General features: G+C 64.7%; 51 protein-coding genes and 1 pseudogene (2 of these 52 cut by a window edge). 31 read left to right on the top strand and 21 right to left on the bottom strand.

Going from position 1 to position 57,317, the window contains the following annotated elements:
• On the top strand, window positions 1-1,143 hold the 3' portion of the coding sequence (locus tag P2T57_RS17840; protein WP_276302483.1) for an oligosaccharide flippase family protein. It extends 273 nt beyond the left edge of the window; only the last 1,143 of its 1,416 coding nucleotides appear in the window; the start codon falls outside the window, past its left edge; it ends in the stop codon at window positions 1,141-1,143.
• A gap of 35 nt (window positions 1,144-1,178) precedes the next feature.
• On the opposite strand, the gene P2T57_RS17835 is transcribed toward P2T57_RS17840, so the two are convergent.
• Window positions 1,179-2,582, bottom strand: coding sequence for a PQQ-dependent sugar dehydrogenase (locus P2T57_RS17835; protein ID WP_276302482.1), 1,404 nt, complete (start codon window positions 2,580-2,582; stop codon window positions 1,179-1,181).
• Between the two features lie 95 nt (window positions 2,583-2,677).
• Between P2T57_RS17835 and P2T57_RS17830 the strand changes: the two genes are divergently transcribed.
• A complete protein-coding gene (locus tag P2T57_RS17830) occupies window positions 2,678-2,935 on the top strand; it encodes a hypothetical protein (RefSeq protein WP_276302481.1) in 258 nt (85 codons plus the stop codon).
• Window positions 2,936-2,951: 16 nt separating this feature from the next.
• Here P2T57_RS17830 and P2T57_RS17825 read toward each other — a convergent pair whose 3' ends face one another.
• Window positions 2,952-3,680 carry an HAD family hydrolase gene (locus tag P2T57_RS17825; protein ID WP_276302480.1) on the bottom strand — a complete coding sequence of 243 codons (729 nt, stop codon included), beginning with the start codon at window positions 3,678-3,680 and terminating at the stop codon, window positions 2,952-2,954.
• Window positions 3,681-4,058: 378 nt separating this feature from the next.
• Here P2T57_RS17825 and P2T57_RS17820 point away from each other — a divergent pair, with 378 nt between their 5' ends.
• Together P2T57_RS17820 and P2T57_RS17815 are read left to right on the top strand one after the other, a co-directional pair.
• Window positions 4,059-5,054 carry an ATP-grasp domain-containing protein gene (locus P2T57_RS17820; RefSeq protein ID WP_276302479.1) on the top strand — a complete coding sequence of 332 codons (996 nt, stop codon included), beginning with the start codon at window positions 4,059-4,061 and terminating at the stop codon, window positions 5,052-5,054.
• Window positions 5,051-7,039: a hypothetical protein gene (locus P2T57_RS17815; RefSeq protein ID WP_276302478.1), complete on the top strand. Its 1,989-nt coding sequence runs from the start codon at window positions 5,051-5,053 to the stop codon at window positions 7,037-7,039. Before P2T57_RS17820 ends, P2T57_RS17815 begins: the two co-directional genes overlap by 4 nt.
• Here P2T57_RS17815 and P2T57_RS17810 read toward each other — a convergent pair.
• Window positions 7,018-7,791, bottom strand: coding sequence for a glycosyltransferase family A protein (locus P2T57_RS17810; RefSeq protein WP_276302477.1), 774 nt, complete (start codon window positions 7,789-7,791; stop codon window positions 7,018-7,020). The two genes, P2T57_RS17815 and P2T57_RS17810, sit on opposite strands and share 22 nt — an antisense overlap.
• Before the next feature lie 87 nt (window positions 7,792-7,878).
• Here P2T57_RS17810 and P2T57_RS17805 point away from each other — a divergent pair, with 87 nt between their 5' ends.
• On the top strand, window positions 7,879-8,970 hold the full coding sequence (locus P2T57_RS17805; RefSeq protein ID WP_276302476.1) for a glycosyltransferase family 4 protein: 1,092 nt from the start codon (window positions 7,879-7,881) through the stop codon (window positions 8,968-8,970).
• 131 nt (window positions 8,971-9,101) lie between these two features.
• On the opposite strand, the gene P2T57_RS17800 is transcribed toward P2T57_RS17805, so the two are convergent.
• The 4 genes from P2T57_RS17800 to P2T57_RS17785 form a co-directional block, all read right to left on the bottom strand.
• Window positions 9,102-10,334, bottom strand: a complete 1,233-nt coding sequence (locus tag P2T57_RS17800; RefSeq protein WP_276302475.1) for a glycosyltransferase family 4 protein — start codon at window positions 10,332-10,334, stop codon at window positions 9,102-9,104.
• Window positions 10,331-11,581: a glycosyltransferase family 4 protein gene (locus P2T57_RS17795; protein WP_276302474.1), complete on the bottom strand. Its 1,251-nt coding sequence runs from the start codon at window positions 11,579-11,581 to the stop codon at window positions 10,331-10,333. The genes P2T57_RS17800 and P2T57_RS17795 overlap by 4 nt, the downstream gene beginning before the upstream one ends.
• A gap of 163 nt (window positions 11,582-11,744) precedes the next feature.
• Window positions 11,745-12,935 carry a glycosyltransferase family 2 protein gene (locus tag P2T57_RS17790; protein WP_276302473.1) on the bottom strand — a complete coding sequence of 397 codons (1,191 nt, stop codon included), beginning with the start codon at window positions 12,933-12,935 and terminating at the stop codon, window positions 11,745-11,747.
• 380 nt (window positions 12,936-13,315) lie between these two features.
• Window positions 13,316-14,263 (bottom strand): DUF1616 domain-containing protein, encoded by a 948-nt coding sequence (locus P2T57_RS17785; protein WP_276302472.1) that lies wholly within the window; start codon window positions 14,261-14,263, stop codon window positions 13,316-13,318.
• A gap of 163 nt (window positions 14,264-14,426) precedes the next feature.
• On the opposite strand from P2T57_RS17785, the gene P2T57_RS17780 reads away from it, so the two are divergent.
• Window positions 14,427-15,113: a PIG-L deacetylase family protein gene (locus P2T57_RS17780; RefSeq protein ID WP_276302471.1), complete on the top strand. Its 687-nt coding sequence runs from the start codon at window positions 14,427-14,429 to the stop codon at window positions 15,111-15,113.
• Window positions 15,114-15,224: 111 nt separating this feature from the next.
• Here P2T57_RS17780 and P2T57_RS17775 read toward each other — a convergent pair whose 3' ends face one another.
• Complete coding sequence (locus P2T57_RS17775) at window positions 15,225-15,500, bottom strand: DUF8044 family membrane protein (protein WP_276302470.1); 276 nt, start codon at window positions 15,498-15,500, stop codon at window positions 15,225-15,227.
• 191 nt (window positions 15,501-15,691) lie between these two features.
• Here P2T57_RS17775 and P2T57_RS17770 point away from each other — a divergent pair, with 191 nt between their 5' ends.
• Together P2T57_RS17770 and P2T57_RS17765 are read left to right on the top strand one after the other, a co-directional pair.
• Entirely contained in the window at window positions 15,692-16,831 is a 1,140-nt protein-coding gene (locus tag P2T57_RS17770; protein WP_276302469.1) for a DUF4350 domain-containing protein, read from the top strand.
• Window positions 16,832-17,205: 374 nt separating this feature from the next.
• On the top strand, window positions 17,206-18,204 hold the full coding sequence (locus P2T57_RS17765) for an AAA family ATPase (protein ID WP_276302468.1): 999 nt from the start codon (window positions 17,206-17,208) through the stop codon (window positions 18,202-18,204).
• A 1-nt stretch (window position 18,205) separates the two neighbouring features.
• Here the strand turns inward: P2T57_RS17765 and P2T57_RS17760 are convergent, their stop codons facing one another.
• Genes P2T57_RS17760 through P2T57_RS17750 form a run of 3 tightly spaced genes read right to left on the bottom strand, consistent with a single transcriptional unit; the run spans window position 18,206 to window position 21,214 of the window.
• Window positions 18,206-19,189 (bottom strand): DUF7982 domain-containing protein, encoded by a 984-nt coding sequence (locus P2T57_RS17760; protein ID WP_276302467.1) that lies wholly within the window; start codon window positions 19,187-19,189, stop codon window positions 18,206-18,208.
• The gene (locus tag P2T57_RS17755) at window positions 19,182-19,745 is read right to left on the bottom strand and encodes a DUF8163 family membrane protein (RefSeq protein ID WP_276302466.1); all 564 of its coding nucleotides are present in this window, start codon (window positions 19,743-19,745) and stop codon (window positions 19,182-19,184) included. The genes P2T57_RS17760 and P2T57_RS17755 overlap by 8 nt, the downstream gene beginning before the upstream one ends.
• Window positions 19,742-21,214: a DUF58 domain-containing protein gene (locus tag P2T57_RS17750; protein ID WP_276302465.1), complete on the bottom strand. Its 1,473-nt coding sequence runs from the start codon at window positions 21,212-21,214 to the stop codon at window positions 19,742-19,744. The genes P2T57_RS17755 and P2T57_RS17750 overlap by 4 nt, the downstream gene beginning before the upstream one ends.
• Before the next feature lie 317 nt (window positions 21,215-21,531).
• Between P2T57_RS17750 and P2T57_RS17745 the strand changes: the two genes are divergently transcribed.
• The 7 genes from P2T57_RS17745 (at window position 21,532) to P2T57_RS17715 (ending at window position 29,798) form a co-directional block, all read left to right on the top strand.
• The gene (locus P2T57_RS17745) at window positions 21,532-23,736 is read left to right on the top strand and encodes a hypothetical protein (protein ID WP_276302464.1); all 2,205 of its coding nucleotides are present in this window, start codon (window positions 21,532-21,534) and stop codon (window positions 23,734-23,736) included.
• 36 nt (window positions 23,737-23,772) lie between these two features.
• Entirely contained in the window at window positions 23,773-24,747 is a 975-nt protein-coding gene (locus P2T57_RS17740) for an aldo/keto reductase (RefSeq protein ID WP_276302463.1), read from the top strand.
• Between the two features lie 270 nt (window positions 24,748-25,017).
• A complete protein-coding gene (locus tag P2T57_RS17735) occupies window positions 25,018-26,262 on the top strand; it encodes an amino acid ABC transporter substrate-binding protein (protein WP_276302462.1) in 1,245 nt (414 codons plus the stop codon).
• 3 nt (window positions 26,263-26,265) lie between these two features.
• The gene (locus tag P2T57_RS17730; RefSeq protein WP_276302461.1) at window positions 26,266-27,165 is read left to right on the top strand and encodes a branched-chain amino acid ABC transporter permease; all 900 of its coding nucleotides are present in this window, start codon (window positions 26,266-26,268) and stop codon (window positions 27,163-27,165) included.
• Window positions 27,162-28,268, top strand: a complete 1,107-nt coding sequence (locus P2T57_RS17725) for a branched-chain amino acid ABC transporter permease (protein ID WP_276302460.1) — start codon at window positions 27,162-27,164, stop codon at window positions 28,266-28,268. Before P2T57_RS17730 ends, P2T57_RS17725 begins: the two co-directional genes overlap by 4 nt.
• Window positions 28,269-28,327: 59 nt before the next feature.
• The gene (locus P2T57_RS17720; RefSeq protein WP_276302528.1) at window positions 28,328-29,056 is read left to right on the top strand and encodes an ABC transporter ATP-binding protein; all 729 of its coding nucleotides are present in this window, start codon (window positions 28,328-28,330) and stop codon (window positions 29,054-29,056) included.
• Window position 29,057: 1 nt separating this feature from the next.
• On the top strand, window positions 29,058-29,798 hold the full coding sequence (locus P2T57_RS17715; RefSeq protein ID WP_276302459.1) for an ABC transporter ATP-binding protein: 741 nt from the start codon (window positions 29,058-29,060) through the stop codon (window positions 29,796-29,798).
• 91 nt (window positions 29,799-29,889) lie between these two features.
• On the opposite strand, the gene P2T57_RS17710 is transcribed toward P2T57_RS17715, so the two are convergent.
• A complete protein-coding gene (locus P2T57_RS17710; RefSeq protein WP_276302458.1) occupies window positions 29,890-31,284 on the bottom strand; it encodes an aryl-sulfate sulfotransferase in 1,395 nt (464 codons plus the stop codon).
• Between the two features lie 162 nt (window positions 31,285-31,446).
• Between P2T57_RS17710 and P2T57_RS17705 the strand changes: the two genes are divergently transcribed.
• From P2T57_RS17705 to P2T57_RS17665, 9 genes are all read left to right on the top strand, one after another.
• Window positions 31,447-33,018 carry a succinic semialdehyde dehydrogenase gene (locus P2T57_RS17705; RefSeq protein WP_276302457.1) on the top strand — a complete coding sequence of 524 codons (1,572 nt, stop codon included), beginning with the start codon at window positions 31,447-31,449 and terminating at the stop codon, window positions 33,016-33,018.
• Window positions 33,018-34,133 (top strand): SDR family oxidoreductase, encoded by a 1,116-nt coding sequence (locus P2T57_RS17700; protein WP_276302456.1) that lies wholly within the window; start codon window positions 33,018-33,020, stop codon window positions 34,131-34,133. Before P2T57_RS17705 ends, P2T57_RS17700 begins: the two co-directional genes overlap by 1 nt.
• A gap of 162 nt (window positions 34,134-34,295) precedes the next feature.
• The gene (locus tag P2T57_RS17695) at window positions 34,296-35,003 is read left to right on the top strand and encodes a hypothetical protein (protein WP_276302455.1); all 708 of its coding nucleotides are present in this window, start codon (window positions 34,296-34,298) and stop codon (window positions 35,001-35,003) included.
• A gap of 70 nt (window positions 35,004-35,073) precedes the next feature.
• Window positions 35,074-36,858 (top strand): spermidine synthase, encoded by a 1,785-nt coding sequence (locus P2T57_RS17690; protein ID WP_276302454.1) that lies wholly within the window; start codon window positions 35,074-35,076, stop codon window positions 36,856-36,858.
• A 22-nt stretch (window positions 36,859-36,880) separates the two neighbouring features.
• A complete protein-coding gene (locus P2T57_RS17685) occupies window positions 36,881-37,465 on the top strand; it encodes a DUF2617 family protein (protein ID WP_276302453.1) in 585 nt (194 codons plus the stop codon).
• 26 nt (window positions 37,466-37,491) lie between these two features.
• Complete coding sequence (locus tag P2T57_RS17680) at window positions 37,492-38,445, top strand: hypothetical protein (protein WP_276302452.1); 954 nt, start codon at window positions 37,492-37,494, stop codon at window positions 38,443-38,445.
• Between the two features lie 117 nt (window positions 38,446-38,562).
• Entirely contained in the window at window positions 38,563-40,890 is a 2,328-nt protein-coding gene (locus tag P2T57_RS17675; protein WP_276302451.1) for a pentapeptide repeat-containing protein, read from the top strand.
• Between the two features lie 706 nt (window positions 40,891-41,596).
• On the top strand, window positions 41,597-43,504 hold the full coding sequence (locus P2T57_RS17670) for a halocin C8-like domain-containing protein (RefSeq protein WP_276302450.1): 1,908 nt from the start codon (window positions 41,597-41,599) through the stop codon (window positions 43,502-43,504).
• A 76-nt stretch (window positions 43,505-43,580) separates the two neighbouring features.
• The gene (locus P2T57_RS17665; protein WP_276302449.1) at window positions 43,581-44,846 is read left to right on the top strand and encodes a DUF6498-containing protein; all 1,266 of its coding nucleotides are present in this window, start codon (window positions 43,581-43,583) and stop codon (window positions 44,844-44,846) included.
• Window positions 44,847-44,873: 27 nt separating this feature from the next.
• Here the strand turns inward: P2T57_RS17665 and P2T57_RS17660 are convergent, their stop codons facing one another.
• A complete protein-coding gene (locus tag P2T57_RS17660; RefSeq protein WP_276302448.1) occupies window positions 44,874-45,077 on the bottom strand; it encodes a hypothetical protein in 204 nt (67 codons plus the stop codon).
• Between the two features lie 130 nt (window positions 45,078-45,207).
• The gene (locus P2T57_RS17655; RefSeq protein ID WP_276302447.1) at window positions 45,208-45,369 is read right to left on the bottom strand and encodes a hypothetical protein; all 162 of its coding nucleotides are present in this window, start codon (window positions 45,367-45,369) and stop codon (window positions 45,208-45,210) included.
• Window positions 45,370-45,501: 132 nt separating this feature from the next.
• On the opposite strand from P2T57_RS17655, the gene P2T57_RS17650 reads away from it, so the two are divergent.
• A complete protein-coding gene (locus tag P2T57_RS17650) occupies window positions 45,502-45,783 on the top strand; it encodes a DUF7553 family protein (RefSeq protein WP_276302446.1) in 282 nt (93 codons plus the stop codon).
• 40 nt (window positions 45,784-45,823) lie between these two features.
• Here P2T57_RS17650 and P2T57_RS17645 read toward each other — a convergent pair whose 3' ends face one another.
• Window positions 45,824-47,212: a tryptophanase gene (locus tag P2T57_RS17645; RefSeq protein ID WP_276302445.1), complete on the bottom strand. Its 1,389-nt coding sequence runs from the start codon at window positions 47,210-47,212 to the stop codon at window positions 45,824-45,826.
• Between the two features lie 285 nt (window positions 47,213-47,497).
• Here P2T57_RS17645 and P2T57_RS17640 point away from each other — a divergent pair, with 285 nt between their 5' ends.
• Window positions 47,498-47,920 (top strand): DUF7344 domain-containing protein, encoded by a 423-nt coding sequence (locus tag P2T57_RS17640; protein WP_276302444.1) that lies wholly within the window; start codon window positions 47,498-47,500, stop codon window positions 47,918-47,920.
• Window positions 47,921-48,091: 171 nt separating this feature from the next.
• A pseudogene (locus P2T57_RS20385) lies at window positions 48,092-48,307 on the top strand (HalOD1 output domain-containing protein); the annotation flags it as partial.
• A 183-nt stretch (window positions 48,308-48,490) separates the two neighbouring features.
• Here the strand turns inward: P2T57_RS20385 and P2T57_RS17630 are convergent.
• The gene (locus P2T57_RS17630) at window positions 48,491-49,540 is read right to left on the bottom strand and encodes a hypothetical protein (protein ID WP_276302442.1); all 1,050 of its coding nucleotides are present in this window, start codon (window positions 49,538-49,540) and stop codon (window positions 48,491-48,493) included.
• Window positions 49,541-49,626: 86 nt separating this feature from the next.
• Here P2T57_RS17630 and P2T57_RS17625 point away from each other — a divergent pair, with 86 nt between their 5' ends.
• The 4 genes from P2T57_RS17625 (at window position 49,627) to P2T57_RS17610 (ending at window position 52,640) form a co-directional block, all read left to right on the top strand.
• Entirely contained in the window at window positions 49,627-49,857 is a 231-nt protein-coding gene (locus tag P2T57_RS17625; RefSeq protein WP_276302441.1) for a hypothetical protein, read from the top strand.
• Between the two features lie 720 nt (window positions 49,858-50,577).
• Window positions 50,578-51,237 (top strand): RNA ligase partner protein, encoded by a 660-nt coding sequence (locus P2T57_RS17620; protein WP_276302440.1) that lies wholly within the window; start codon window positions 50,578-50,580, stop codon window positions 51,235-51,237.
• Between the two features lie 60 nt (window positions 51,238-51,297).
• Window positions 51,298-52,329: a Gfo/Idh/MocA family protein gene (locus P2T57_RS17615; protein WP_276302439.1), complete on the top strand. Its 1,032-nt coding sequence runs from the start codon at window positions 51,298-51,300 to the stop codon at window positions 52,327-52,329.
• 38 nt (window positions 52,330-52,367) lie between these two features.
• Entirely contained in the window at window positions 52,368-52,640 is a 273-nt protein-coding gene (locus P2T57_RS17610; protein WP_276302438.1) for a hypothetical protein, read from the top strand.
• Window positions 52,641-52,642: 2 nt separating this feature from the next.
• Here the strand turns inward: P2T57_RS17610 and P2T57_RS17605 are convergent, their stop codons facing one another.
• The 5 genes from P2T57_RS17605 to P2T57_RS17585 all read right to left on the bottom strand — a co-directional run.
• On the bottom strand, window positions 52,643-54,283 hold the full coding sequence (locus tag P2T57_RS17605; protein WP_276302437.1) for an alkaline phosphatase family protein: 1,641 nt from the start codon (window positions 54,281-54,283) through the stop codon (window positions 52,643-52,645).
• Window positions 54,284-54,285: 2 nt separating this feature from the next.
• On the bottom strand, window positions 54,286-54,501 hold the full coding sequence (locus tag P2T57_RS17600; protein WP_276302436.1) for a hypothetical protein: 216 nt from the start codon (window positions 54,499-54,501) through the stop codon (window positions 54,286-54,288).
• 6 nt (window positions 54,502-54,507) lie between these two features.
• A complete protein-coding gene (locus P2T57_RS17595) occupies window positions 54,508-55,269 on the bottom strand; it encodes a glycosyltransferase family 2 protein (RefSeq protein WP_276302435.1) in 762 nt (253 codons plus the stop codon).
• Window positions 55,270-55,685: 416 nt separating this feature from the next.
• On the bottom strand, window positions 55,686-56,612 hold the full coding sequence (locus tag P2T57_RS17590; protein ID WP_276302434.1) for a glycosyltransferase family 4 protein: 927 nt from the start codon (window positions 56,610-56,612) through the stop codon (window positions 55,686-55,688).
• A protein-coding gene (locus tag P2T57_RS17585) for a DUF354 domain-containing protein (protein WP_276302433.1) crosses the window boundary here: on the bottom strand, window positions 56,609-57,317 show its 3' portion. The gene runs 422 nt beyond the window's last position; 709 of the gene's 1,131 nt are visible here — the last part of the coding sequence; its start codon lies off the right edge, out of view — the gene reads right to left on this strand; its stop codon occupies window positions 56,609-56,611. The genes P2T57_RS17590 and P2T57_RS17585 overlap by 4 nt, the downstream gene beginning before the upstream one ends.

Here is a 57,317-nt window from a genome sequence, read left to right as displayed (position 1 = left end):
TCGCTACTTGCGGTTTTCTCCGGACCCATCAACGATTATCTCGGGGCCGAACTGGTGGTCCTGCTCGTGATTGCGATTCTGGCCCAAGACCTCGCGTCCCTGTCGGTCCACACCCTCCGGGGCGAACTCCGAGTCGGCCAGACCGCAATCCTCAACTTCGGCCAAGGGATGGCCTACGCTGTCGTCGGGGTCGCGCTGGTTCGGAGCGGATTCGGCATCTACGGTCTCGTCTACGGTCTCATCGCTGGCTACGCGGTGAAGTTACTCGGCGGGGTCGTGCGATGTTCGACGACGATAGCGATTCCCCAGAAACGCCACTTCCGGTCGCTCCTCGACTACGGCAAGTACAACGTCGTCTGGGCTATCGGCGGTCACACCTATCACTGGTTCGACGTACTCATCCTCGGGTTGTTCGTGAGTCACCGATTCGTCGGCGCGTACGAAATCGCGTGGCGGATTACGGTGTTCACGCTCATGTTCAGCAAGGCGATTGCGACCACGGTGTTCCCGCAGGTCAGTGAATGGGTGAGTACCGGCGAACGCGAGAACGTGAAAGCACTGGTCTCGCGGGCGCTGACCTACTCGCTTCTCCCCGTGGTTCCGGCCTTCTTCGGCGGAGTCCTGCTCGCAAAGCCAATCATGGGACTGACGTTCGGGAAGAACTACGAGTTCGCGTGGCTGGTTCTGGTCGTGCTGTTGGCCGGAAAGCTGTTCCGGGCCGTAGACGTGGTGTTCGACCGCCTCCTGCTCGGGTTCGACCGCCCGGACCTCGGCGCTCGCGTCGTTCTCGTCACCGTCACGGTGAACATCGTGTCGAACGTCGTCCTCATCCAAGCGATTGGCTTCGTCGGGGCCGCCATCGCTACTGCCGGGTCGGCCGCGATTAACGCCGTCCTCCTCGGTCGCTACCTCGTCCAACTGACCGAGGTAGACGTTCCCTACCCGGCCATCGGTCGGTACGTCCTCGCGTCGCTGGGCATGACTGGCGTCCTGTGGTCGCTCCGGACGCAGTTCAAAATCGACACCTTCCCGAAACTGGCCGGGACCGTCGCGCTCGGGGCAGTGCTGTACGCCGGACTCCTCCTGACGTTCGACCCCTTTCGGCGGGAGTTCTTCACGCGAGTTCGGGAGATACTGGCTTGACGGCACGCCGTTTCGCCCCGACCGTCAGGGCGGTGTCAGGGTGGTGTCAGGCGGTAGACTGTCCCGGTCCCCTCGCCGAACAGCGTCGTGAGGACGTAGAGGTCACCCGAGGAGTCCCGGCCGTAGGACAGCAGGGCCTCGCCGAGTTCGCCGTCGGGGGTCCCGGCAATCGAGAGGCGTTTTACCGGGCGCAGGCCGTCGCCGGAGTCGGCGGTCGTCGTGGCGAATAGCTGTCCGGTCCCTTGCGCGAAGAAATCGCCAAAGAGGTACTGGCCTTGGAGTTCCGGGATGTCCGGATTCTGGCAGACGTAGCCACCGATGACCGAGGTTCCGAACTGGTCGCCGTTTCGCTCCTGCGGGTACGAGACGATTGGGTCCACAAGCGGGTTGCCCCGCACGGACCCCTCCGGGCAGATGGGAAGCGGGCCGGGAAACAGCAACTCGACGAACGAAACCGGTTCGGGCATCTTGTCGGGCACGACGCGGCTGTAACAGCTCGTTCCCTCCTTGACGTTCCACCCGTAGTTACCGCCCTTCCGGACGAGGCTCACCTCCTCGAAGTTCTCTTGGCCCACGTCGCCGACGTAGAGGTCACCCTCGCTGAACCCGAACCGGAAGGGGTTGCGAAAGCCCCACGCCCACTGCTCGTCGCGGCCGTCTGTCCCCACCAGCGGGTTGTCGTCGGGCACCGCGTAGGGCTTGTCCTCGGCTTGGTCGTCCACGTCGATGCGCAGGATGCTCCCCAGCAAGTTCTGCTCGATGTCCTGTCCGTTCCCGCCCCGGTTCACGGGATACCAGTCGTCCGCGTGACCCGCATCGCTGTCACCGACGCCGCCGCCGTCGCCGACACCGACGTAGAGATAGCCGTCCGGCCCGAAGGTGATTTCGCCAGAATTGTGGGCGTTCTGCGGCTCTGGAATCTCCAGCAGGCGACGCTCGGCGTCGGGGTTGGCGGTTCCGCCTTCGGCCCGAAACTCCGAGAGGACGAACGTGTGGCTGTAGTTCGGCGGCACCTCGTCGGTCGGCGGCGCGCTGTACCGGACGAAAAACCGGCCGTTGGTCCGAAAGTCGGGGTGGAGTTCGAGACCCAGCAGGCCCATCTCCCACCCGGTGAGTTCGGCCATCCGGTCGCGCAGGTCCAGAAACGATTCTGGCTTCGGGTCGTCGGCGCTCCGGTCGTACCGGAACACGGTGCCGAACTTGTCGGCGACGAACCCCCAGTCGGGCGTCGCCGCGAACGCGACCGGTTCGCGGAACCCCGAAACGACCTCCTCCAGTCCGACGCTCGGTCCCTCCCGAATCGGACTCGTCTCTGCTTCCAAATCTATCTGCGAGGCGTCAGCGCGACCTGAATCGCCCCCGTCCCGATTCCCGGACAGTGCGGTGACTCCTCCGGAGAGAGCGGCGACTCCTCCTAACAAAAACGCCCGGCGGTCCATGGGGTGTCCGAAGGAACGGGATATGAAAAGTACGGGCGATAGTTCAGCCTTCAAGCACCGCATAGCTATAAGACTGGACGCCAGAGATTGCCTCGATGGCAGTCACGAGTGCGCGGGACGTGGCGAGATACGGAATGGGTGTGGCGGTCTACGTCGCCGCGGTGTTTCTGGCTGGCGGCGGACTGTTCCTCGGTGGCTACTTCCTGAGCCAGTCGCTTTTCGAATCGACATCTCCGAGCGCCACGATAAGCGTCTGGGCCGCTTTCATCGCCAGCGTCGCCGTCGTCCTCGTCGGTCTGTTCGCGGTCCTCTACAAAGTCATCGCCGACGGGATGGCGGTGCAAGCCGACTGAGTGGCCGTCACGAGCGTCAATCGAGGTCGGCGAGCAACGCCGGCAGGTCGGCGAGTCGCCCGACAGTCTCGTCCGGCGTCGTCCGGTCTGTCGGTTCGGCGTCGGCATGCGGGCCGCGCTCGACGCGAATCGTCGTCATCCCGAAGTCGTTGGGGTGCGCGAAGTCGATTTCGGGCCGGTCGCCGACGAACGCCGCTTCGGACGGGTCGGCGTCGAGGAGGTCGAGGAGTCGCTCGAACGGGTCGGCCTCGCGCTTGGTCAGGTCGAGTTCGGGTGCGACCAGCACGGCGTCGAAGTAGTCAGTCAGGCCCAGTCGGTCGAGTTTGTCCCGGCCGTTGGTCCCGCCGGTCAGCAGGCCGAGTCGGTACTCGTCGCCCAGCGTTGCCAGCGTCTCGCGGGCGTCGGGATAGGGGTAGAGCGGGGTGTCGGTGTCGTGGTAGGCCTCGACCAGTCGGGGGACCAGCGCCGTCGGCAAGTCGCGCTCGGCCAATACGTGGTCGAACGTTCGTTCGGTCACTCCTCGGCCGAAGTACGCCTCGCGGAGGTCCGCTTCGAGGGTTTCCGGGTCGGTGATTCCCTCCTCGGGGTCGCCGAATTCGATGGGGGCGCGGTCCTCCTCGGAGTGGACTTCCGAGACGGGTTCGGCCTCGGCGAGGGCCTCGGCGGCGGACGCGAGGCCCGCGGCCACGTATTGGCGGTCGTCGAACAGCGTCCCGTCCAAATCGAATCCCACTGCGCGAAGCATACCTCCGTGGTTCGACCGGCAAGAGTACAGGTGTTTCGCCGATTCGGGACTCGCTGATACCGTCGGAAAGCGGGGTCTCGTCGGAAAGCGACGAGTACAGTCGTGTGGCGACCGTTCTGTCGTTCGGCCGGACATTTGCGGTGGTTCGCCCGATTCTAGAATTATACCTCACTCTATGAGCATTAATATTAATTGGTAAATAAATACGTGAGTTGCTTTCACCGCGAGGACACCCCATCCCCGTCGTGTCAGCGAAGCCAAGTCGGTCCTCGCTCGTCGCCGCCGACCGCCCACCGTTCCGGCAGTTGATTTCACCCGACCACGGCCAGAATCAGGAGCTAAGCTATAACAACCGAACTGGCGTACAACTGCTGTCAAATGGCGACGGTACTCGTAACGGGGGTCGGTGGCGTCGGGGGAACAGCGACGGTCCAGTCGCTACAGCGACACAGCGACCACGAGGTGGTCGGCGTCGATATGGACCCCGACGCCGACGGCCGGTATCTGGTGGACCGCTGGACGACCGTTCCGGCCGCCGAGGACGCCGACTGGCCCGACGCGATGGCCGAAGCCGTCGCTGGATTCGACGCCGACGCGGTTATCGTACTCGTGGACGAGGAGCTAGCCGAACTCGCCCGACTCCGCCAGAAACTCGACGGCGTGCCGGTCGTCGCTCCCGACCAGCGGACTATCGACCGGTCGCTTGACAAGTACGTCCTCGCGGAGTGGCTGGCCGACCAAGGGCTGGCGACCCCCGAGACGGAACTCGTTTCGGAACTCGATGGCCTCTCGTCCGCGCCGTTTCCTGCCGTGGTCAAACCCCGCCGAGGGCGCGGGAGTCGCGGCGTCGAGCGCGTCGATTCCGCGAGCGAGTTGGACGACTACCTCACGGCCAGCGACCGCCTGACCGACGAACTCGTGGTCCAGCACCGCCTCGACGGCACCGAGTACACCACCAGCGTCGTGGCAACCCGCGACGACCGACTCCTGAGCGTCGTTCCCAAGGAAGCCATCGAGAAGGATGGATGTACCGTCCGCGGAGTAAGCCGGTTCGAACCACGGGTCATCTCGTCGTGCCGGCGCGTCCACGATGCCCTCTCGCCCGGCGGCCCCGTCAACGTCCAGCAGATTCTCGACGCCGAGGGTCGGCCTCGGACCATCGAAATCAATCCCCGGTTCTCCTCGACGGCCTGCCTGACCGTCGCGGCGGGCGTGAACGAACTCGACTTACTCGTCCGCGACGCACTCGGCGAATCGGTCGCCACGCCCGGCGAGTTCGAGGACGGCGTGATGCTCGCACGCTACACCGACCACGTGTTCGTCTCGGAGGACGACGCCGAGCAATCGAAATCTCTGCGGAGGCAACGGCGGTGAACTTCGACCGACTCGCCGAGTGGCTCCCGGCGGTCGGTTTCTTTTCGGCCGTCGCCGTCTTGCTCACGCTCTCGGCGTTCGTTCCGCCCTCGACTGTCGTGCGCGCCGGGTACGGCGTGGTCGGGGCGATGCTCGCGTGGGTCGTCACGAGCGTCACGGAGCGACGACTCGTCAGCGACGAGTCGTCTCGCGTCTCGGGCGTCACCTACGCGAAGGTCCTCACGATACTCGCGTCACTGGCGATTGGCACCGTCGCGCTGACCGGCGAGCGCGTCGTCGCGCTTCTGGTCTTCCTGCCGGTGGGGTACCTGCTGGTGGCCGTCCAACTCTGCCGGCGTCCGCCGGTCACGACCACGTGCTATCAACTCGCCATGCTTTTCGCCGTCCCACTGCTGGCCAAGTACCTCTCGACCGGGATGTACTTCGGCGCGTCGGACGTTTTCTTCCACCTTCGGGCGGTCCGGGCGCTCGTCTCCGGCGGGTCGTTCGCCGACATCCCCATCTACTACTCGATTCATCCGAACTACCACCTCGTCGTCGCTACCGTCCGGGCCGCGACCGGACTGCCGACCTACGAGGCGCTCGTCTTCACGGGTATCTCGCTGTTCACCGCGCTGGTAGCGGCCGCTTTCCTCGTCGGCGAGCGCGTGGCGAGGAGCAATCTCGTCGGATTCGGCACGGCGATGGCGTTCACCGCGGTTGACCTTCCCTCCTACTCCGCGTTCTACTTCACGCCGCGGGCGTTCGGATTCGCGCTTCTCCTCGTCGGCCTGTCTCTCACCGTCCGACTGCTGGATACCACGGACCGCACGCTCTCCCGACGACTCTCGGTCGTCGTCGTGGCCGTGGTCGCCGTGATACCGCTCACCCACCACCTGATGTTCTTCCTCGCGTTGATTCCCTTCGGGACGGTCCTCGCCTTCGGCGTGGCGAAGGCGGCGCTCGAACGACCGGCGAAGGGACCAGTTTCGAAGCGAGTCCGCTACTCGTGGGCCTTCCCGGTGGTGCTGTGGCTAGTCGCGCTCTTTTCGTACTGGATGTACTCGGCGAGTACCTTCCTCAGAACCGTCACCTACGCCATCGTCGCGGTCCTCCTCTACGCTTCCGAGGGTGGCACCAGCACCTACGCCTACGGCATCACGCTCCCGGTAGACGACGTTGGACAGGCGATAGCGTGGTTCCAGACGCCGGGCGCGATTTACTTCACCGCCTTCACCGCACTGTTGCTCGTCGGTGGCTACGCCACGATTCGGAACCCCGGCCGCGAGACGCCGCTCGTCCTCGCCGGAACGTCGCTCGGCGTGTTGCTCCTGCCGCTTCCGGTCGGGTTTCTCGGACTGTATCGCCTCGAATTCACCGTCACGCTCGTCGTCATCTTCGCTATCGGTCTCGGCATCGCCCGGACCGTCTCGGTCACTCGGACCGCCGGGTCCGGAACGTCGGGATTCGGGGGCGGTGGTCGCCTCGCACTCGCGCTGTTGGTGCTTGTCGCGGCCATCGGCACGGCAGGCGCGTTCACCGCGGCGACGGGCGACGACGTGCCCGAACTCAACGCCGTCAACAACCCGACCGCCAAGACTTCCTTCGAGGAGTCGGAGTTTCGGATGCTCAAGCAAACCGCTGAGTTCCTTCGGGCGCATCGGTCCGGCGCGGTTTCGACGGACAAGACGACTCGTCTGGCGCTCCAGTTGCAGGGTCTCTCGGGACTGAGCGGTCTCGAACCGACGGCGACCCGACTCCGGGCCTCGCCGGGCCTCGTCGTGACCCGGTCGGGATGGCGACACAATCAGGTGCCCACGGGCGAGGGATTCACGCAGGGGAGTTTCGGCTACTTCCTCGTCTCTGAAAGGCGCTACGCCGAGTCGACCGCCCGATACGACAAGGTGTACGCGACGGGCGGGTTCGAGATACTGAACAGCCAGCGACCCTACCGCCTGTTCGAGGGAGCGAACCGAACCGCGTTTCAACCGAACGCCAGCGAGTAGACGAAACTCCGCACGAGGAGGACGAACGCCGAGGGGTGTGGCTGTATCCGGAGTGCCCTGTCGAAGTACGTGACCGCTCGGTCGTAGTTGCGCTCCTCGTGTTCTCTGACGCCGAGGTCCGTGAATAGCTGGTTGTAGAACGAGGGCACGTATGGCCGGGCCTCGGGGACGCGCTCGTCGGCCAGCGCGGCGTATCGCTTGCCTTGCTCGCGGAGTTCGTCGGTCGGCAGGCCGATTGCGGTGAGACTTGTCGAGTGGTCGCGTTTCTCGAACAGGTTGGGACAGGTACAGACGCCGGCCACAGAGGCGGCTTCGAGTACGAACAGCAGGTCCTCCCACGACCGAAGCGTCTCCTCGAACCGGGTATCGACCAGTCGCGTATCGACGACCACCGACGACGTGACCTCGTTGAGGTCCCCGACCAGTATCTCGAAGACGAAATCGTCCACGGACGACACCTGCCCCTCGACGCAGAGGCCCGTCCCGGTGACTTCGAGTCGCCTCAGTTGGCGCTCCAGTTTGTTGGGATACCACCGGTCGTCGGCGTCGAGGAAGGCGACAAATCGGGTCTCGGCACGTTCGATGCCGACGTTTCGCGCTCCGGCGGGACCGCGCTCGCTGTCCTCGACCACGATTGTCTCGGTGGGGACGGATTGGGCGTCCACCGACCGTTTTGCCGCCGCCAGCATCTCGTCGGGCGTGTGGTTCGGGTCGTAGGGTATAACCACTGAAACCGGCTCGTCGGTCTCCATAGCCGCTGTAATTCGGTCTGCTACTTCATGGTTTGCCCCGCCCACTATCTTCAAGTGTTCGATAACGTCGGTAAGGGTAGCAGTCCAATGGACATCGCTATCGTCACCTACGACAATCAGGGGGGAATGCTCCACTACGCCTCGCAGATGGCGAACGCGCTGGCGAGCGACGAGACCGACGTGACCCAAATCGTCGGTGCCGGCGCGGACACGTCGCTGTTCGACGAGTCGGTGGCCGTCGAGGAGATAGCCTTTCCCGCTTCGCCGTCGGACCTCGGACCGGGAGCGGTGCGCTCGCTCGCACGACTCTATCGGTCGCTCGCCGACGAGTTCGACGTGATTCATCTCACGACGGCCTACAGCTACACCTACGCCCTCCTGCCGTTTCTGGCTCGGAAACCGTTCGTCTACACGCTCCACGACGTGTACGCCCACTCCGGGGAGTACAACCCGAACTGGGAACTCCTCAAGCGCCTGACCGTCTCGGCGGCCGACCGGGTGGTGGTCCACGGCGAACATAACGCCGCATCGTTCGCCGAGAAGTACGGACAGGCCCACAAATGCGTCACCATCCCACACGGAGACTACTCGTTCTTCCGGCGGTACGCGGACGGGCCTGTCAGCTACGACCCGGAACTGCTCTACTTCGGCCGTCTCAAACCCTACAAAGGCCTCGACACCCTCCTCGACGCCGAACGACTGTTAGACGGCACCAACGAGTACGAACTGACCATCGCTGGCGGCGGCGAGTTCGACCCCGAGCGCGTCGCCGACCGCCCGAACGTCACGCTCCGACACGGCTACGTGCCAAACGAGGACGTCGCGGAGTTGTTCCGGCGATGCCGTGCGGTAGTCCTTCCCTACCGGGACGCCACCCAGTCCGGCGTCGTGCCCATCGCCTACTCGTTCGAGAAACCGGTCGTCGTCACCGACGTCGGTGGGCTTCCGGAAGTCGTCAGCGACGGTGAGACGGGCTATCTTGTCCCGCCCGAATCACCAGAACCGCTCGCCGACCGGTGTCGGGACCTCCTCGCGGACCGTGGCCTCGCCGAACGACTCGGCAGACAGGGGCAGGCGTTCGCCCGCCGGGAGATGAACTGGGACGACATCGCCGACGACTTGCTCGAAACGTATCGGGAACTCGTCGGTTCCGAGACCACCCGAGCGAAATCCACATGAGCGCCCACAATTCTATTTATGTCTTATAAAAATACTTTTATTTCTTTTACACCTATAAATATTTTCTTTAGTTATATCTCGACTTCCTCCCGTGGCCGACCGCTCGCAATCAGGTCGCACGCTCCCGACCGTTACTCGTGATGGTCGAGTGCTTCGCTGTGGATGGACGTGACACGCTCGGCGTGGCGCTCCCACGTCCACCCCTGTTCGACGAGGCGTTCGTAGCCTCGCCGACCCATCTCCCGGAGGCGTTCGTGGTCGGCCAGCAAGTCGGCGAGCGCGTCTCTGAGCGCCGCGGGGTCGCCCGGCGGCACGAGGACCCCCGTCTCGCCGTCCACCACTTGCTCGGGGATGCCGCCGGCGTCCCCACCCAGCACCGCCGTCTCGCTCGCCATCGCCTCGTAGATGACGGTCGGCCGCCCCTCGGCGTGGCTTGGGAGGACGAGGAGGTCGGCGGCCGCGAACCACTTTCGAAGCTCGTCGTCGGGGACTCCTCGGCGAAGCTTCCACGGGAGGTCCGATTCGCGGAGCGCGTCCGCCAGCGTCGATTGGTGGTCGCCCGAGTGGCCGACGCCGACGAACCGGGCGTCGGCGTCGTCGAGTCCGCGGATGGCCTCGGCGAGTTCCGGCACGCCCTTCCGCTCGTCGAAGGTCCCGCAGAACAGGACGACCGGTTCGTCTGGCGCGACGCCGAATGCGGCGCGAATCTCGTCCCGGCGCTCGACCGGGAATCGGTCGGGGTTCGCACCGATAGGGACGACCGACACCTTCTCGGGGTCGGTGAGTCGCTCGGCACGCTCGGCGAAGTCCTCGCTTACGCAGAGGACGCCCTCACAGGCGTCAAGCGTCTCGTGGACCTTCCGCCGGACGCGCCCCGACAACTGGTCGGCGTAGAGCAACACGTCGCCGTGGGCCACGACGAACAGCGGCACGTCGTGGCGCTGGGCGTAGGGCACGAGGCCGTACCCGTCGAGGTAGATGGAACACGCCTGTAGCACGTCCGGCACGTCGAAGTTCCGTTCGAGGTACGCAGTCGTGCGCTTGGCCAGCGAGTTGCCCGAGACGTGGTAGAAGTACCGCTTCGGGAGCGCGTAGAGGAACCGCGGACTGTGGACGCGATACGACCCTATCCGCTCGACTTTCGGGATGTCGCTGTACTCCGAGTAGGGTCCGACGGGCGGCGCGAACGGCGTCGGCGAAACCACGTCGATGTCCACGCCCAACTGACTGAGCGCCTCGTGGGACCGGTGATTGAAGACTGCCTGATAGGGAAAGACCCTAGAGGGGTGCTGGGCCGCACACGAGACGAGTCGATAGTCGGCCTCGCCGGTCGCTATCTCCCGCTGGAGTCGCCGGCGACTCATCTACCCTCCGCGACTGCAATCGGTTCGACCTCCTCGGTCTCGTCGGTCGCAACCCGGCGTATCGTGTCGCTCAGGTGCTTGCCGATTGCAGTCCAGTCGTACCGGTCCTTGACGAATGCCCGTCCTCGCTGTCCGAATCGCCGACGTTTGCGTCGGTCGTCCAAGAGTGCGTCGAGGGCGTCGGCGACGGCATCGGGGTCGTTCTCGACGGCCACGCCACCGCTGCTCTCGTCCATGAACTCGGTCACGGCACCGATGTCGGTGGCGACGACCGGGAGGCCGCAGGACATGTACTCGTAGACCTTGATGGGGACCGAATATTCGAGGCTCTCGTCCATCCGTATCGGCGCAATGCCGACGGTGGAGTCGGCGACCAGTTCCGGCACTCGGTCGCCGTCTACGGTCCCGTGGAACGTCACGTTCTGTTCGATGCCGAGGTCCTCTGCGCGCCGTTTGACCGCGGGGAGTCGGTCGCCGCCCCCGACGACCCTGAGGCGAACGTCGTTTTCCATCCGAGTCATCGCTTCGAGATAGACCGGAATCGCTCGCGGGTGGCCGACGTGCCCGCAGAAGACCAGCGTGTCGTCCGGCGGGTCGTCTGCGGGCGTGAACTCGGTGGTATCGACGCCGTTCGGAACTGGCACCGTCTCGTCGGGTCCGACGTGGCGGTAGCGCCGTCTGAGTCGTCGGTCCATCTCGTCGGTCGTGACGAAGATTCGCTCGGCGACCGCGAATATCGCGGACTGATAGAGTCTGCTGAGTCGCGCGAGGAGACCGTCTTTCTCGATGAACCCCAACCCCGCGGCCGCTTCTATCCAGAGGTCCTGCTGGTCCACGAATAGCGGTTTTCGCTTCAACACCGCGGCCGGGAGCGCCGACAGCGCCGTAAAAATCGGCGGCGCGGTCGTCACGATTGCGTCGTACTCGTCGGCGTGAACCGTCACCCACGCCATGGCGTGAAACGCGAAGACGAGATAGTAGGCGAGTCGCACGAGTATCCCCGGATCGGGACGCACCGGTTGCCACGTCCACAGGCGATGGACCGCCATGTCCTCCCATCGCTCCGTCTCGTGTCTCGACCACGACCGCTCGTACTCACCGGGTGGGTAGGATTTGGCGGGCGCAACGGCAGTCACCTCCCAGCCGTCGTCTTCGAGTCGGCGTGCAATCTCTCCGGTTCTGGATGCGTTGCCACCCATCTCCGTCGGAAACATCTGCGAGACGACGAGAATCCGCCGGTCACTCATGTATCGCCCCGTCGTTCCGACGTTTGGCTCTGCTCTCGATTCCCCGATACCGAACCCGTCGTTAGTGAACTCATTGGAAACCCCCGAGTGCAAGACCGTACAACAAGCTCTTATATTAACGCTATGCCCTCTGAGAGGGTCTTTCTGCTCGTCGCGGGGCCGATTAGCTCTGCACCGTTTCGGTGAGCGCGTGGAGGACGATGGCGGTGAAACACGCGAAGATACCCGCCAATCCTAAGAACACCGATAGGATAGCGTATCCGATGGGGAACACCTGCGTCTGGACGTAGATGTGAAGCGTCCAGAAACCGAGGCCGATGCCGGAAATTGACCCGAGGAACCCCGGAACACCGAGAATGGCGACCGGATGCCCTCGCTCCACCGTCCGGAGGATGTTCGCCACGAGGTGGAGACCGTGCGCGACCGGATGGTGACTGTTACCGTTTTCCACGTCGTACTGGATGGTCGTGGAGACCTCCTCGATGTCGTAGCCCTCCCTGCTCGCGTGATAGAGGATGTCTGTACTCGCGCTCATCCCTTCCCCGATTTCGGGGTCCTCTGCCAGCGACTCGACTGCTCGACGTCCATAGGCCCGGAACCCGCTCTGGGTGTCGCTTATCGGCGACTGGACCAGACCGAGACTGGCGTTGGTGAGGAGGTTGATGGCGGAGAGTCCGAACCTGCGGTAGACCGGCAACGAGGTTTCGTTACCGGGGAGAAACCGACTTCCTATCACGAGGTCGGCGTCGCGCTCGCGGCGCGCTTCGACAAGTTTCGGCACGTCTGCGGGGTCGTGCTGGCCGTCGGCGTCGAGGACAACCATGTCTTCGATACCCCAGCGGTCGGCACACCGAAAGGCGGTGCGAAGTGCGCCCCCGTAACCCTGATTCCGGTCGTGTTCGACGACTATCGCCCCCGCGTCCCGAGCGACTTCTGCGGTGTCGTCGCTACTGCCGTCGTCCACCACCAGCACGTCGTCCACGTACTCGCTCGTCTCGCGTACGACGTCGCCGATGGTGGCGCTCTCCTCGAACGCGGGGATGGCCGCGACCATCGAAAGCAGGTCCGAGTCCGGTCCCGGACGAGTCGATGGCTCGACCACGTAGGCGTCGTCGTCCTCGAAGTTCTCGCGTCTGCTTCGGTCGTAATCGACGTACTCGCCGGCGGTGTCGTGAAACAGAAGTCCGGGGAATCCGAGGTGCTGACTCGCCATCCGAAGCACGTCCTCCTCGCTGGCGGTCGTCTCCTTTTCGGGAGTCAGCACGGAGACGTTTCGCTCGCGGACGAAATCGGGGAGTTGGACGCCGGGTCTGCAGTAAACGAGGACGTAGTGGCCGTGCTGATGGGCCCGCATGACGACTCGTGCGACTACATCAACGTTCCCCCGTCCCGCAATGACGCCGACGGCGGCCCGGTTGCGAGTGTCTTGCGGTATTTCGTCTCCAGTTTCGGTCCGTGACATTCTATCACTCCGGTGCCGGACAGGTTCTCGTTGAGTTCAGCCGTTTAGTGAGCTAAATGCGGTTCTTTGCCAGACTGAACTCTTGTCCCGCCGGATTTCGAAAGTGAGACTCTACAGGAACGGTGATAACCATCGCTTACCGTTCAGACAGTTCTCGGCCCAGAAGACGGATTACTTCTCACATAACGATGCAATATTCCGGCGTTTCAATCCGCAACCTGGGGTTTCACGGCCGAAAATCGACTGCCGGGCATCCGGGAGCCACTCGTCCGCTAGCCGGTCTGGTTTCCCGGCGGTGGATTCGGAAGCCAGAGGTGGACCTCTCGATAGGCGTTCGCCACCGACGAGTTGGCCGGAGGGTCGCCTCGGTAGACGAGATAGCTCACCCGGATGCGCTCTCGGTCGGGAGGACGGAGTACGTCGTTCACCCGCCAGTTCCCGCCGGCGTCCACCTGTTGTGAGAATCGGGAGACGATTCGACCCTCGTCGAGACTGGCCTCTCCCCGTCGGCCCGCGCCGGTTTCGGACACCTGCTGTCGGCGGACGACCACGGTGTACCGGACGCGGCGCTTCTCGTGGTTCTCCAGTCCGAAAACCACTCGCGTCCGGGCTTGGCTCTGGACGCGGCTCTGAGCGCCGAACTCCCCGGTCGCCGCGACGAGTTCGTCCGACTCGTTGGGTGTCAACAGGTAGGCCTCGGTGAAGCCGTCCCCGCGCTCGCCGTAGCTAGTGTAAGCGACGGTTCCCGCCGCGAGCAGGACCGCGGCGACGACTGCCGCGTCGAGGAGCGTCCGATTTCGGAAGCGTTCGCGGACACCAGAGCGGTCGTTTCGCCCGGACTCCTCGGCGTCCGGTCGCCGGACTGTCGCGGCAACGACCCCGAGTAGCGTTGCGGCGCTCAGTCCAAGAAGGAGATTTCGCGTCGAGATGGGCCACGGGGAAACGTTCAGCAGGACGCCGACTGCCGTGACGGCCAGAAGGCTGGCGACGACTGTGAGCAGGGTGCGCTCGACCGTCTCGATGGCGCGCTTCTCGGGAAAGAGCGCGACGACCAGTGCGTATCCGGAGGCGAAGAAGACGAACGGGAAGCCCACGACCAGACGGAGCGCCGCCCCGAGGCGGCCCGGTACGAGCGTCACGATACCGAGGACGAACGGGCTGACGGCTACGGCCGCGAGGTCCGGCGAAAGCCGGTCGGCAACGAACTGGTCCCCGGCCACGGTAGCAATGGCCTACGGCGAGGGTTCATAAAAATCGACCGGGCCGACCAGCACCGGTCACGGGATTACGGGAAAGTAATAGTCTCTTGAGTTGTTGGACGAAGGCGACATCTTTTACCGGCAAACATCGAACCCGGACTGGAGAATCATGAAGGTGCTATGTGTGGCGACGCACCCGGACGACGAAATCATCGGCGTCGGTGGGGCACTAGCGAGACACGAACAGGAAGGCGACGACGTTCACGTTTCTATCCTCTCGGAGGCCGAACCCGCCCGATACGACGAAATCACTCCGGAAGTCGAGACGAAGATGAGAGAGCGGCGCGACTGTACTCGAAGAGCGTGTTCGGTCCTCGGTATCGACTCGGTGAGCTTTCACGGCTTTCCGGACAACTCCTTCGACGCGATTCCGCTGTTGGACCTCGTGAAGGCGGTCGAGGACGAGATTCGCACTCACGAACCCGACGTGATATATACCCATCACTACGGCGACCTGAACATCAGTCACGAACTGACCTGCCGGGCGGTGATTACGGCGGCGCGACCGCTTCCAGACTCGACGGTCGAATCCGTCTTCGCCTACGAGACGCTCTCTACGTCCGAGTGGTCGGCTCCATCGGTGCAGAACGCCTTTCAGCCGACCTCGTTCGTGGACATCTCCGAGCAACTGGAGACGAAACTCGAAGCCCTCCGCGAGCATCGGACCGAGTTACAGACACACCCCCATCCCCGGAACACCGAGGACGTGCGTCGGAACGCGAAGCTCTGGGGAGCGAAGTCGGGGCTAGAGGCGGCCGAACCGTTCGAATTGCTCCGGCAAGTCCGGGGGAACGGCGAACGAATACGGTAGTGCGCTGGACGGGAACCAGTGGGCCGAGTCGTCCCGAGGAGGGTCGGGGACCGACACGGAGTCGCTATCGGCGTATCGGTGGGTTTCGTAACCGGGGGCTATCGGGCGGCGTCAGACCAGTCCCGAGGGGAGTATGCCGACCACGTATCCGACCACGAGAAGTCCGAATCCGACCAGCGCGAGCGTCACCAGCCATCCGAGTCGCTGTCGCCACCGCGGCGTCACGTTGATGGGGGCCGTAAACTGGACGAGAACCAGCAGTCCGAGAAGCGAGACGGCGATGAAACGCGGGACAGACAGCGCGTCCAGCGCGAGCAAGGCGAACACCCCGGCGAGCATCCACGCGGTCTGCCACCGCACGAACCGTTCTCGCTGTCGGGAACTCATCTCCCTCACATACCGCGTCGCGTCCGGAAAAGCTATCGGCGGTTCCGGGACCCGACTGGCAAGGACCACCGACTCCTCGTCGGAGTCCTCCCGACGCCGAGATTCCGTCTTCGGCCGCGGAAAGATACACGCTCGGTCGGGGTGTGACTATGGGAACGATTCTATACGGCCGACGGTGTATCCCGTCTGGAATGGACGCGTCCGACTGGTCGTCGCCGTCGGTACCGCAGGTTGTTCTCGCTGGCTTAGTCGTCGCTATCGCAGGACTGGTCGTCTTCAGCGCGGGTACGTCCGGGGCGACGTTCAGCACGTTCAACACCGAGTGGGACGGCGCGAGTTCGCTCCGGTCGGTCGCCGACGACGCGGGACTCGACGTGACGGTGACCGGTGACACGGCGGCCTACTCGTCGGCGACCCCGCCCGGAACGGTCGCGTTCGTGCTGTCGCCGGACTCGGCATATCGCTCGGGCGAGGCCGGACGGGTGGCCGAGTTCGTCAGAACCGGGGGCACGCTCGTCGTCGCGGGCGACTTCGGCCCCCACGCCGACGACCTCCTCGGGTCGGTCGGCGCGTCGGCGCGCCTCGACACCGGGCGATTGCGCGACGGATACTCGAACTACCGGAGTCCTGTGATGCCGGTTGCGACCGGCGTAGCGAACCACTCGCTGGTTGCGGGCGTCGAATCGGTCACGCTGAACCACGCCACCGCGGTCACCCCCAACGGCGCGACCACGCTGGTCAATACGTCCGACTACGCTTATCTCGACACCAACGGCAACGCCACGCTTGACCGGAGCGAGTCGGTCCGGTCGTACCCCGTGGCGACGGTCGAATCGGTCGGCGCGGGCCGTGTCGTCGTTGTGAGCGACCCGAGCGTGTTCATCAACGCGATGCTCGACCGGCCGGGTAACCGCCAGTTCGCGCGTTCCCTGCTAGCGGACCACCGAACGCTCTTGCTCGACTACTCGCACGTCGAGTCGGCGCTCCCGCCCGCGGTTCTCGGGGTCCTCCTCGTCCGACAGTCGGCCGTCCTCCAACTCGGTCTGGGTGCGCTGGTTGTCGGCGCGCTGGCGGTCTGGTCTCGTCGGCCCGCAGTCGGGGCGGAGTCCGTGTTAGCCATTACCTCGGGGAGGCCCGTCGCGCGCGTCGGGCGTCGAATCCGGCAGACGCTCCCCGAGCGGTGGCGCTCGGCGTTCGCCCGGTCTGACGACGAGGACCGTCCTCGGGCCTCGCCCGCCGAGTTGGTCGCGCACCTCGAACGGCGCTATCCCGATTGGGACCGAGAGCGCGTCGAGCGCGTGGTTTCCGCGCTCGAACGCCGAGACGAGTAGGGAAACAATATTCGTTATTATAGTCTTCTTACTATATTTTAAGCATGTATAAAAATGCTTCTAACACGCTCTTTTGATTCTTTCTCCCGCGGATGCACGCGGCTACTCGTCCATCGGCAAGTGGTCGTTCGAGCAACGACCAGTGACCGCTCGTCCGACCGCACCGTCCGCCGGGGCATCGACAACCATCGCGGTCCAACTCGTTCCGCCGAGTCTACCGGTTCGGTGGGACCGTCGGAAGCACAGAGTCCTCGTCGGTGTCGAGTCGCTACCGATGCAAATCATGGCCTAAACCGCCGACGAGGACCGCGTTTGTCCGACGCGCTCGAAACGAACCCGACGAGTTATCCGCCTTGAAGTGGTCACGGTCCACGATGACCGAACCCGCCGGGGTCTACGACGCGCTCCGTGACGAGATACAGACCGTCTTGGTCGGCAACGACGAGGTGGTCGAAATTCTCACCATCTCGCTGTTGACCCGGAGTCACGTCCTCATGGAGGGGGTTCCGGGCGTCGCTAAGACCACCATCGCTCGGTTGTTCGCTCGGGCGACCGGTCTCGACACCAACCGAATCCAGATGACGCCCGACATCCTGCCGGCCGACATCACCGGCACCCACGTCTACCGCGAGGAGACCGGCGAGTTCCAACTCCAGCGCGGCCCGGTGTTCGCCAACCTCGTCGTGGCCGACGAAATCAACCGCGCGACCCCCAAAACCCAGTCGGCCCTGTTGGAAGCGATGCAGGAACAGACCGTCACAATCGAGGGCGAGACGCTCTCGCTTCCGAACCCCTTCCTCGTCGTGGCGACTCAGAACCCCGTCGAGATGGAGGGGACCTACGAGTTGCCTATCGCCCAGCGCGACCGCTTCCAGTTCAAGTTCACCGTCGAACCGCCCGACCGGTCCGACGAGATGGTCCTCCTCGACCGGTTCGACGACCGGCCGGAACTCGGTTCGGAGAACGTCTCACAGGTCGTCACCGCCGACGAGATTCTGTCGGCGCGCGAGACGGTGGATTCGGTTCACGTCGATAGCGCGGTCAAGCGGTATCTCCTCGACTTGGTGGTGGCGACCCGCGAGAGTCCCGAACTCGACCACGGCGCGTCCCCCAGAGCGGGCCTCTCGTACCTCAACGCGGCGAAGGCCCGCGCGGCGATTCGAGGTCGCGACTACGTGATTCCCGACGACGTGAAGGCGCTGGCGATGCCGGTGCTGACCCACAGACTGGTCCCGAGCGCGGAGGCCAACCTGAGCGACGTCACTGTCGAGGAGATAGTCGAGACCATCTCGGACGGCGTGGAACCACCGGACGGCATCGAGGCCACCCCGAGCGTAGACGCGGAAGACGACCGCGGACACGGCGAGTCGTAGACTACGCTCGCTCCGGCGTTTCGGCCTCGAACACGGCAGGGTCCCACTCGAAGGCGACCAGCGCGTCGGCACCCTCGCTTTCGCCTGCTCCGGCCGACGCACCCGTCTCACTGGCCTCGGTCGGGTTGTCCTCGTCGCCCGCTTCGGCCCTAACAGTCGCTGTCACGGGCGTACCGAGTTCGGCTGACAGACCGACCGCGAGGAAGGAGACCGCCGGATGGTCGAAGCGGTCGGCCGCGCCGTAGACGAGGCCCGAGAGTTCAACCACGAGTCTGCCCTCGTCGGGGTTTGCGTCGGCGGTAGCGCTGTCCGCGAGTTCGAAGCCCTCCACGAGCGCGTCGGCCAACTGGTCGCCGAGCGGACTGGGCCGGTCGGCGACTCGTGCAGTCATGGCCGACGAGAACTCCCGGTAGAGTGCCCCGCCGGACGGCGGCAGGGCGACCCCCCGCTCGAACTCGTTGTCGGCTACGACGAACACCGAATCCAACTTTTCGGGCGGGGGAACCGCGTAGTCGCCTCGCTGGGGGACAAAGAGTCGCACCCCGGCGAACTCGTCGTCGTCGGTCTCGGCGGGTGCGTACACCCGGTCGTCTTGCAGGCCGAGTTCGGCCACGAGTCGCGCCCCAGTCGTGGCGAACGCGGCGTAGACGCGCTCACCAGTCTCGGCCGCGACGAACTGCTCGGGCGTCAGGTAGTACGTCAGCACGCCTGCGAACAGCCCGGTGCCACCGAGCGCGAACAGGACGCTTCGGGCGTCGGGGAAGACGACGGCCCCGACGACTGCCAGCGCGCCGACCGCGAACATGCCGAGCGCGGTCCGACGATGCGTGGTCCGGCGTGCCCGGACGTACTCTCCGCGGAGCCGTCGGTTCTCCTCGGCCAGCAGGTCGAGTTGGGCCGCGAGGTCGGCCTCGGTCCCGTCGGAACTGGACTCGTCGCGGCGTTCGTCGGCCTGCTCGGGGTCGCGTTCGCTGGCGTCACTCATCGGTGTCGTCCTCCTCCGTCGTTCCGGATTTCGACTCGGTGTCGGTATCGCGCTCTCGGCCGGTCCGCTCGCCGGGGTCGGGTTGCCCGGACGTTCGACCGCGCTGAGACCTGTCGAGCCAGTAGGTCGCCACCGAAAACGCGCCAACAAGTAGCACGGCGGCGACCGGAGTCGTGACCACCGACTCTCCGCCTGTACTTGCCCAACTCAGTGCTCCTCCGACCCCGGCCGCGGCCACCGTGACCGCGACCGGGAAGGCGGGGTTTTCGACCGTCACTGCGGGCGCGAGGAGAACGGCGAACAGTCCGACTTCGAGTAGGGCGAGTGCGACCAGCGACGCAGGGCGGACTGCGGCGAGTGCGACGTGACCGAGTACGAAGGCGTAGGTCGGCCCGAGGACCCATGCAGACCCGAGGAGCGCGGCCGCGGCGAGACCGGGCAGTCCGGCGACCGCGACGAACCCGAGTCCGGTCAGGAGCGCGGCGACCATGCCGAATCTGGTCTGTCCGACCGTTCGCAAGTCGTCGCCGGCGGACTCGTCCTCAGCGACAGTCATCCGGTCGTTCCCGCCCGTCGCCGGGCCTCACCGGCAGTCAACAGCGTTTCTAGTCGGTCTCCCGGTCCCACTTCGAACGCCGAAACGCGGTCAAGCGCCGCGATGTCCCGACGGAATCGCTCGAAGTCGGCGTAGCGCTCGTAGGCGGTTTCGGGGTCGGTGTCAGTGGCGTCGAACAGCGCGCTCGGCGTCAGAAAGACCAGTGTGTGGCCCTCGCGTCGGCGTGCGAGTTTGACTGCCTCTCTGGTCTCGGCGCGATTCGAATCGTCAGTCACGACGACGGTCGTAATCGCCTGCCGGGATTGGTCGAGGTTCCTCCGGGCCACGCCGTAGAGCGGGTCGTCGGTGATTCGCTCGACGTAGGGGTCGGCGTCCGCGAAGAACGGCCGCAGTCGGACGGCGAACGCCGAGTCGTCACCCCGCATCCGGCGCGCGAACCGTCTGGCGTCCGCGGGAGCGAATTCGACGGTTCCGGTTCCGTCGCTCCGGGTGCGACGACTCCGGGCGTCGAGCGACCTGAGTTCGCGCTCGATTCGGTCGTACTCCTCGGCGGTTGCGGCGTTGGAGTGGGTCAAGAGCAGGCCCTCGTTGCCGACGGGATAGAAGCGAAGCGACTCGTTTCGGTCGCGGGCGTACTGCACCACGGCGAGTGCGACCTGCCGAGCGTAGTCGAACTTCGTTCCGTCTTCGGAACCGGTCGCCATCGTGGGCCGGCAGTCTACCACGAGTGCAGTCCGGCGCTCGGTCTCTCTCTCGAACTCCCTCACGTGGGGTTTGGCGAGTCGCGCGGTGGCCTTCCAGTCGATTCGGCGTAGCGCGTCGCCCGGAACGTAGGCCCGGAGTTCGGCCACGTCGATACCGGGGCCGCGCTCGTCGCTTCGGTGTTCGCCGTAGGGCGCGTTGACTGCCTCACCGCCGACGCCGATGTGCAGGTTCTCCGGTTCGCGCGGATTCACGACGACGCTGGGCGTGGACCCGGAGCGAAACCTCGTTCGGAAACGTCCGGTTTCGTCGGTCACGGTTACGGTTGCGGGGTCGAATTCGAAGGTTCCGGCGAGTGGGCATCGGACCTCGAACGTTCCGGTCGCGGTCCGGTCGCCGACCGATAGCGAAAGTCGTCTGGAGGAGTCAGCGTCTTCGGTTTCGCCACCGCCGTCGGTCGTCTCGATACCGACTGGTGGGTTTGGCATCACCGTGAGCGACACGGGCGTCTCGTCGAGTAGGTCGGCGGTCACCACGACTCGCTCCTCGTCGCCGACGGTGACGGGATTCTGGTCGAGCGTCTGGGTAACCGAGAGTTCGTCGGCGACCGCCGAGGCGGTCCGGCCGAAGGCGTACTGTCCCGCAAGCAACCACCCGGCGATGCCCGCGGCCCCCACGAGCAACAGCGGTCGAGCGAACAGGACAGACAGTCCGGCCAGCACGACGACGAGTCCGGCCTCTCCCCAGTACCGGCGCGTCACCCCCATGCAGTCGTAGACGGTCCTCGCGTAATTCAAGGTTCGGGCAGGAACTACCACGCGACCCCGTATTCCGAGCAGAGGACAATTCGATTCGGTGATTCTCACGAGAGCGTTCTCCAGAAGTGGCCGGTCGGAACGCCGACCGACGGCGGAGTCCGGCGCGGTACGAGACGTATTTTCGAATTGTAAAGCACCAGTAGAATTGTTTTCAAAATAAATACAATTCGAGCCGAGGACACCGATTGGTGCGGGGACGCCGAAGTCTCCACCAAAGGTATAACCCCGGCCGGAGTACGCAACCCTGTGATAGTGGGGGACGGGGTGTGAGCCGACGGCAAATCGTCGCCATCGCGCTCCTGACAGCGGCGGCGTTCGCGCCCGTCACGGGGGCGAGTGCCTCGCTCGTCGCCGACGAGTCTGCCGCTGAAGTAACAGTGCTAACGGACGATACCCCGAGCAAGAGCGAAGTCGCAGGCGTCGTCCCAGACACCCGCACGTCTTGGTCGGCGAGCAGTCAGCAGGTCTCGTCGGAGCGAAACAACTCCACGGCTCCCCGGCGCAACGACTCCGCGGTCCCGCATCGAAATCCGCGTGCGGTCAGCGAGGAGAGTGACCTCGGCGAGGTACAGACGTGGTTAGTCCGTGAGATGTCGGGCGAACTCTCGCGGAGCGCGAACGAAAGCGAGGAGAACCGCGAGCGTGCCCGACGGCTTGTCGACAACGACTCGGAGTACGCCCGCCTCGCCGACCAGTACGCCGAACTCACTAACGGGACGCCCGGCGAGAACGCCGAGGACAGTCGCTTCTCGACGGTGGGACTCCTCCAGCGAGAGTTCTTCGCCGAACTGGAGTCGTACCGCGAGACGTACCGGACCTACCGGCAGGCCCGCGACCTAAACGCCACCCGTACTAACTCGACGGTCCGGACCCGAAGGCTTGCCCACAGACTCGAACGACGGGCGGAGTCGGTCAATCGAACCGCAATTCGACTCAACCGAAGCTACGCGAACCTCTCGTCGGCCCGGCAGGGCAGGTTCCGTCACGTCACCCGGACAATCGGTCGGCTACGTGCCAACGTCACCGACGCCCAGATGACCGTCCGAAACCAGACGCTCGTCCGGACCGACCTGTCGATTCGGACTGAGGAGTCGACCGTCTCGTTCGCCAATCCCGCGACCTTGGTTGGTCGTCTCCGGACTGCGAATGGGACGCCCGTCGCCGACCGAAACGTGACCCTTCGAATCGGGAACCGGACGCTCGATGCGACTACCGACGCGAGCGGCCGGTTCAGCCTCGCGTATCGGCCGACACTGGCCTCGGTGGGCGAGCGCCGCCGGTCGGTCGCCTTTCGGCCCGACAACGAGTCGATGTACGTCGGCGCGAACGCCAGCGTCCGGTTGGCAGTCCAACGAGTCACGCCGACCGTCGGGCTATCGACTTCGCCCGGCCGAGTTAGCTACGACGAGGCCCTGACTGTCGAGGGGCGCGTCGGGACGGACGGCGTGGGCGCACCCGCGGTGCCCCTCGTCGTGACCGTCGGCGGGGTCCGGGTCGCGCTCCTCCAGACTGGCCCGGACGGTTCGTTCGAGGCCTCCCGGCGTCTCCCGGCGAACGTTTCGACTGGGGACCGACAGGTCCGGGTCCGACTCGGGCCTGACGCCGTAAGCCGAGACGGCGGTGGTCGTGGTAGCCTCGCCCCGGCGAACGCCACGGTACCGATTCGGGTCGAATCGACGCCGACCTCCCTGTCGATAACCGAGGCCCGGACCCTCGACGAGTCAGCATTCGTCGCCGGGCGACTCGTCGCCGGGAGCGACCGACCGGTCCCGAACCGAACCGTCAGCGTGGTCGTCGGCGGGACGACGATCACCACCGCGAGGACCAACGCGACGGGGGCATTTGCCGCGACGGTCGAACTTCCGGAGCGCGCCCGGTCGGGGGGCGCAGGTCGAGTCGTGGTCCGGTACTCCGAAATCGGGAACCTCGAATCCGCGCGAGCGAACGACACCCTCTCGTCGGTCGGTTCCGGCCCGGTCCTCTCGGACGACCTGCCCCTCGGCGTTGCGGGACTCGTCTTTCTGACCGTCTTCGGCGTCGTGGTCTGGCGACTCAGGTCCGAGGACCCACACGGGTTCGCCGAGGAGACCCGCGAGTCGGACGGGGACGCCGAAATCGCCCGCCACTCGTCCGAGAAACTTTTCGACTCGGCAGTCTCGTCGCTCGACGCCGGAGCGTTCGACGCCGTGGTCGTGCTGACCTACGCCGCGGTGCGTTCGGAGTTCGGCGAGGAGGTACACTCGCAGGGTCCGCAGACCCATCTGGAATTCGCCGCCGTCTGTCGGGACGCCGACTTGCTCGGCGACGCCGACCTCGAAACGCTGGCGCGACTCACCGAACTGTACGAGTGCGCCGCGTTCGCATCCGGGTCGGTCTCCGAGGCGGAGGCCCGCGAGGCGCTCGAACTCGCCGAGTCGTTGCAGGGGATGGCCGGGGAACCGCCAGTTGGTCCCGAACCGACCGCCGCCTGACGCAGTTTTATACGCTCGCCGGGCAACTACCCCAGCATGGAGTACACCACGCTCGGCGACACGGGCATGGAAGTCAGTCGAATCTGTCTCGGGTGCATGAGTTTCGGAACCAGCGACTGGCGGCCGTGGGTTTTAGACCCCGAGGAGGGCGAGGAGATAATCGAGCGGGCCATCGACCTCGGTATCAACTTCTTCGATACCGCCAACATGTACTCGAACGGCGAGAGCGAGCGCGTGCTGGGCGACGCGCTGGAGGGCCGGCGCGACGAGAGCGTGGTCGCCACCAAGTGCTACTTCCAGATGGACGAGGACAATCCCAACTCGGGCGGCCTCTCGCGGAAGGCCATCGAGCAGGAACTGGACGAGTCGCTGGACCGGTTGGGGATGGACACCATCGACTTGTATCAGATTCACCGGTGGGACGACGAGACGCCAATCGAGCAGACCCTGCGGACGCTGGACGACGCGGTTCGGCGCGGAAAGATTCGCTACGCCGGGGCGTCGTCGATGTGGGCCTACCAGTTCGCCGACGCGCTCCACGAAAGCGACCGCCTCGGCTTAGAGCGGTTCCACACGATGCAGAACCACTACAACCTCGTCTACCGCGAGGAGGAACGCGAGATGCTTCCCTTCTGCGAGCAGGAGAACGTCGGCGTGATGCCGTGGAGTCCGCTGGCCCGCGGGTACCTGACTCGGCCGCACGAGGACATCGACGCGACCGAACGCGGCGAGACTGAACAACACATGTACGACCACCCCTACCGGGAGGGCGGCGGCAAGGAGGTCAACGAGCGCGTACAGGAAATCGCCGCCGACAAGGGCGTGACGATGGCTCAGATTTCGCTTTCGTGGCTCCTGCACAAGGACTGGGTGGACGCGCCAATCGTCGGCACCACCAGCGTCGAGCATCTGGAGGACGCGGTGGAGGCGCTAGAAATCGACCTTTCGGCGAGCGACGTGGCGTATCTGGAAGAACCCTACGAACCCGTCGAAGTTTCGGGTCACGACTGAGACCGGCATCCGGAACTAACTTTGTGTATTTTAAAACCATCTGCATATATTCTAGGCAATTATATTTCTTCCCTCACCTCGGTTTTGGGTTGGGTGGTTTTCGGTCAGTAGTTTCCCTCAGTCGTCGGTCCGACGGCACCTGCGCCCATTCGGATGCCACGAAACGCCGGGTTTCGACGCTCTCGGTCGGTTCCATCTGCGATTTCTCGGACCTAAATATATTGAATAATAATTAACGTTATGGCCGAGGGGGTAGACCACCGAAGAGCCATGCGAACCGACACGTCACGGCGGAAGTTCCTCGAAGCGACCGGGTTGGCGGGCGTCACGGCGCTGACGGGAATCGGAAGCGCGGCGGCACAGGAAAACACCATCACGCTCGGCGGGTCGATGAGTCTTTCGGGCGACAACGCCGACCTCGGGCAACTCTACCGAGACTCCTACGAGTTGACCATCCGGCGAATCAACGAGGCCGGCGGCGTCGAGGCCGGCGACGGCAACACCTACGAGTTGGAGATGGTTCTGCGCGACGACGAGACCGACGCCTCGAAGAGTCGGGCCATCTATCAGGAACTCATCGACCGCGAGGGGGTGGACTACCTCCTCGGGCCGTACTCCAGCACGGTCACGCTCCCAGCGAGCGCCGTCGCGGCCCGGAACCAGCGTCCGATGGTCGAGGGCGGCGGCGCGAGTCCCGAAATCTTCAGTCAGGGCAACGAGTGGATTTTCGGTCTCCTGCCGACCGCCGACAAGTACCCGCTGTCGTCCATCGAGATGGCGATGGCCCAAGACTCGCCGCCAGAGTCGGCCGCCCTCCTCGCCGAGAGCGACACCTTCAGCCAGAGTTCCGCCGAGGGCGCGCGCCAGAAGCTGAACTCGGAGGGCGTGAACATCGCGGTGGACCAGACCTTCCCGACCGAGACCTCGGACCTCTCGACCCTGCTGGGGAGAGTCCGAGACAGCGATGCCGACATCCTGATTCTGGCGGCCCACCAGAAGCACGCGGTCATCCTCGCCAGCCAGATGGAGGCTCAGAACGTCAACGTGGACATGGCGATGGCGACGGTCGGAAGCCTCACGTCGTCGTTCAAGGACCAGTCCGGCGCGAACGGCGACTACATGTACGGCCCGAGTTCGTGGGCCATCAACGCCACCTTCGAGGACAGCGTCTTTGGTTCGACCGGCGACTTCGTGAGCGCCATCGAGGACGAGTACGGCTACCAACCCGACTACCACAACGCGGCCGGGGCCTCGGTCATCCAGACCTTCCAGCGCGCCTTCGAGCAGGTGAGCAACCTCGAACCGACTGCGGTCCGGAACGCCATCCGAGACGTGGAGTTCACCACCGCCTACGGCAACGTCGCGTTCGGCGACAACGGCGTCATCGACAAGGACATGCTGGTCTACCAGTGGCAACCCCAAGACGGCGGGTCGGCCCAGAAGAACATCGTCTGGCCCGAGGCGGTCCAGCAGAGCGCGCCCATCTACCCCGCGCCGAGTTGGTCCGACCGGTAAGCGATGGCTGTCACCCAGTTCGTCGTCAACGGCCTGTTGGTCGGCGCGCTGTTCGCCGCCGTCGCCGTCGGCTTCGCCCTAATCTGGGGCGTGGTCGGCATCATCAACCTCGCCCACGGCGAACTCCTCATGCTCGGGGGGTACGTCACCTACTGGCTGGTGGCATTCGCGGGCGGTTCGGGCGGGGAGGGGTCGGTCTGGATTGCGCTGGCCACCGTTCCGGTCGCGCTCGCGGCCCTCTACGTCGTAGGGTACCTGCTCCAGCGCCTCGTGGTCACGCACGTCACCGACGCCGACCTCTTTCTGACCCTGCTGGTGACCTTCGGCGTGAGCATCGTCCTCCAGCAGTTGGCGATTCAGGCGTGGAGCGCGACGCCCCGGAGCGTCGGCGCTGGCTTCGCCGACCCCTCCGTCGTCCTCGCCGGGGTCTTCATCCCCAAAATCAAGCTCATCGCCTTCGTCGGGGCCATCGCGCTGACGCTCCTGCTGTGGGGATACCTCAAGACGACGCGCCGCGGTCGGGCGATTCGCGCGGTGGCCCAGAACCCGGAGGCCGCCCGACTAGTCGGCATCGACGTGGCCCACACCAGAGCGGTCACGTTCGGCCTCTCGGCGGCCATCGCAGGCGGCGCGGGGAGTTTCGTGGCGATGATTCTGAGCGTCCAGCCACAGATGGGGCTGGCCTACACGCTCAAGAGCTTCGTCATCGTCGTGTTCGGCGGTCTGGGGAGCATCCCCGGCGCGCTGGTCGGCGGTCTGCTACTGGGGTCGGTCGAGGAGCTAACCGCCGGGTTCGTCGGGAGCCAGTGGACCCTCGCGGTGAGTTTCTCCCTGCTCGTGGTCCTCCTGCTGGTCAAGCCGAGCGGCCTGTTCGGCCGGTCGGTCGAGGAGGGCGAGGGATGAGTCGGGAGTCCGCCAGCGCCGACGCCGGCCCCGAGACCACCTCGCTCTCGCGGCTCCTCGCCGCACTCAGCGACCGGGCGTGGCTCCTGCTCGGGATTTTGGTCGCGGTCGGCGCGCTCCTCCCGACGCTGGGCCTCTCGGGGTTCTACCTCACGGTCGTCGTCCAGATGTACATCTTCGCGGTGCTGGCGCTGTCGTGGGACCTCGTGGGCGGTCAGACCGGCTATCCGAGTTTCGGTAACATGGCGTTCTTCGGGTTCGGCGCGTACACCACCGCCATCCTGCTGAAGGACTGGGGAGTCGAGTTCTTCCCGGCGGTTCTCGTGGCCGGGCCGATTGCGGTCGGCTTCGCGCTGGTCATCGGCCTCGCGGTCCTGCGCCTGCGGGGCGGCTACTTCGCCATCGCCACGCTCGGGGTCCTGCTGGTCTCGATTCAGGTCACTCGCAACGTGGAGTTCACCGGCGGAGCCAGCGGGAAGATTCTGTTCGACATTCCGCCCGAGAACACCTTCTACTACGTCTTTCTCGCCATTCTGGCGGTCGAGACCGCGGTCGCGCTCTACCTGACTCGGACCCGATTCGGCTACGTGCTGAACGCCATCCGAGACGACGAGGGCCGAGCGACCGCGATGGGCATTAACACGACCTACTACAAGACCGCGGCGTGGATGCTCTCGGCGCTGTTCACCGGATGGGTCGGCGGCGCGTGGGGCGCGTTCAACACCTTCGTTGACCCACAGACCGCCTACAACCTTGGCTGGAACGTCGAACTCATCACGATGGCGCTCATCGGCGGCGCGGGCACCGTCGCGGGGCCGATTCTGGGCGCGTTCGGCCTCACGCTGGCCATCTTCGTCGTAGACACGGTGTTTCCGGGCTGGCAACTCGTCGCGCTCGGACTGGTCATCGTGGCGACGGTCCTCTTGCTCCCTGACGGCATCGTCGGGACCTTGGAGGAGCGTGCGACTGCGATGGAGTATTACGAGATGGGTGGTGAGGCGGCGGCCGAAACCACCTCCGAGATGGGTGGTGAGGCGGCGGCCGAAGAAACAGCAGACGCCACCGACCACGACATGGGCGACCCGGAGGTGAGCGACTCGTGAGCGCAGAGACGGAGGCCGAATCGACGCCCGCCGCCGAAACCGGCACCGGCGGCGACCCCATTCTGCGCGTCGAGGACCTAACCAAACGATTCGGCGGCCTGACCGCGGTGGACCGCGTGAACGCCGAGGTCCGCGAGGGGGAAATCGTCGGTCTCATCGGGCCGAACGGGTCGGGTAAGACCACGCTGTTCGACTGCATCGCGGGCCGACAGCACCCCGAGGAGGGGTCGGTGTTCCTCCGCGGCGAGGCCGTGACCGACTGGCCCGAGCATCGCATCGCCGGGGCCGGACTGGGCCGGATGTTCCAGCACACGCGAATCTACGGCGGCATGTCGGTTCTGCGGAACGTGCTGGTCGCGGCCAGCGAGGACCGGACCGTCTCGCGCCTCTTTCGACCGCCGAGCGACGAGGCCCGTGACCGGGCCGAACAGTTGCTGAAGCGCGTCGATTTGTGGGAACTCCGGGAGATGCGGGCGGGACGGATGAGTTTCGGCCAGCAGAAACTGCTGGAGTTCGCCATGCTGTTGATGTCTGACCCCGACCTCCTGCTGATGGACGAACCCGCGGGCGGCATCAACCCTTCGATGATTCGCCGGATGCTCGACTACATCCGGGAGGCCAACGAGGGCGGCGTGACCATCTTCCTCATCGAACACAACATGGACGTGGTGATGGACGTGTCGGACAGAGTGTACGTCCTCGCGCACGGCGAGAAAATCGCCGAAGGGCGACCCGACGAGATTCAGTCGAACCAGCGCGTCATCGACGCCTATCTGGGGAGGGAGTGAGATGGCCGAAACCGAATCTCCGGAGGCGACCGACGCCCTGCTGGAACTCTCCGGCGTGACCGCTGGCTACGGCAACACGACCGTCGTCCACGACGTGGACTTGGGCGTCGGCGAGGGCGAAATCGCCTGCCTCGTCGGGCCGAACGGGTCGGGCAAGAGTACCGTGATGAAGTCCATCTACGGGTTCGCCGACGTGTTCGGGGGCAGTATCTCGTTCGACGGCGAGGACGTGACCCACCGGAACCCGCAGGACAGTCTTCGGTCGGGGGTGAGCTACGTCCTCCAGTCGTCCAGCGTCTTCCCGGACATGTCGGTCCACGAGAACCTGCTGATGGGTGGGTACGTCTTCGACGACGACGACCGCGCTGTCCGCCGGGCCGAGGAGCTTTACGACGAGTTCCCGCGCCTCGACGAGCGCCGCGACCAGAAGGCCGGGATGCTCTCGGGCGGCGAGCGCAGACTGCTGGAACTCGCCCGAGGACTGGTCGTAGAGCCGAAACTGATGCTGTTGGACGAGCCGAGTATCGGCCTCGAACCGACCTACATCGAGCAGGTCTTCGACCGGATTCGGGACCTGAACGAGTTGGGCACCACCATCCTGCTGGTTGAGCAGAACGCCGAGAAAGGACTGTCGATTGCCGACAGAGGCTACGTCCTCGCCAGCGGCGAGATAAAATTCGCGGGGACCGGGACCGAACTGCTGGAAGACGAGGAGGTCGGCAGACTCTACCTCGGCGGGTAGCTTCCGGACAGATTAACATTTCTTAAAAACAGGAATATATTTCTTCCAGATAATTGGATATGTCCTACTGCTCGGGTCCCTTCCGCCCGACTCACCGTCCGAGTCGAATCGGGTTTCGGAGGCCGATTCGGTCGGTCCAGTAGAGTTCGCTCACGACCCATCCGACCAGCGAGAGGCCCGAGATGGCGACGAGCAGAATGTCGAACAGGCCCATCCACGCCGGGAGCATCCACCGAATGCCGTGGTAGAGTTTGGTCGGGAGGACCGACCGGACCGCGCCGTAGATTCGACCCTGAAGCGTGGCCTCCTCGTCGCCCCGTTCGACTTCGGGCGTTCTGGACTCGTAGCCAAGCGCCGTCGCGCTCTGGCCACCCGCGCTCTCGTCGCCCGTGCCGAGGCGTTCGGCCTCGTAGGGTTTCGCCATCGAGACCTGCCAGACGATTTCGCCCGCCGGGGTGACCTCGAAGATGCGATTGCTGTGCGTGTCGGTAATCAGCGTGTTGCCGTTCGGGAGGCGGTCGGCGTCGCGGGGCCACTCCATCTTCGCGTCCCGCCACGTCCACGTTCGATTCCACTCCTCGCGTCCGTCTGGACCGTCCTCGCGCTGGTACTCCACGATGCGGTTGTTCTCGGAGTCGGCGACGACGACTGACGGGCCGCCGCGCTCCGCCGGGATGTAGTCGGGGTTGTGCTGTTCGTAGAGGACGCTGTGGTCGTCGTCCGCGCCGAGCGTCCGATTTTCGAGGAGGCCCTTCTGGCGGTGGACGAACCAGATTTGGTCGTGGTTCCGGGGGTCAATCATCACGACGTTCTGGTCTTCGAGGTACTCCACGTCGTTGATGTGGGTCCAGTCCCGAATCGCGCCGCCGGTCGTGTAGGGGAACTCGCTCCGGGCGCGCCACTCCCACGTGATGACGTTTGCAGAGGTGTTCACGATGAACGCTCGGTTGTGGAAGATGTCGGCGACCAGATAGTGACTCTCGTTGATTCGGTCCACGTCGTGAACGCTGTCGTGGCCGTGGCGCGTCACCACGTCGTAGTTGTACATGCGCTCGGACTCGCCGGTACTCAGGTTGACTCGCTGGACGACGTTGCGGATGCAACTCAGTCCCGACCCGGCGTCGAGTTTGCACGCCGAGTCGGACCTGACGGTACTCCCGACGTAGGTCACGGTGTACTTCTCGCCGGGAACCGGGTCCACGTCGAAGATTCGCTGGTGGGCACGAGTCTCGTAGACGACCTCGCCGTCGTCAGTAAACGCCTTGAGACTCCCGTTTTTGGCGTCGTCGTAGTGGGCAGTGACCAGCGTGAGGTCGTCGGCCGACCGGATTTCGGCAGGTTGGTGAACGACCGGGTTCTCCCCGTCGCTCGGGCCGTCCCCCACCGACGCGAGGACGCTCCCTGTGTGAGTCAGGAAGACACCCCCACTCGGCGCGACGACGAAAAAGACGAACAGCAGGCGTAAATACGATTTGCGTGCGGTCATGGAACAAACCCCAAAAGCAGTCGATTTATAATTTCTGATTACGTATCCGGCCTGATAGATGGCCCAAGGAGACACTCGGGGTCCTCGATAGGAGACCCCGAGTGTTCTCCCACCTCGCGCCCGGCAGAACGCTCATGCTACCGACGCCCAAACCGTGTAGCGATGGCTCTCTCGAAACTCCCGGCGCGCGCCGACTCGGCCGCGCTCTCGCGTCTGGCGTCGTCGGTGCCCACCGACGAGACCCGCGAGGAGATTCCCGTGGAAGCGCCGTATTCGGGTATTAATATACAAACGATTCCCGCGAGCACTTCAGCGGACGTGAGCGCGGCCGTCGAGCGCGCCCGCGAGGCCCAACCCGCGTGGGCCGACCGACCGGTCTCGGAGCGCGCCGAGGCGGTCCTGCGATTTCACGATTTGGTGTTGGACGAGCGACGGGAACTCCTCGACGTGGCCCAACTCGAGAGCGGGAAGGCCCGCATCGACGCCTTCGAGGAGATTCTGGACGTGGCGACGACCGCGCGCCACTACGCCCACCGGGCCGACGAGTACCTCGAACCCGAGCGCCGGAAGGGCGCGTTCCCCGTCCTGACCGACACGCGGGTCTACCGCCACCCGGTCGGCGTCGTGGGGGTAATCTCGCCGTGGAACTACCCCCTGACGCTCTCGGTGACGGACGCGCTCCCGGCCCTGCTGGCGGGCAACGCAGTGGTGGTCAAACCCGCCGAGGAGACCCCGTTTTCGGCCCTCCTCCTGCGTGATTTGCTCCGCGAGGCCGGCGTGCCAAACGACAGTTTCCAAGTCGTGACCGGCCGCGGGAGTGAGGCGGGCGCGGCGCTGGTCGAGGAGTCCGATTTCGTCTGCTTCACCGGGGGCACCGAGACCGGCCGGAAAGTCGCCGAGCAGGCGGGCGCGAACCTGACCGACTGCTCGCTCGAACTCGGCGGCAAGAACCCGATGGTCGTGCTTCCCGACGCCGACATCGGGAAAGCGGTCTCTGGCGCGATTCAGGGCTGTTTCACCAACGCGGGGCAACTCTGCATCGCCTTCGAGCGCCTCTACGTTCACGAGTCGATTTACGACGAGTTTCTGGACCGGTTGGTCCGGCGCACGCGAGGCCTCGATTTGAGTCCGGGCTACGACTTCGGTCCCGACGTGGGGTCGTTGATTGGCTCCGACCAACTCGAAACGGTCGAGAGCCACGTCGAGGACGCCCTATCGAAGGGCGCGGACGTGCTGACCGGCGGGCGCGCCCGGCCAGACCTCGGGCCGTACTTCTTCGAACCCACGGTGCTGACCGGCGTGAGCGACGAGATGGAACTGGCCCGCGAGGAGACCTTCGGCCCGGTCGTGGCGGTCGAATCGTTCGATTCGGTCGCCGACGCAATCGAACTCGCCAACGACTCCGAATACGGCCTGAACGCGAGCGTCTGGACCGAGGACGGCGACAGAGGCCGAAAGGTCGCCCGGCAAATCGAGTGCGGGACCGTGAACATCAACGACGCCTACGCCGCGGCGTGGGCCTCGGTGGACGCGCCGATGGGCGGGATGAAGGACTCGGGCCTCGGGCGGCGACACGGCAGGGAGGGGTTCGAGAAGTACACCGAGGCCCAGACCGTCGCCGAACAGCGCGCCGGGTCGGTGACTGCGCCGCCGGAGGGGGTTCCGGACGGGTGGTACGCCAAGGCGATGCTCGTCTCGCTCCGGGCGATGAAGCGACTTCCGGGGGTGCGGTGATGGCGTCGGCGGACTCGCCGGAATCGGTGTTTCTCACCGGCTTTCCGGGCTTTCTGGGGTCGGAACTGGTCGCGCGCCTCCTCGACCGGTATCCCGACGATGTGGCGATTCGGTGCCTCGTCCAGTCGAAGTACCGAGACCTCGCGGAGTCGCGCGCGGCGGAAATCGACGACGGCGCTCCCGAGCGAATCGAACTCCACGAGGGCGACATCACCGAGTCGGACCTCGGATTAGGCGAAGCTTACCAGTCCCTCGCGGACGACGCGACGGAAGTCTACCACCTCGCGGCGGTCTACGACCTCGGAGTCGCCCGCGAAGTCGGCATGGCGGTCAACGTCGAGGGGACGCGCAACGTGCTGGATTTCGCGGAATCGTGCCCGAACCTCGACCACTTCCAGTACGTCAGCACGTGCTACGTCAGCGGGCGACACGACGGGGTGTTCACCCACGACGACCTCGACGTGGGCCAGTCGTTCAACAACCACTACGAGGAGACCAAATTCCTCGCCGAGGTCGAGGTCCAGCGCCGGATGGACGCCGGCCTGCCCGCCACGATTTACCGACCGGCAATCACGGTCGGCGACAGCGAGACCGGCCGGACCCAGAAGTACGACGGGCCGTACAACGTTTTGCGCCTGCTGGACGCCCAACCCGGCGGCCTCGGCGTGGTGCCCACTTTCGGCGACCCGCGGGACTACGAGGTCAACGTCGTCCCGCGGAACTTCGTGGTGGACGCCATCGACTACCTGAGCGGTCGGCCCGACTCCGAGGGCGAGGTGTATCAGCTCTGCGACCCGAACCCGCCGACCGTGGCGGGGATGCTCCGGGCGTTCGCGGCGGCCACGGGCGAGACGATTCGCCCTGTCCCGCTTCCGAGCGGCGGCGCGGACCTCGTTCGGCGGGCGCTCGACGGGGTTCCCGGTCTCGCGGGTCTCCTCGGTGTCGAACCCGAAGTCCTCCGGTACTTCGTCCACCCGACGAGCTACACCTGCCAGAACGCGACGGGGGACCTGCGCGGGAGCGGGATTTCGTGTCCGGCGTTCGAGAGCTACGCCGACACGCTGGTCGCGTTCTACTCGGCGCATCCGGCGGTCTCCTCGGACGCGATGGTGTGAGTTCGTCGGGGCGGAAAACATCCCTATCAATTGCTTAAGCAACGTAATTCATTTTGGTGCGATTGCGTAGCTGTCCGTCCGTCGGTTTCGTCCGCGTCTCGGAAAGATATACGACAGAGATTTCCAATAATTCTTTAAACCGGTCCTGAAAACACCCTATCCATGCGACGCCGCGAATTTATCGCCGGAACCGGACTCGCCGCTGTGTCCGCGCTCGCCGGCTGTTCGGGTAGCAGTTCCCCGCCGCCCCGCAAGTCGAACGTCTTCGAGCAGATTCGAGCGACCGACGGTAAGCTCAAAATCTCGCTGGAAGGGAATACGTGGGTCAAGTCCCGCTACGACGGCGGGGGCCAGAACGACCTCGCCGACCCGGAGACGGACGGCGGCCTCGCCGACCTCAGTCCCGTCGGAAGCGCCCGCGCGAAGGGCAAAGGCGGTGCCGGCGGCCGAGGAGCCACGGGCCGCGCCGACGGTGGCTACAGTAGCGCGCCCAAGACCGGCCACGGCCGGGCGTGGTGGCACGGCGGAGCCTACGCCGACGACTGGTACGACGACCACGAGGACGAGGTTTCGCGGTACGGCGTGGGCGTCGCCACGCTCGGCGTCGCCTACCTCGGAAGCGACTTCGAGATGGAGGACGACGCGCCGGGCGCGGGACCGGTCCCGTGGGACTGTCGCACGAACGACCCCGACGGCACCGAGGCCTGCCAAATCGACACCGACGGGTGGTACCGCGTCGGCGCGGAACTCCGCGGCCAGAACGGCCACGACTTCGACTGGGAGTGCGTGGACCTGAAAGTGGACGACGCGCTCGGTTCCGACGCCGGGTACGAAGTCGAGAAGCAGTGGAAGGTTTCCCCGCGGATTTAACTACTCCCGGTTCCCGCCTGTTTCCGACGCCCAAACGCGGACACCGGACCGAATCGCTCTCCCCTCTACAATGGCGACCACCCCTCGAACCAAGACGCTGACGCTGTTGGCCATCACCTACGTCGTCTCGTTCTGTAGCTTCGCCTACGAGTTCGTCTACTCGGAGTTGCTGACCGTGATGTACGGCGGCACCGTGACTCAGTACGTCATCACCGTCGGCCTCTACTTCTTCAGTCTCGGCATCGGGTCGGCGCTGTCGGACGACCTACAGGACGACGCGGCCTCGAACTTCTTCCGGACCGAGGTCTACCTCGCCGCAGTCGCGCCCGCCGGGTTCATGCTGGTCGTCGGTCTCAACAGCGTCACGATTCCCGAGGCGGTGCCCTCGGAACTGATTTGGGTCCTCGCGCGCCTCCCGGCGGTCGCAGTCGGGTTCCTCTCGGGTTTCGAACTCCCCCTGCTGACCCGGATGGTCGAGGAGACCGACGAAATCGAGGCCGACACCGGCGCGGGCCTGCTCCCGACCGCCGTCACCCGCGGACTGGGCGCGTGCTACGGTCTCGTGGTTGGCTTTCTGGGCCTCCTCTGGAACGTCGAGCGCACCGCGGGCGAGCGAAGCGGCCTCTCGGTCGTGCTGGCGATGGACTACGTGGGCGGCCTGTTCGGCGCGGTGGTCTACGCGAAAGTGCTGTACCCCCGGCTCGGATTGGTGCCGACCATCTTCGTGCTGGCTCTGCTGAACGGGGTCGCCGCGCTGGTCTTCGTCGCCCGGTTCAGCGAGCGCCCGTGGGGCCTGTTCGCCGACGAGCGTCGGGCGATAGCGAGCAGAGAGTCGGCGGCCCTGCTGGCGGTCTGTCTCCTGCTGACCGCGGGGTACGCGGGCGCTGTCGCCAACCACCGGCAGGTGGACCGGACCGTGACCGAACTCTATCTGGAACAGCAAATCGAGGACGAGTACCAACCGGGCGCGATGGACGCCGAAATCACGAGTCAGTGGACCACCGAGTACCAGCACGTCGTCCGGTACGACCGGACGTGGACCGGCGCGGGCGACAACCCCTACTTCGAGGGCGACACCGAGGAGTGTCTGCGCCTCGGCACAGCGGTCCAACTCTGCGAGAGTTGGGCCGACTCGTACCATCAAGGCCTCGTTGACGTGCCCATGTCGATGTACGACCGCGGTCCCGAGACGAACGTCCTCGTCGTCGGCGGCGGCGACTGGATAGCCATCGACCGCCTCCGGCAGTACAACGTCAGCGTGGACCACGTGGACTTGGACGGCGAGTTCATGGCCCACGCCAGAAACGACTCGTACTTCTCGCGGTGGCACGACAACGCCGACGAGTACGACCGCCTGCACACCACGGTCGGCGACGGCTACGCCTACCTCAAGAATACGAACGAGACCTACGACCTCGTTCTGCTGGACATTCCGGGCGCGACCGACGACGACCTGCTGAAACTCTACTCGAAGGAGTTCTACGGGTCGCTCCGCAGACACCTCGAACCCGACGGGACGGTCGTAGCGTGGGCCTACTCCCAGTACGGCTACCCCCAGCATCACAAGGCCTACCTGAACACGGTCCGGTCTGCCGGGTTCGACCGCTACGCGCCCTACTGGGCGTGGGAAGACCTCGACGCCGACGGCGACCGAGAGCGCGTCGAACAGTTCTACGTCCTCGCGTCGGGCGAGCGAGCGCCCTTCCCGAGTCCCAACTCGTCGCAGGCGACCGCCTACGTCCGGACGCACAGCGACCGCTACCGCGACCTGCGGTGGCGCGCAATCCCCCGCTATCGGGGCGTCGAGGTCAACTCGCTGTTCGACCCGAACTACGACATCCTGATAGATACCTAACGACGCTCCCATCCGACCATCCATGCCACCCGACGACACCACACGACTCCACTTCGCCTACGCGACCAGCGAACCGAATCTGGACGCCTTCGACGTGAAGCGCGCGGTCCCGAGCGAACTGCTGGGCGAACCCGCCGTCCTGACGGTTATCGGCGAGTCCCACTACGTCGGCGTCCCGGCGCTCGACTTCCACGAGGTCTGCTCGTGCAAGCCCCTCGAATCTGGCGTCTCGGCGGCCGATTCGACTGCCCAGACGCCACTGGAGCGCGGCGTTACCCGCGAGTTTAGCTTCGAAAGCGACCTCCTCCGCGTCGAAACCGACGCCGAGGTCCGAGCCATCGAGGAGTTCCCCGGACCGGAGAGCGCCGACGCCGCCTTCCGGTTCGGGCCGGATGCGTGGACCACCATCGAACTCGGCGCGGGTCGCCAGTCCGACGCCGGGGCGTCGGACCCGCGGGCGAGTTACGAGACCTACCACACCTATCCCGAGTACGGCCTCGCTGTCTACACCCTAACTAAATTACACCCCGCGCGTGTCGCGCTCGCGGGCGAGGCGACCGAGCAACCGCGGACCAGCGACGATACCAGCGACGATTCCGACGACTGACGACCAGAAATCACAATTCACCTACCATGACAGACCAGACCGAAACCTACGACGGCGACGTAACGCTCACCGGCCACGAGGACGCCCCGGTCGCGCTGAGGGACCCCGAGGACGTCTACCTGCGGACCGACAGCGTGGCGGGCGACCTCGAAGTGTGCAACGCGGAGTACGTCTTCACCCACCAATCGCCCGGCGGCGGAGCAGTCGGCGACCCCGAGACGGTCGTCCGCGGCGACTTGGAAGACGGCTACGCCGAACCGGACGGCGTGACCGGTGACGCAATCGTCGCGGACGCAGAAGACGTGTTCGTGACGGCGGGGACCGCAGGCGGGGACCTCTCGGTCGTCGCCCCGGAAAACGTCTACTCGGACGACGTGGAACCGCCCCGCGAGGCCGACGACTACGACGTGTCGCTCACCGGGTGGAAGCAGTCCGGGAGCGCGAGCGACCCCGACGCGGGGGTCCGCGTCTCCGGTGCGCACCACGAGGTCACGGTCGAGAAGGCCCGGACCGACCTCGACGTGTACGTCGTGGGTCACGACCACGAAATCGAGATTACGGGCCGGAGCGCCAGCGTCTCGGTCTACCTCCTCGGCTACGACAACACCGTCACGGTGGGACCGTACCTCCAGAGCGAGGTGATTGCGGACACCGGATTCGACAACGAAGTCGTGGAAGAACCCTACCCGGTCGAGGAGTTAATCGAGACGTCCAAATCCGAGGCCTTCGACCGGGCGGGATTCGGCAGGCGGAAAGTGACCTATCAGGTGCCCGCGGAGAGCGACGACTGGTGTCCCAACTGCGGGGAACCCGCCGACGCAATCGTGGCGCGCCACCAGATGGAGGCCTTTTTCCTCCTCGGCTACCCGGTCAAGACCTACGACCAGAGTACCAACCCCGCCAAGGAGTGCGAACACTGCTCGCGGAGCGCCTTCGACGCCAGTCTCACCGAGCGCGAGCGAAAGAACGTGCTGAAGTGAAATTTCCACCGCGGGACAACCGAATCTATATATCCGAGGGGTGAGGAATGACCGGACGTGTGACAACTCCCCTCGAATCGCGCCCGAAACTCCCTTCGACCCCTCGACTCCCCACGTATGTCACGAACTGAACAACGCGCCGACGCCGACGCGCAATCGACCTGTCAGTACACGTTCAATCCAGCGAAACAGACCGAAGCCCACCTCAAGACGACGTGGGAGTGCCCCCACACTGCCCACGAAGACAGCGACTACTGTCCGTTCCACATGTCCCGCGACCAGCGGGCGAGCAACGACGTGACCGCCGAGGAGATTGTCGTCCGCATCAAGGAGAACCTCAAGTCCGGCGACGTGCGCGCCAACGAGTACGTCGGGGCCGACCTCCCGCACCTCTCACTGACCTATCAGGACATCAACGGCGGCGCGAACCACGTGCTGAACTTCCAGTACGCCGACATCGACGGGTTGGACATCACCCACGGGCGACTCGAACAGGGCCTGAACCTCCGGGGGGCCACGGTGGGCGCACTCAAGTTCGAGGGGGCGGCCATCGGGGGCGTCCTCGAAGCGGACGAACTCGCGGTCGAAGGCCAGTTCACCGCCTACGAGGCCAGTTTCAACGAGGACGTGACGTTCGTCGGCGCGAGTTTCCACGGCGACGTGAACTGCGACGAGGCGAGTTTTCACGACGACACCACGTTCGAGGCCGCGACTTTCCACGACGCGGCCCACTTCCGAAACGCCGAGACCACTGGGACAAGTCACGTGTTGGACGACAACATCTCGTTTGCGGACACCGAGTTCCGGGGCGACGCGAGTTTCCGACAGGCCGACTTCCAGTACGTGACCTTCGAGGGCGCGGCGTTCCACGCCGAATCGGACTTCGAGTACGTCGAGTTCGAGGGCGACACCCGATTCGACGGCGTGGTCTTCGACCGGATGGCCGACTTCGACGAGGCCAGATTCCACGACGACGTGAGTTTCACGGACGTTCGGTTCAAGGCCGTGGCGGAGTTCCGGGGCGTCGAGTTCAACGGGGGCAGTCGAACCACCAACGACGACGTGACCTTCGAGTCCGCGACGTTCGAGGACGAGGCCGATTTCAAACTCGCCCGGTTCCGGTTCGCCGACTTCAAGGACGCGACGTTCAAAGGCGAGTTCAACTTGGACCGGGCGGTGTTCGACGCCCGCGCGGACTGCCACAGGGTCGAAGTCGGCGGGTTGGCGACGTTCGAGCGCGTCGAGTTTCGGGACGGCGTGACCTTCGACGGAAGCACGTTCCGCGGCGAAATCGAGGCGGTCGAAGCCGAATTCGAGGGTGATGCCGACTTCGTGGACGCGACTTTCCGGTCGCGGGTGCGGTTCACCGAGGCAAGATTCCGCGAGGACGCCAGTTTTCGGGAGGCAACGTTTCAGGACGAGGCCCACTTCCGGGGCACCATCTTCGAGGGCGAGGCCAAGCACTTGGAGAAGAACGCCTGCTTCGACGAAGTGACCTTCGAGTCCCAAGCCGACTTCCGGAACGCGAGTTTCACTAACGGGTCCTTCCGGGACGCCGCCTTCCACGACGAGTGTGATTTCACCGAAGTCGAGTTCCTCGACGCGGCCCAGTTCCGGGTCGTCTCGGGCGGGAGCGGCGACACCTACGTCGATTTCACCGAAGGCCACCTCTGCGGCGGGAACATCACCGTGACCGCCGGGAGCGTCGTCCTCTACGACCTGACCAAGGCGACCCTCGGGAACGTCCAGTTGGAGACCGAAGCCAACCAGCACGAACTGCTGGACCATTTCCGGTTCTGTCTGACCCACTTCGACCACTTCGACTTCAGCGACCACCACGCCTACCTCGAACGCAACGACTGGGACATCCACGGCTTCCTCGGCGAGGAGTCGTCGGGGCGCTACGACGTGGAGATGACCAACGAAGTCATCGAGGAGACCTACCGGAAAGCCCAAGACAGCGCCGACGCGGTGGGCGACACGCCCGCGATGCGGGAGTTCGAATTCAAGCGGTACTTCTACAACCGCAAGAAGAACATCGGCATCGTCCTCCGGGAGTACTCGCTCGATGCGTGGGGTCGGGCGAAGAAGGCCGCAAGCGTCGGTCTCAACTTCTTCATGCAACTCACCTGCGGGTACGGCAACCGCCTGCCGCGCATCGCCGGGTTCACTTTCCTCCTGCCCGCGGTGTTCGGCGTCTTCTACGTCCTCGGCGGCCCGCTGGAGACCCAAGCCGGGGTCCTCGTGGAGTCAGAGCAACCCCTGACGACGCTGTTCGACGGTCTCTACTACAGTTACATCAGTTTCAGCACCATCGGTTACGGCAACATCGGGCCGGTCGGATGGCTGGCGAAGATTCTGGCGGCGAGTCAGGGGATGTTGAACGGGTTGTTCTTCACCCTCCTGACGTTCACGCTGTTCAAGCGCGTGCTGGGCGGAAGCTAAAGCGGATGTGAGGGTTCGCGGAAGGGTGATTTTCCGCCGCCTGTGAAGGGGACTCCTCGATTCGAGTTCAGCGTCCTCCCGAACCCCAGTACGCTTCCGATGCTCTCGTTTGGACTGTTTACGCCTGAAGCCGTGACGGGCGTCGTCCCCCGCTCTCTGAGCAACTATACAAGTCTATAAGAAATATATAATTATTCTAAAGACATAATTATATTTCTTCAAGCGAGACAGTAGGGTACGAGTTCGTTCCACGTCGTCACCCAACAATTGGTTTTTCGACCGAGAGCGATCCGAACAGCGCGTAGTGGACCGCGACGTCGATTGTGAGTTAAGTTCCGACCCTCGCCGCCGAATATTATGATCTAAACTACATATAAGTCCCGCTTGGTCGTGACCGACTGGATTGTGACATATTCGCATCTGGGACCCCTTCGGAGCAACTGATTTCTTTTCGGCCGTTAGATTCATACACAAAATAGAGTTCTAAACTACATCTAAATATATAGTAAATAAATTTATTGCCTTAATAAAAGGGTTTATATCGTGGTGGTATCAGTAATTACTCGAAGTGAAAGATACAAATTCAAATATCGTATCTCGACGTAACGTTCTCCGCTCGCTCGGCGTCGCAGGAGCGGCGACTGCAACCGGTGCTGGACTCGCACCCGGCGACCTACAGGTCTTCGGTAACGCTCGCGCCCGAGAAATGACGACCGAGCGGTCGGTCGTCGTTGAATCGTCGGGAGAGGCGACCTACGAATTTAGCGTGACCGGACTTCTCTCGGCAGTCGAGGCCCCGGCCGGTAGCGTCGAACGAGGGGCCGCGAACGCGACTCTCGACGCCGACCGCCACGAATACACCTTCACTGGCGAGTTCACCGACTTCGACGTGAGCGGCGACGCCGACGTTACCGTCGATGGCCGCTCGTTCGACTACGAGTCGTTCCCCCACGAGACGCTCGAAATCGTCGCCGACGGGTCTGTCTCCTACGATGTTTCTGCGAGTGGCGCACTCGAAGCGAGTGACGACACGGTGCGTCGCGTCGACGACCGCCGGGTCGAAGGAACGCTCTCGGGCGGTTCGCACGTCCTCTCCTACGCTGGCGAACTGACGTATCTCGATATCGACGGCGACGCGACGCTCGTCAACAACGGGACCGAAGTCGCGCCGGAGACCCCACTTCCGCTGACCAATCTCGGCGAGGCGACGGTCACGGCGCGCGGCAAGCCGTACACGGTCACGTTCGGCCACGACGCGGCCGCGAACAAGGGTGCGACGGCAGACGGTGAGTCCGGCCGCGGCGTCGTCACCTCCGACAACTCCGGTGGAACCGCAACCATCGACTACATCGGCGGTTTTGTCTCGCTGGACGTCCCCGAGGTGGGCACGGTCAGCGCACCGCCGGGTGCACAGCGACTCGAACTCGAAGCGACGGGCGACACGGCCGCCGAATTTACGCTTCGGACGACGGGCCAATTCGAGAACGGCAAACGCGCCAAGACCGTGACCGTCGAGAGCGGCGACGTCGACCTCGTTGCCGCGACAGGCCGTCTCGTCGAAGTCGTCGTCTCGACCACGAACGGCGAACGTGGGGTCGAGTTGTCGCTCGACTACGGTGCCGACGAGGAGCGCGTTGACCGCTCGATTACACTCCAACTTGCCGCCGAGATGGAGCGACGCGACGAGGCCCAGACGCTGATTCAGGCCGCGTCGAAGCACGGTCGCGTTCGGCACGACGTCGGCGGCATCACCGCCGTCTCTCCGCCTGAAGGCGACGCATACACCGACCGCGAGACGGTCGCGTTCGACCTCACGGACCTCCAGCGGGGCGACGACGGTGAACTCCTTGCAACCGCGAGTCCGGGAACCGCGAACGGCTACGTCAGCTACGAGTGGAAGACCACCGACGGCTTCACCCAGAAACAGGAGTTCGACGCCCTTGACGACGGGGCTGTCGGCACTCAGTCCGCGGACGATTCCCTGTTGGACTCGAACGCCTTCATCGAATCGTACAGTGTGGACGACGGCGGTCTCAACGTTGCGAGTACAGGAGCGACGCTCACGACCACCTCTGTCGTATTCAATGTCGATGCGTTCCGCACCGCACACCAGCAGGCGAGCGACCAAGTTCGGACGCAGGGGCTTTGGAACGACTTCTGGGGCGCAGTGCAGGACGCCATCAACTGGTGTTCTGGTGCCTTCTCCAGCGTCGATTCGAAGGACCTCGAAGAAGTCGGCGGTTCCGTAGTTATCAAGACACACACCGTCAAGTTCGATCTCGCCGAGGAGCTATCCGACGAGGGCGACCTCCCCCGAGGGTTCAAGGGTGCGACGTTCATGTGGAGTTCCGCCATCACGTTCGCCCAGACCGACGCGGCCCACCAACTGGCTGAGTACGGCTACGTCGATTCGTGTTCGGCCTGTGCGGCCGCGACCCGTCTGGCGTGGGACATCGGCTGTAGCGCCGCGAGTCCGTACATCTGCGGCGCGACCGGTGTCGCCACCGGCGGGGTCGGACTGGTCGCATGTGCCACGTTCCTGAGCCTGCTCTGTAACCTCCCGAACACCGAGGACAACGCCGACTGGGTGTGCAACGAGGCCGGGGCCTGCTGAACGAAGCCATACCTAACTGACGGAAGCTGAATCACTACTTTCTTTATCTCGGCTCGGAGAACGACCAAGGTAATCGATGGACGAAATTCGGAACTCGACCGTACTCGGTTCACCGCGGGTCGCCGTCGGGTTCGTCACACTGCAGGTGCTTCCACTCGTCGGTCTCGTCTTCGGGGGGTGGACGCTCGACACGCTGGGCGCGCTCTACTGGCTCGAAATTGGCGTCGTGCTGTGCTGGTCGCTCGTCAAGAGCCTGTTCGCCGAGCGGGTCTTCGAGTTTCGGTTTCGGGGACCCGGCATCGACGTCGCCTTCGACGGACTGACCGAGAAGCGCGGCGGTATCTCGGTCGCCGCCGGACTCCCGCCGGTGTATCCCCGCAACGTCCCCAACGTCCTCCCCTACGTGACCGCATTCGCGTGGTTCTGGCTGGTCCTCGGCGCGGTCGTCGTCACCTCGCCGTTCGCGCTTCCGGGATGGATGGAACTCGTGACGTGGCAGACGGCGGGACTGCTCACGACGGCGAGCGTCGCGTTCCTCGCTCGCGGACTGGAAGCCAGTGACGTGTACCTCGGCGAGCGACAGTACGAGACCTGCTCGGTCGTGCCGCTGAATCACGGTGCCATCGAATACTCGGTCGTCGTCGGCCTCCTCGCGCTCCTCACAGGGGTTCCGACCGACGAGACGGCCACGCTGTTCGGTGTCCTTGTCGCTGTCAAGTTCGGCTACGAACTACTCCGCCATCGTCCGGGCAAACTCCACCGGTGGGACAATCCACTCACTCGACTTGTCGGAGGTGGCGAGTCGAGACCGGACCCGGAGTACCTCGACTTCCCTGCGGGCGCGCCCGACGTCTCGGCCTCGCCGGACGGCCGAACCGTCCGCTTGGGGAGCGTGGTGTACGCCGTCTTCAGCGACCTCATGGTGCCGTTTTGGGTGTTCTTCACTCTCGTCGGTGGCTTCGGTCTCCTCGCGGCGCTGGCGGCCGGGGAGGTGTACGAAACGCCGGTGCAGATGGCGTTACTGCTCGTGCCAGTTACGCTCTACGCGCTGGTCGCGCTAGTTCCGCTGAAAATCGTGGAGTATCGCGTCCACCACGATTCGATGACCTACGAGATACGCGACCGCGAACTAGTCGGGTACGACGACCGACTGGACGAAACCCAGTGGCGAATCGGCTTCGCGGAGATAACTAACGTGTCGCTCCGACAGAACGTTATCGACCGTCGAGCGGACACCCAGACGCTCGAAATCGAGGTCGGCGACCGCACGGAGCGTCTCGTCCACCTCGCAGATGCGGACGCGGACGCACTTTTCGACCGGCTTCGGCACTTAGGAGCGTGAAACGACGTCGAATCCATCGACGCTGAATCAGTTGCTGACCAGTAGGTTGACGAGGGGCTTCACGTCAAGGAACAGTCCGATACCGACGAGCAGACCGAGCGTCATCGCGACCGTATATACGATGGGTGGGAGGCGCTGTGGTCCCGACGTAGCGAGCGGGTCGCCCATCACACCGAGCAAGTATGTGAGTCCGAGAATCCCACCACCAGCGTAGAGAAGCGCTAACTTCATCCTGTTTTCCATATTGCGGTTATGGACTTTGTGGACTTAAATATAGTTATCGGAATTCGGGGTATATCGAAAGAAATCTGGTTATCTTCTCGGAGGGTCGAAATTCAGCTCCGATGCTCCGAATTCGCCACTACACTTCGACTTCGTTCCACTCTACGTCGTCGCCGTCGCCGTCCTTCAGCAGTTCGGGCTTGCCGAGCGGAAGCGACCCGAACATGGCGTAGTGAACGCCGAAGCCGATTGCGAGGAGACCGACCAACACGTACAGTCCGCGCTTGAGTTTCGAGGCCATGCCCGACAGTAGGAACTAGATGTAAATCAGGGCACCGATTGCTCGTCGTCCGGGTCGCCGACCCGCCGCGCTTCCGGCGATGCCCGACTCCTCGACGGAACACATTTCACTGATTCGAGTGTAGCACCCCACATGGCCGACAACGACACGACCGAACTCCGAGACGCCGGCGAGGAACTCACCGCGGTCAGCGAACGCATCTCCGACGACGAAACCGCCGAGCGACTCGACGGCTTCGCAGACCAACTCCGACAGATGGCCGACGCCGACCGAGGACCCGACCACGGCCGACTCGACCGGGTGATGCACGGCCTGCGGGAAATTGCCGCCGACCTCGACGGCGAGGACGCCGACGCCGTGACCGAGGCCCGGAGTCGCGTCCGGTCGTACCGCGAGACGGTCGAGGGCGTCTGAGGCGACGTACCGCGCTCGTCTCTCCGAAATCGAACCCTTCTCAGTCGTCGTCCGCGGTCGCTTCCTGCTTTTGCACTGGCCGCAGTTCCGCGCTGAAGTGACGTAGCTCCGCCATCTCGGGTTCGTCGACGATTTCGAGGCCCGAGATTTCGCCCGCGTCCCGGCGCTCGGCGACCTGCTCGAACGTCTCGGCGACGTGTTCGAGGTGGTCCGCGCCGTAGGTCCGGCGCGGGAGGCAGAGTCGGACCAGTTCGGGCCGGTCGGTCTCGGGGAAGGCGAAGCTACCGAGTTCGACGCCGCGGACCGCGCCCTCGCGGTAGAGTTCGCAGACCAGCGCCTGTCCGGGGAACTGCGAGGCGGGAATCTCGGGCAGGAACTCGGCGGCGTTGACGTAGACTGCGTGACCCCCGGTCGGGCGCTGGACCGGCACGTCGCGGTCGGCCAGCATGTCGCCGAGGCGCTGGACCTGCGACACTCGGTCTTCGATGTAGGACTCCTCGACGGCCTCGCGCAGACCGACCGCCATCGCCTCCAAGTCCCGGCCAGCCATGCCACCGTAGGTCGTGAAGCCCTCGTAGAGGATGCCCCGCTCGCGGGCCTTGGCGTGCAGGTCGTCCAGTTCCGGGTCGTCTCGCATAGCGACGAACCCGCCGACGTTGGCCAGTCCGTCCTTCTTGCCGCTCATCACGAGGGCGTCGGCGTAGGAGAGTTGCTCGCGGGCCACCTCGGCGACCGATGCGTCCGAAAACTCGGCCTCGCGCTCCCGGACGAAGTAGGCGTTCTCGGCGAACCGGCAGGCGTCGATGACGAAGGTGGCATCCAGTTCGTCGGCGACCGCTCGGGCCTCGCGGACGTTCTCGACGCTGACTGGTTGGCCCGCCAGCGAGTTGTTCGTGATGGTGACGACGACCGCCGGGATGTTTTCTGCACCCACCTCGTCGGCCAGCTCGCGGACCTTCCCAACGTCGAGGTTACCCGCGAACGCCGCGTCGTCCTCGTCGCCGAGCGCCCCGTCTCGCGGGCAGTCCACCGGTTCGGCCCCGTTGTTGGCGATGTGTGCCCGAGTGGTGTCGAAGTGGGTGTTGTTGGGCACGTAGTCGCCATCGGAGACCAGCGCACCGTAGAGGACGTTCTCGGCACCCCGGCCCTGATGGGCGGGGATGATTCGCTCGAACCCCATCACGTCCGAGATGGCCGATTGCAGGCGGTCGAAGCTTCGACTCCCGGCGTAGGCCTCGTCGCCCTTCATCATGGCCGCCCACTGGTCCTCGCTCATCGTCCCGGTCCCGCTGTCGGTCAGCAGGTCCACAAATACCCCCTCGGAGTCGAGATTGAAGACGTTGTAGCCCGCCCGCCGAAGGTTCTCCTCGCGCTCGTCGCGGTCGGGGAGACGAATCGGCGTGACGACTTTCGACTTGTAGGCTCGCATGTCTCGACGTTCGTCGCCCCGGTACGTATCGTTTGCGTGACAACTATGGGCGACGATGCCCGCTTGCGGCGATTCCCTGTCGAGTCTGCCCATCGACTACCGAACCTGTCCGCGAGTCGGTCGCCGAGACCGAAACCAAAACCGGGCACGGTTGCGTTCCGACTACCCCGATTCCGTTAACGTTTGCGTAAACGCAATCGAAAACATACCCGAGTGTTGATTTTATCGTTTCCGCCGCGTCTGCCCGACAGAACTAACACTTTCGCACCTCTGCCATGAGGTAACATGACTGACGACACCTCCGACGGGGACGACGTACCGCCTCGGTTCGACCCCACACGGGCGGGCGACGACCGCTCCGTCGAGACGCTGGTGAGCGCGCTGGCCAACCAACGCGCTCGCCACGCCGTCGCCGCGCTCGACTCCCGGTCGGAGAACGTCGTCGAACTCGACGACCTCGTGGACAGCGTGGTCGAGCGAGAGGCCGCCGAGCAATCGGGCGCGGACGACGCGGCGGGCGACCGTTCGGCCGCCGACATCGAGGCCCACCGCGAGCAGGTCGCAATCGCCCTCCACCACCGAAGCCTCCCGAAACTGGACGACACCGAGGTCCTCGACTACGACCCGCGGTCGAACACGGTCCGGTACCGGGACGACGGCCGGATTGCGGCGTACCTCGAATTTTTCGACCGAGAAGCGAATGTTTGAGACCGGGTTTCCGACCGGTTCGATTCGCGCCGGACGTAATTTGAGGACGATAGCCGCTAATTATATACGCGCTCATCAACTATTCGTTCGTCGGTAGAAGCGGGGGAAAGGGGCACTCGCGGTGACGCGCCGGGGTCCTGCCGCCGACGCTTACCGACTCTCGGTGATGCCATGGGAGACACGAACGAAACCCGAGACGACCACTCGGACCGACGAACGGAGCGCCACCACGTCCACTACGACCCGGCGTCCGACGAGGCCGTCAGCGAACTCGTCGTGACAGCGGTGGCCGACGTTGCGGACGCCGACCCGCTCGATTTCGAACCGCTCTACGAGACGGTGGACCCCGACACGCTGGACGAGTTCGTGGAGTCGGGCGGTCCCACCGACCTCGGCGGTCACATCTCGTTCGTCTTCGAGGAGTACGCCGTGCGAGTCCACGCCAGCGACCTATCTTTCGTCGCTTGCCTCACTCGCCATCGCCAGCGACCTATCTTTCGTCGCTTGCCTCACTCGCCACCGCCAGCGACCTATCTTTCGTCGCTTGCCTCACTCGCCATCGCCAGCGACCTATCTTTCGTCGCTTGCCTCACTTGCCATCGCCAGCGACCCGCCCAGAAGATACAGCGGCGCGCCGAACAGCAGACCGAGGACCGCGAGGACGGTGGCGATGATGGCGACCAGACCACCCAGCGCCGCGGCCTCGGTGAACGAGACGAATCGGAGCGGCAGGACCGCGACCAGTGCGAGCGCGGCCACTCCGGCGCGGCGCTTGGCGCGGGGGTCGCCACTTCCGACGGCGTACCCGAGGGGGAAGACCCCGGCCAGCGGGACGCCGAGGAGGACCGTCTCGGAGACATCGGCGAGCGCGTCGGGATAGCTCAGGAGCGTCACCGCCAGCGCCGCGACCGGCGGGGTGGCGAGCGCCGGGGCGAGGAGCCACCACCACGGGACTCGTTTTCGCAGTCGTGTGACCGCGAGCGCCGCGCCGCCGACCAGCGCGTAGGCCACCCCGAGCGCCGACAGCGCCGGGATGTCGTCGTTGACGAGCGGGACCGACCCGGCGTAGAAGGGGTGGACGACCGCTAGCAGGCCGATAGCCACGACGCCCCCGGCGAGTTGCGTCGTCTGGCGAGCGTCGAAGAACCCGGCGACGAACGACCGATAGCCGCCGAGACCGTCGCTCGGCGCGAACGCGACGTAGGTGTCCTCGACGTAAGCATCGACGTAGTACCGGTCTCGCTCCTCGGCGCGGGTGGCCCACGTGACGTTGCCCGCGGCCTCACTGGTCGCGGTTGTCTCTCGGCCGACGATTACGCGGGTGTCCTCGTCCCACCCTTCGGCGGGGCGCTTCAGCACCCGACTGCCGTCCGGACCGACGACGCTGAACCGGTCGGCGACGAGGCCGTAGCTCCTGCGGTCGTCGGTGTGAAAGTACTCGATTAGGAGGACGCCGCTCCCCGCGCGGTCGGCGAACTCCTCGTAGGCGAAGGTCACGACCACGGTCCGGTTCCGGACGCTCGCCGAGACGTTTGAGAGGCGGTCGGGATTCGGTTTCCGGTAGTGCTCGCCGAGTGCGGTCCGCACGATTCGGTCCCGGAGGGCCGAGTCGTCGTGCAACCGGTCCGCGACCGACTGGTTTCCGAGGCGATTCCTGACCGTCCAGAGGCCGGTGCCGTCGTCGCGGACTCGGACCTGACCGTGCTGTGGGTGACCGTGGTGTTCAGGCCATGCTCCTCGCCAGCGCGCTCGAAACCGTCGTCGCAGACCGAGCAGAGCGGTTGGGGCGGCGAACTCGCCGGAACGACAGCGGGCGTGACTGCCGCCAGCACGAGAAGGACGACCGAAAATTGCACGACGGACCGGCGGGCCGGGAGGGAGCGCCAGACGACCGAGACGGGGCGTCTCATGCCGAGGTCTGCTCGCGGCGGTGGTAAGTGCTTTCCGTCGGCGCGCGCTGTCGAGAAATGTAATCATTGCTTTAAGAAATGTAATTGTTTCTTCCGGCGAGTCGATACCGGTCGCTCGCCGGTCGGGAACGTGAGAAAGCGAGGCCGAGAATTGGACTCGGACGGGAGACGTTTTCCACGACCGTTACGACCCTTCTGACTTCTGCCAGTTTCACGAACGCCGCTTACACGACATCCGTTACTTGGCCTTTTTGCCGCTCCTCCATGGAGGAGCGAGTTCCGGTCGCTGTGGTTCTCCTTCGGGGCTTTGACCTCGTGACCGTTTTACCGGCCATTTAGTGTTCACCCTTAAACGGCCCCTAATCGCCCAACGGACGGTTCGAGACCGTTCGTCCGATGTGTCCTCTCGACCCCGCTGTAACTCTACGTAGGAGGGAGGCGATATTAAGCGTTTTTCGGGGTTTCATGATATGTGTTACCACATGGAAATCGAGGTGACAGTTCGAAGCGACGAGTCCGGGAAGAAATGGACGGGTCCAACGGAGATGTTCAGATACGTGTAATTCTCTCCCCGCTTCGCTCGCGGTTCCACCGCTCGCCAGTCACAGCGCAGAGCGCCGCGCACCCTCACGTGACCGCGAACCGCGAGAGGGCTTTCGAGACTGCAATCTCAGTTTCATCTGCTAATCTGCACACTACTTCCAGCGGGCGATGCGTACTTGACCGTGGCGACGAAACTGACGACCAATGGCCGAGCATCCGCTCAAACAGCGGTTCGTCCTCGATACCTCGGTGTTCTTCACCGACGAGATTCGCCGCGACGACGAGGACCTACAGGAGACGGTTCTCCGACTGCTGGACCTCATCGCCGAGGCCAAACTCGAACTCGGCATCTCGTGTTACGTCCCGCCTTCGATTTACGACGAGTTGTCCTCGATGCTCGAAGACCGGGGCGTCTCCGACGAGGTGTTCTCGAAACTCAACACGTGGGTCATCAAGAAACACCCCTCGCGCTTCGAGGTGTCCATCCCGGCCGAAATCGTCTTCGAGTTCATCGACGAGATGAGCGACCGAGTGGACCGCGGCCTGCGGGTCTCCGAGGAGGCCGTCCGCGAGGCCCAAGCACTCGACGGCGACCCGCTGGAGGGCCAAGAGTACATGACCGACGTGGACCAACTCGTCTCCGACCTCCGGGGCAAGTACCGGTCGGCGCTCCGACAGGGCGTGCTTGACTCCCACGAGGACTTCGACCTCCTCATCCTCGCGCGCGAACTCGACGCCGGGGTCGTGACCGAGGACATGGGCATCATCAACTGGTCGGAGGACTTCGGCCTGCGCTACCTCCGGGGCCGAGACTTCCCCTCGCTGTTGGAGGAGTACCTGAACGCCGGCGAGCAGTTCGAGTAGACCTGCGCTCCTCGGCGGCCAGACGAATCAAGACGCGGGTCGTGGTGCTACCGAACACGCATGTCTCAGGTCGAAAAACTCAGAGTCGGCGTCATCGGTGGCGGCTACATCGGCACCACGGTCGGACGACTGTTCAACCAAGACCCGCGCTCGACGGTCACGGCGCTCGCGGACCTCGACGCCGAGACCCGACAGACCGGCGGCGAAACGCTCTACGTCGGCGACGGCTCTCAGTACGAGGACTATCTGGAGATGCTGGACGCCGAAGCCCTCGACGCGGTTCTCGTCGGGACTCCGCATACCCTCCACTACGAGATGGTGACGGCGGCCCTCGACCGAAATCTCCACGTCTTCTGCGACAAACCGCTGACGACCGACTTGGACCACGCCCGCGAACTCGCCGACCGCGCCGAATCGAGCGAGCAGGTCCTGATGGTGGGCTACCAGCGCCACCTGAACCCGGCGTTCGAGACCGCCAGAGAGCGGTGGCAAGGCGATACTGAATCAGCAGGGGACCTCTCGCCGGACTACCTCAGCGCCGAAATCACGCAGGACTGGATAGACCGCTTCGAGGGCAAGTGGCGGACCGACCCGGACCTCTCGGGCGGCGGGAACCTCTACGACACCGGGAGCCACCTCATCGACGCGGTGCTGTGGACCACCGGTCTAACCCCCTCGGCGGTCAGCGCCGAGATGGTCTTCGCCGACGACGAAAATCGGGTTGACGAGCGCGCGGTCCTCACCGTCGAGTTCGAGAACGGTGCCCACGGAACCATCTCGGTCCACAGCGACGCGCCCTGCGTCCGGGAACACATCCACGTCTGGGACGACGAGGGCGCGGTCTACCTCGAAGGCAGGCAGTGGGAGGAGCGCGAACTCGAAACAATCGAGGCCGACAGCACGACGGTCCTCCCCTACATCGACCGGAGCAAGCAGAAGAACAAGGCCGAGGCGTTCATCGACTGCATCGAGACCGGCGAGGAACCGCCCGCGACTGCTCGGGACGCTCTCGGAGTGACTGCACTGACGGAGGCGGCTTACGAGGCGGCGAGGAGTGGGGAGAAGGTTGAGGTGAATATAGAGGCATCTTAGCGATAAAATTTTATCGATAGGATTTGGAGCAAATTGATGTGTACAAATTCGTCATTGATTCAGGTAAGTCAATTCTCGGAGGGGCAGCAGCAGGATTAGTCGCTACAGCAATTACTCAAGATAGAGGAATTTTGGCGGTTTCGGCCTTAGCTATTACTTGTCTTGTTCTTCTCACTATCTCCTTTGCAGTTTTAGAGATGCTTAGGGAACAACATTATGAAAAGAAATCAAATGAGAGTAAACCTCAAGAAGAGAAGAAATACACGCAGTTACGCCTAACAGAAATAAGCAAAGCAAACGAACAACGGTAACTTCACTCCTCGCCTAACTCTCCAACAACCTCCCGGACCGCCCGCTTCGTCTCGACCTTCCCGTCGTATCGCGCTCGCTCCGCTCCGACATCCACCACGTCATCCCGAATTTCGCCGTCCATCTCCTCGGGAACGGGCACGTCCAGCAGGGAGCAGGCGGTCGGCGCGAAGTCGGTCAGGTCCACCGTCACGCCAGTCTCGCTCTCGACCGGACCGCCCCACGCGTAGAAGATGCCGTGCATCTCGTTCATCGAGGTGTGCGACCCGGTTTTCGGCGGGTCGGCGAACACGCGCTTGGTCTTCATCGTCTGGGGGTACTGAATCTGGTAGCCCGGCGCGGGCATGCAGACGAGGTCCGGGCGAGTACCCTCGTACTCGTCGCCGTACACGTCCTCGCCGTAGAGAACCGAGTCGATAACCCGGTCTCCTCGGTCGGGGTGTTCGATGGCCAGCAGTTTCTCGCGGAGGCGCTCGCGGACCTCGTCGTACTTGTGGTCGGGCACCGCGCCCTCGTCGTGGTCGTCGGTGTTGATGTAGATTTGGCCGCCGCTGGCGACGGTGAACGCCGCGGTCTTCGACCAGTCGATGTCCTTCCGGGAGATGGTCAGCAGTTCCGCGAGGTCCGGCCCCGAACCCCCGCCGCTGGTCCGGGCCACGCCCATCTTGAGCTTCGAGAACAGGTTGAGTTCGCTCATCACCGTCTCCACGGCGTCGTAGACGTGATTGTAGCCGAACTGCTTGAGGCGGGTCCACGGCCGCGACTGGAGTTCGAGGTAGCCCGCGTTGTAGAGCCACGAGTTGAGGTTGATGGTCTGGTAGACCGGGCCGTGGCCGTGGTCCGAGAGGACCATCATCGTATCGTCGTCGTCCATTCGCTCCATCACCCACCCCAAGAAGTCGTCGTAGCGTTCGAGCAGTTCGAGGGGCTTGTCGTCGAATCTGGCGGCGACCTCGGGGTCGTGCTTGGGGTGGGTCTCGTCCAGTACGTGCCCGAGGACGTGAAGCACGTTGTCCGGACCCGAGAAGACCAGCGAGTAAAAGTCGCAAGGGTACTCCTTCACGAGGAGCTTCGCCACCTCGATGCGGTTCTCCTCGATTTCGAAGAAGTTGTCGAGGAGACCCTGCAAGTTCTGTTCGTCGGTCCCGTCGTCGTAGCCCTCGTAGGGGTCCACGTCGTACTCGCCGACGCGCTGTTCGATGTCCTGCTGGAGTTCGTCGGGGAAGGCGTAGGACCCAGACGAGGGCGTCGTGATGTTGTCCGAGATGTGGAACCCCGAGGTCCGGGAGGGCGGATAGCCCGGCATGACGTTCATCACGCCAGACCGGTGGCCCTCGGCGTCCAAGTACTCCCAGACCGGCACCGACTGCTCGCGGAGGGTGTCGGCGTTCACGAAGTCGGTGCCGTACTCGCCCTCGGATTTGAGCATGAAGTTGTAGACGCCGTGGTTGCCGGGGTTGCGCCCGGTGGCGAACGAACTCCACGCAATCATCGAGAGGGGCGGCACCGTCGAGCGCGTCGTGCCGTCGGTGCCCTCGGCGCGCATTCGCTCGAAGTTGGGGAGTCGCCCGGCGTCGATGCCCCTATCGACCAGTTCGGGCGGAACGCCGTCCAGCCCGAAGACGTAGACGGAGCCGTCGCTCATCGTCACTTTTCGAGGTACCCCAGTTGTTCGAGGCGGTCCTCGACCACTTCGTCGTCGGCGCTGTCGGTGGCCGAATCGGTGTCGCCGCGCTCGATTTCCTCGGCGGTGGCTTCGAGGACGTACTCTGCGAGTTCGTCGGGCGAATCGAAGCCGTCGAGTCGGTCGGCGAGCGGTTCGTAGCGGTTCCGGAGGTCCGCGGGTAGTTGGATGGTAGGCATGATTTGTCAGTTTTCGTTGGAGGGAATCGGTCGTCGCTTGGCGAGTCGCACGAGAAACAGCATGACCGTCAGGCCGTGCTTGATAGGGTTGTACGTCTGGCCTTCCAAGTCGTCGTACCGGGCGTCGATGGCTCGCTCGGTGATTTCGAGGCCTTGGCTAGTGGCCGAGTCTATCATCTCGCTCTCGACGCCCATCCCGTCGGTGGTCAGCGAGAGCGCGTCGAGCGCCTCGGGGGAGAACGCTCGGAACCCGCTCTGGGTGTCGGTCAGGTCCGACCCCGTGACCCGAGAGGTGCAGTAGTCGAGGACCACCTGCCCGACTCTGCGGTAGATGGGCGTCTCGTCGCCGGGATTCTGGTCGAGGTATCGGCTTCCGATAACCATGTCGGCGTCGTCCTCGACCACCGGTTCGGCCAGCGACGGGATGTCGGCGGGGTCGTGCTGGCCGTCGGCGTCGAGCATCACCAGCGCGTCACAGTCGATGCGCTTCGCGTGGGCGAACAAGGTGCGAACCGCCGCCCCTTTGCCCCGGTTGCGCTCGTGTCGCAAGACCGTCACGTCGGCCTGCTCGACGATGGCAGGCGTCCGGTCGGTGCTTCCGTCGTCTACGACCACCACGTCGTCGGCCCACCGCTTGACGGCGAGGACCGTACTGCCGACGGCGTTCTCCTCGTTGTACGCGGGGATGCCGACGACGACGTGGGCGTTGCCGAGTGACTCCTCGGCGGACTGGGCGGTTTGCCCGCCCTCCGCAACCTGTAAACTCATGGTTCCTTCGGGCTATTCATCCGCTTGTGCGCACTTTGTTCTCCAGCACCTATACGGGGATAGCGCGAGTTTGGGCCGGTATAGGACCGCCGTACAGCCCTGAGTGTGATTACGAAACGGTACAGGCTTCCTACAACTACGGAACGAAATGATTTCTACATAGCACGTTGGAGTTGCTTAGGACGCCGCAGGCCGGGATTAGCCCGCAAGCGAGGAGAAACGAAGTGAAACCACCGGCAGAACGAACGGTAAGCACGACCAGAAGCAACCGAAAGAGCGCCCGGAAAGAACGGCGATTGGCTCCGAAACGAATAGCCGGAGATAGACCGCTATACGATTCGTAAAGACAATAGAAGAATTCGAAAACAATTAGAAACTAATCCGTAACAACGATAAATGCGTCTTTCCGGCGGCGGTCACAGCACCGTCTCGTAGACGCCTTCGATGCGCTCGCCCATCCGCTGGAGGCTGATGTCCCGGACCGCCTCGCGGCCGTCCGAGCGCCGGGGGTCGGCCAACACGTCGGCCAGCGCCTCAGCGAGTTCGTCGTCGTCGTCCGAGGCCACCGACGCCGACACCCCGTCGAGTCTGCTGGCCACGTCGCCCACGTCGGTCGAGATGACTGGGAGATTGCAACTCAGGGCTTCCTTGACCGTGTTCGGCGACCCCTCGCGCTCGGAGGTCAACAGGAGGACATCGCTGGCGTTCATGTACCTCGGGACCTCGGCGTGGGCAACGTCGTAGACCACCTGCAAGTTCACGTCGTCGTCCACCCGTTCGCGGGCCAGTTCGACCACGCGCTCGGCGCGGGGGTGGTTCTTGACCTCCTGATTCGGCGGGTACGGGAACAGCACGTGGCGGGCGTCGGGGTCCCACCCGAGTTCGGCGCGGGCCTCGGCCTTGGGTCGCGGCGCGAACCGGTCCATGTCGATGCCGTGGGGGATGACGTAGCACGACCCGCCCAACTCGCGTGCCATCTCGTCGGACATCACGATGACCGCATCGCAGTAGCGGGCGCACTGCTTTGCCAGCCATCCGTACTCGCCCATCAGGTCGGTGCCCCACAGCGAGAGGACCACCGGAAGTCGGACCTGCGCGAGCGCCGCCGGGGCGGTCAACCCGTAGTTGGCGTGAACGAGGTCGTACCCCTCCAGCGACTCCGAAATCACCTCGGGAACGAACCGGAGGTAGTCGCCGGCCGACCGCTCGGTGACCTCCTCGTCGGTGAGGTGGTCGCCCGGCGGGGTCGCCGTCGTGCAGTCGATGCCGCGCTCCGCCAGCGTCTCGACCTGCTGTTTGTAGAATCTGGCGTCGGCGTTCGAGACGAGGTTGAGGACGTTCATCGAGAGCGGCCCCCGTCGCTCCGGACCGATTCGAGGCCGAACCTTCTGCCCTCCCGGTGGGTGACCCCGCCGATGCGGTCGATGCGGTCGGTGGCGTGAATCGCCTCGGCTACGTCGAGCAGGACCTCGGTCAGGTTCACCTTGTCGTCCAGATAGTCGTCCCGGAGGTTGCGCCACCGCTGGCCCGCGCTCTCGTCGGCCAGAATGTCGGTCGCGGCGTCGAGAACCGCGTCGAACTCCCGGAGGTTGTAGACGAGTCCGTGGCGTTCGAGGTCCACGAAGTTGCCCATGTCGTCCTCGCCCACGAAGGAGTTCGACCGAATCGCGGGCGTCCCGAGGAGCGCGGCCTCGGTCACCATCGTCTGAGTGTCGGCGACCAGCAGGGACGCTTCCGCGAGGGCGTCGTGAAGCAGGGCGGGATGCAGGTCGAACGCCTGCGCGGGGGCCTCGTTCAGGTCCATGTCGCCGCCCTCGTCCGAGACGAAGACGGTGGCCTCCTCGGCCAGCGCCTCCACGAGTTCCCGGCGCTTCGCCGGCGTGAATCCGGCCTCGCCCACGTCGTGATGGGACCCGAAGGCGTTGAGGCGAACGATGGCGTACTCCTCGTCGTCGGCGACCCCCAGTTTCTCTCGGATGTCGGCCTGCGGTTCGTACTCGTCGGGGTGGAGGTAGGCGAGTTCCTTGAATCCGCGGAACTCGTAGTGC

Origin of the sequence: Halorussus lipolyticus (genome assembly GCF_029338375.1) — an archaeon.
GTDB classification, from domain to species: Archaea; Halobacteriota; Halobacteria; order Halobacteriales; family Haladaptataceae; genus Halorussus; species Halorussus lipolyticus.
The sequence above is the reverse complement of the archived record's forward strand: the minus strand, read 5'-3'. Positions and strand labels throughout refer to the sequence as shown.

Bases quoted from the DNA above. Each gene is read 5' to 3' on its own strand.
- P2T57_RS17690 (WP_276302454.1), top strand. From the start codon at position 35,074: ATGGCGACCACCCCTCGAACCAAGACGCTGACGCTGTTGGCCATCACC.
- P2T57_RS17805 (WP_276302476.1), top strand. From the start codon at position 7,879: ATGGACATCGCTATCGTCACCTACGACAATCAGGGGGGAATGCTCCAC.
- P2T57_RS17730 (WP_276302461.1), top strand. From the start codon at position 26,266: ATGGCTGTCACCCAGTTCGTCGTCAACGGCCTGTTGGTCGGCGCGCTG.
- P2T57_RS17650 (WP_276302446.1), top strand. From the start codon at position 45,502: ATGGCCGACAACGACACGACCGAACTCCGAGACGCCGGCGAGGAACTC.
- P2T57_RS17755 (WP_276302466.1), bottom strand. From the start codon at position 19,745: ATGACTGTCGCTGAGGACGAGTCCGCCGGCGACGACTTGCGAACGGTC.
- P2T57_RS17685 (WP_276302453.1), top strand. From the start codon at position 36,881: ATGCCACCCGACGACACCACACGACTCCACTTCGCCTACGCGACCAGC.
- P2T57_RS17680 (WP_276302452.1), top strand. From the start codon at position 37,492: ATGACAGACCAGACCGAAACCTACGACGGCGACGTAACGCTCACCGGC.
- P2T57_RS17700 (WP_276302456.1), top strand. From the start codon at position 33,018: ATGGCGTCGGCGGACTCGCCGGAATCGGTGTTTCTCACCGGCTTTCCG.
- P2T57_RS17600 (WP_276302436.1), bottom strand. From the start codon at position 54,501: ATGCCTACCATCCAACTACCCGCGGACCTCCGGAACCGCTACGAACCG.
- P2T57_RS17695 (WP_276302455.1), top strand. From the start codon at position 34,296: ATGCGACGCCGCGAATTTATCGCCGGAACCGGACTCGCCGCTGTGTCC.
- P2T57_RS17645 (WP_276302445.1), bottom strand. From the start codon at position 47,212: ATGCGAGCCTACAAGTCGAAAGTCGTCACGCCGATTCGTCTCCCCGAC.
- P2T57_RS17795 (WP_276302474.1), bottom strand. From the start codon at position 11,581: ATGAGTGACCGGCGGATTCTCGTCGTCTCGCAGATGTTTCCGACGGAG.
- P2T57_RS17760 (WP_276302467.1), bottom strand. From the start codon at position 19,189: ATGAGTGACGCCAGCGAACGCGACCCCGAGCAGGCCGACGAACGCCGC.
- P2T57_RS17590 (WP_276302434.1), bottom strand. From the start codon at position 56,612: ATGAACGTCCTCAACCTCGTCTCGAACGCCGACGCCAGATTCTACAAA.
- P2T57_RS17750 (WP_276302465.1), bottom strand. From the start codon at position 21,214: ATGGGGGTGACGCGCCGGTACTGGGGAGAGGCCGGACTCGTCGTCGTG.
- P2T57_RS17725 (WP_276302460.1), top strand. From the start codon at position 27,162: ATGAGTCGGGAGTCCGCCAGCGCCGACGCCGGCCCCGAGACCACCTCG.
- P2T57_RS17710 (WP_276302458.1), bottom strand. From the start codon at position 31,284: ATGACCGCACGCAAATCGTATTTACGCCTGCTGTTCGTCTTTTTCGTC.
- P2T57_RS17825 (WP_276302480.1), bottom strand. From the start codon at position 3,680: ATGCTTCGCGCAGTGGGATTCGATTTGGACGGGACGCTGTTCGACGAC.
- P2T57_RS17705 (WP_276302457.1), top strand. From the start codon at position 31,447: ATGGCTCTCTCGAAACTCCCGGCGCGCGCCGACTCGGCCGCGCTCTCG.
- P2T57_RS17615 (WP_276302439.1), top strand. From the start codon at position 51,298: ATGTCTCAGGTCGAAAAACTCAGAGTCGGCGTCATCGGTGGCGGCTAC.
- P2T57_RS17605 (WP_276302437.1), bottom strand. From the start codon at position 54,283: ATGAGCGACGGCTCCGTCTACGTCTTCGGGCTGGACGGCGTTCCGCCC.
- P2T57_RS17835 (WP_276302482.1), bottom strand. From the start codon at position 2,582: ATGGACCGCCGGGCGTTTTTGTTAGGAGGAGTCGCCGCTCTCTCCGGA.
- P2T57_RS17595 (WP_276302435.1), bottom strand. From the start codon at position 55,269: ATGAGTTTACAGGTTGCGGAGGGCGGGCAAACCGCCCAGTCCGCCGAG.
- P2T57_RS17670 (WP_276302450.1), top strand. From the start codon at position 41,597: ATGACGACCGAGCGGTCGGTCGTCGTTGAATCGTCGGGAGAGGCGACC.
- P2T57_RS17640 (WP_276302444.1), top strand. From the start codon at position 47,498: ATGACTGACGACACCTCCGACGGGGACGACGTACCGCCTCGGTTCGAC.
- P2T57_RS17830 (WP_276302481.1), top strand. From the start codon at position 2,678: ATGGCAGTCACGAGTGCGCGGGACGTGGCGAGATACGGAATGGGTGTG.
- P2T57_RS17655 (WP_276302447.1), bottom strand. From the start codon at position 45,369: ATGGCCTCGAAACTCAAGCGCGGACTGTACGTGTTGGTCGGTCTCCTC.
- P2T57_RS17775 (WP_276302470.1), bottom strand. From the start codon at position 15,500: ATGAGTTCCCGACAGCGAGAACGGTTCGTGCGGTGGCAGACCGCGTGG.
- P2T57_RS17770 (WP_276302469.1), top strand. From the start codon at position 15,692: ATGGACGCGTCCGACTGGTCGTCGCCGTCGGTACCGCAGGTTGTTCTC.
- P2T57_RS17820 (WP_276302479.1), top strand. From the start codon at position 4,059: ATGGCGACGGTACTCGTAACGGGGGTCGGTGGCGTCGGGGGAACAGCG.
- P2T57_RS17660 (WP_276302448.1), bottom strand. From the start codon at position 45,077: ATGAAGTTAGCGCTTCTCTACGCTGGTGGTGGGATTCTCGGACTCACA.
- P2T57_RS17665 (WP_276302449.1), top strand. From the start codon at position 43,581: ATGGACGAAATTCGGAACTCGACCGTACTCGGTTCACCGCGGGTCGCC.
- P2T57_RS17810 (WP_276302477.1), bottom strand. From the start codon at position 7,791: ATGGAGACCGACGAGCCGGTTTCAGTGGTTATACCCTACGACCCGAAC.
- P2T57_RS17790 (WP_276302473.1), bottom strand. From the start codon at position 12,935: ATGCGGGCCCATCAGCACGGCCACTACGTCCTCGTTTACTGCAGACCC.
- P2T57_RS17735 (WP_276302462.1), top strand. From the start codon at position 25,018: ATGCGAACCGACACGTCACGGCGGAAGTTCCTCGAAGCGACCGGGTTG.
- P2T57_RS17715 (WP_276302459.1), top strand. From the start codon at position 29,058: ATGGCCGAAACCGAATCTCCGGAGGCGACCGACGCCCTGCTGGAACTC.
- P2T57_RS17620 (WP_276302440.1), top strand. From the start codon at position 50,578: ATGGCCGAGCATCCGCTCAAACAGCGGTTCGTCCTCGATACCTCGGTG.
- P2T57_RS17800 (WP_276302475.1), bottom strand. From the start codon at position 10,334: ATGAGTCGCCGGCGACTCCAGCGGGAGATAGCGACCGGCGAGGCCGAC.
- P2T57_RS17765 (WP_276302468.1), top strand. From the start codon at position 17,206: ATGACCGAACCCGCCGGGGTCTACGACGCGCTCCGTGACGAGATACAG.
- P2T57_RS17740 (WP_276302463.1), top strand. From the start codon at position 23,773: ATGGAGTACACCACGCTCGGCGACACGGGCATGGAAGTCAGTCGAATC.
- P2T57_RS17675 (WP_276302451.1), top strand. From the start codon at position 38,563: ATGTCACGAACTGAACAACGCGCCGACGCCGACGCGCAATCGACCTGT.